The sequence below is a fragment of the Flavobacterium defluvii genome, assembly GCF_900129555.1.
GTDB lineage: Bacteria > Bacteroidota > Bacteroidia > Flavobacteriales > Flavobacteriaceae > Flavobacterium > Flavobacterium defluvii.
Map to the genome: position 1 here is coordinate 57,672 of NZ_FQWC01000004.1, position 57,671 is coordinate 115,342.

At 33.4% G+C, this 57,671-nt stretch carries 53 protein-coding genes, 1 pseudogene and 1 riboswitch (2 of these 55 cut by a window edge); of the genes and pseudogenes, 31 read left to right on the forward strand and 23 right to left on the reverse strand.

All coding sequences use genetic code 11. From position 1 onward, the window contains the following. The 3 genes in view from BUC29_RS10635 to rmuC are tightly spaced (at most 41 nt apart) and all read right to left on the reverse strand, a layout consistent with a single transcriptional unit that may run on beyond the window. Positions 1-141, reverse strand: the 5' portion of a protein-coding gene (locus tag BUC29_RS10635; RefSeq protein ID WP_073416116.1) for a VOC family protein. Its footprint begins 255 nt before the window's first position; the window shows 141 of its 396 coding nt (coding positions 1-141); its start codon is at positions 139-141; its stop codon lies off the left edge, out of view. A 41-nt stretch (positions 142-182) separates the two neighbouring features. After that, positions 183-731, reverse strand: a complete 549-nt coding sequence (locus tag BUC29_RS10640) for an acyl-CoA thioesterase (protein ID WP_073416118.1) — start codon at positions 729-731, stop codon at positions 183-185. A 37-nt stretch (positions 732-768) separates the two neighbouring features. Further along, complete coding sequence (gene rmuC / locus BUC29_RS10645; RefSeq protein WP_073416120.1) at positions 769-2,142, reverse strand: DNA recombination protein RmuC; 1,374 nt, start codon at positions 2,140-2,142, stop codon at positions 769-771. Between the two features lie 170 nt (positions 2,143-2,312). Here rmuC and BUC29_RS10650 point away from each other — a divergent pair, with 170 nt between their 5' ends. From BUC29_RS10650 to BUC29_RS10665, 4 genes are all read left to right on the forward strand, one after another. After that, positions 2,313-3,170: a protease complex subunit PrcB family protein gene (locus tag BUC29_RS10650; protein WP_073416121.1), complete on the forward strand. Its 858-nt coding sequence runs from the start codon at positions 2,313-2,315 to the stop codon at positions 3,168-3,170. 153 nt (positions 3,171-3,323) lie between these two features. Next, positions 3,324-3,878, forward strand: coding sequence for an RNA polymerase sigma factor (locus tag BUC29_RS10655; RefSeq protein ID WP_073416123.1), 555 nt, complete (start codon positions 3,324-3,326; stop codon positions 3,876-3,878). Beyond that, entirely contained in the window at positions 3,875-5,725 is a 1,851-nt protein-coding gene (locus BUC29_RS10660) for a hypothetical protein (protein WP_073416125.1), read from the forward strand. The genes BUC29_RS10655 and BUC29_RS10660 overlap by 4 nt, the downstream gene beginning before the upstream one ends. Before the next feature lie 122 nt (positions 5,726-5,847). Beyond that, on the forward strand, positions 5,848-6,375 hold the full coding sequence (locus BUC29_RS10665; RefSeq protein ID WP_073416126.1) for a MepB family protein: 528 nt from the start codon (positions 5,848-5,850) through the stop codon (positions 6,373-6,375). Between the two features lie 46 nt (positions 6,376-6,421). Here the strand turns inward: BUC29_RS10665 and BUC29_RS10670 are convergent, their stop codons facing one another. The 3 genes from BUC29_RS10670 to BUC29_RS10680 form a co-directional block, all read right to left on the reverse strand. Next, positions 6,422-9,835: a T9SS-dependent choice-of-anchor J family protein gene (locus BUC29_RS10670; RefSeq protein WP_073416128.1), complete on the reverse strand. Its 3,414-nt coding sequence runs from the start codon at positions 9,833-9,835 to the stop codon at positions 6,422-6,424. Positions 9,836-10,121: 286 nt separating this feature from the next. After that, complete coding sequence (locus BUC29_RS10675; protein WP_073416129.1) at positions 10,122-10,874, reverse strand: SDR family NAD(P)-dependent oxidoreductase; 753 nt, start codon at positions 10,872-10,874, stop codon at positions 10,122-10,124. Between the two features lie 148 nt (positions 10,875-11,022). Then, positions 11,023-11,397 (reverse strand): hypothetical protein, encoded by a 375-nt coding sequence (locus BUC29_RS10680; protein WP_073416131.1) that lies wholly within the window; start codon positions 11,395-11,397, stop codon positions 11,023-11,025. Positions 11,398-11,535: 138 nt separating this feature from the next. On the opposite strand from BUC29_RS10680, the gene BUC29_RS10685 reads away from it, so the two are divergent. Genes BUC29_RS10685 through BUC29_RS10695 form a run of 3 tightly spaced genes read left to right on the forward strand, consistent with a single transcriptional unit; the run spans position 11,536 to position 13,110 of the window. Next, on the forward strand, positions 11,536-12,117 hold the full coding sequence (locus BUC29_RS10685; protein WP_073416132.1) for a pseudouridine synthase: 582 nt from the start codon (positions 11,536-11,538) through the stop codon (positions 12,115-12,117). A gap of 56 nt (positions 12,118-12,173) precedes the next feature. Further along, the gene (locus tag BUC29_RS10690; protein WP_073416134.1) at positions 12,174-12,629 is read left to right on the forward strand and encodes a tRNA (cytidine(34)-2'-O)-methyltransferase; all 456 of its coding nucleotides are present in this window, start codon (positions 12,174-12,176) and stop codon (positions 12,627-12,629) included. A gap of 1 nt (position 12,630) precedes the next feature. Beyond that, a complete protein-coding gene (locus tag BUC29_RS10695; protein WP_073416136.1) occupies positions 12,631-13,110 on the forward strand; it encodes a hypothetical protein in 480 nt (159 codons plus the stop codon). On the opposite strand, the gene BUC29_RS10700 is transcribed toward BUC29_RS10695, so the two are convergent. The 3 genes from BUC29_RS10700 to BUC29_RS10710 form a co-directional block, all read right to left on the reverse strand. Next, entirely contained in the window at positions 13,107-13,883 is a 777-nt protein-coding gene (locus tag BUC29_RS10700) for an ABC transporter ATP-binding protein (protein WP_073416138.1), read from the reverse strand. The genes BUC29_RS10695 and BUC29_RS10700 overlap by 4 nt on opposite strands. A 131-nt stretch (positions 13,884-14,014) precedes the next feature. After that, the gene (locus BUC29_RS10705) at positions 14,015-15,043 is read right to left on the reverse strand and encodes a FecCD family ABC transporter permease (RefSeq protein ID WP_139260482.1); all 1,029 of its coding nucleotides are present in this window, start codon (positions 15,041-15,043) and stop codon (positions 14,015-14,017) included. A gap of 1 nt (position 15,044) precedes the next feature. After that, complete coding sequence (locus BUC29_RS10710) at positions 15,045-16,187, reverse strand: ABC transporter substrate-binding protein (protein ID WP_073416139.1); 1,143 nt, start codon at positions 16,185-16,187, stop codon at positions 15,045-15,047. Positions 16,188-16,283: 96 nt separating this feature from the next. Between BUC29_RS10710 and BUC29_RS10715 the strand changes: the two genes are divergently transcribed. The 9 genes and pseudogenes from BUC29_RS10715 (at position 16,284) to BUC29_RS10755 (ending at position 24,753) form a co-directional block, all read left to right on the forward strand. Then, the gene (locus BUC29_RS10715; RefSeq protein WP_073416141.1) at positions 16,284-16,646 is read left to right on the forward strand and encodes a C1orf53 family protein; all 363 of its coding nucleotides are present in this window, start codon (positions 16,284-16,286) and stop codon (positions 16,644-16,646) included. A 30-nt stretch (positions 16,647-16,676) separates the two neighbouring features. Continuing rightward, positions 16,677-17,064 (forward strand): annotated as a pseudogene (locus BUC29_RS10720) (four helix bundle protein). A gap of 37 nt (positions 17,065-17,101) precedes the next feature. Next, positions 17,102-17,611: a bifunctional adenosylcobinamide kinase/adenosylcobinamide-phosphate guanylyltransferase gene (gene cobU, locus BUC29_RS10725; protein WP_073416143.1), complete on the forward strand. Its 510-nt coding sequence runs from the start codon at positions 17,102-17,104 to the stop codon at positions 17,609-17,611. 159 nt (positions 17,612-17,770) lie between these two features. Continuing rightward, positions 17,771-19,450, forward strand: coding sequence for a nicotinate-nucleotide--dimethylbenzimidazole phosphoribosyltransferase (cobT, locus tag BUC29_RS10730; RefSeq protein WP_073416145.1), 1,680 nt, complete (start codon positions 17,771-17,773; stop codon positions 19,448-19,450). 65 nt (positions 19,451-19,515) lie between these two features. Further along, entirely contained in the window at positions 19,516-19,947 is a 432-nt protein-coding gene (gene tnpA, locus BUC29_RS10735; RefSeq protein ID WP_073416147.1) for an IS200/IS605 family transposase, read from the forward strand. Positions 19,948-20,249: 302 nt separating this feature from the next. After that, positions 20,250-21,035 carry an adenosylcobinamide-GDP ribazoletransferase gene (locus BUC29_RS10740; protein WP_073416149.1) on the forward strand — a complete coding sequence of 262 codons (786 nt, stop codon included), beginning with the start codon at positions 20,250-20,252 and terminating at the stop codon, positions 21,033-21,035. Then, positions 21,020-21,550 (forward strand): alpha-ribazole phosphatase, encoded by a 531-nt coding sequence (gene cobC, locus BUC29_RS10745; protein ID WP_073416151.1) that lies wholly within the window; start codon positions 21,020-21,022, stop codon positions 21,548-21,550. Before BUC29_RS10740 ends, cobC begins: the two co-directional genes overlap by 16 nt. 72 nt (positions 21,551-21,622) lie before the next feature. Continuing rightward, positions 21,623-21,829, forward strand: a riboswitch (cobalamin riboswitch). A 27-nt stretch (positions 21,830-21,856) separates the two neighbouring features. Then, the gene (locus BUC29_RS10750; RefSeq protein WP_073416426.1) at positions 21,857-23,707 is read left to right on the forward strand and encodes a TonB-dependent receptor plug domain-containing protein; all 1,851 of its coding nucleotides are present in this window, start codon (positions 21,857-21,859) and stop codon (positions 23,705-23,707) included. A 5-nt stretch (positions 23,708-23,712) separates the two neighbouring features. Further along, positions 23,713-24,753, forward strand: a complete 1,041-nt coding sequence (locus BUC29_RS10755; protein ID WP_073416153.1) for a YncE family protein — start codon at positions 23,713-23,715, stop codon at positions 24,751-24,753. Between the two features lie 71 nt (positions 24,754-24,824). Here BUC29_RS10755 and BUC29_RS10760 read toward each other — a convergent pair whose 3' ends face one another. Further along, a complete protein-coding gene (locus tag BUC29_RS10760) occupies positions 24,825-26,297 on the reverse strand; it encodes a S41 family peptidase (protein WP_073416155.1) in 1,473 nt (490 codons plus the stop codon). Between the two features lie 161 nt (positions 26,298-26,458). On the opposite strand from BUC29_RS10760, the gene BUC29_RS10765 reads away from it, so the two are divergent. The 5 genes from BUC29_RS10765 (at position 26,459) to BUC29_RS10785 (ending at position 29,693) form a co-directional block, all read left to right on the forward strand. Continuing rightward, positions 26,459-26,968: an RNA polymerase sigma factor gene (locus tag BUC29_RS10765; RefSeq protein ID WP_073416157.1), complete on the forward strand. Its 510-nt coding sequence runs from the start codon at positions 26,459-26,461 to the stop codon at positions 26,966-26,968. Beyond that, positions 26,955-27,413, forward strand: coding sequence for a hypothetical protein (locus tag BUC29_RS10770; protein WP_073416427.1), 459 nt, complete (start codon positions 26,955-26,957; stop codon positions 27,411-27,413). The genes BUC29_RS10765 and BUC29_RS10770 overlap by 14 nt, the downstream gene beginning before the upstream one ends. Positions 27,414-27,429: 16 nt before the next feature. Further along, a complete protein-coding gene (locus tag BUC29_RS10775) occupies positions 27,430-27,957 on the forward strand; it encodes a DUF4252 domain-containing protein (protein ID WP_073416428.1) in 528 nt (175 codons plus the stop codon). Positions 27,958-27,959: 2 nt separating this feature from the next. Continuing rightward, the gene (locus BUC29_RS10780) at positions 27,960-28,496 is read left to right on the forward strand and encodes a DUF4252 domain-containing protein (RefSeq protein ID WP_073416158.1); all 537 of its coding nucleotides are present in this window, start codon (positions 27,960-27,962) and stop codon (positions 28,494-28,496) included. 111 nt (positions 28,497-28,607) lie between these two features. After that, a complete protein-coding gene (locus BUC29_RS10785; protein ID WP_073416160.1) occupies positions 28,608-29,693 on the forward strand; it encodes a S41 family peptidase in 1,086 nt (361 codons plus the stop codon). Positions 29,694-29,892: 199 nt separating this feature from the next. Here BUC29_RS10785 and carB read toward each other — a convergent pair whose 3' ends face one another. After that, positions 29,893-32,748 carry a carbamoyl-phosphate synthase large subunit gene (gene carB, locus BUC29_RS10790; protein WP_073416161.1) on the reverse strand — a complete coding sequence of 952 codons (2,856 nt, stop codon included), beginning with the start codon at positions 32,746-32,748 and terminating at the stop codon, positions 29,893-29,895. A 148-nt stretch (positions 32,749-32,896) separates the two neighbouring features. After that, a complete protein-coding gene (gene rpmH / locus BUC29_RS10795) occupies positions 32,897-33,058 on the reverse strand; it encodes a 50S ribosomal protein L34 (RefSeq protein WP_008464848.1) in 162 nt (53 codons plus the stop codon). 168 nt (positions 33,059-33,226) lie between these two features. Here rpmH and BUC29_RS10800 point away from each other — a divergent pair, with 168 nt between their 5' ends. Beyond that, entirely contained in the window at positions 33,227-33,742 is a 516-nt protein-coding gene (locus BUC29_RS10800) for a hypothetical protein (protein WP_073416162.1), read from the forward strand. A 96-nt stretch (positions 33,743-33,838) separates the two neighbouring features. Here the strand turns inward: BUC29_RS10800 and BUC29_RS10805 are convergent, their stop codons facing one another. Continuing rightward, positions 33,839-34,498 (reverse strand): alpha/beta hydrolase, encoded by a 660-nt coding sequence (locus BUC29_RS10805; RefSeq protein WP_073416163.1) that lies wholly within the window; start codon positions 34,496-34,498, stop codon positions 33,839-33,841. A 285-nt stretch (positions 34,499-34,783) separates the two neighbouring features. Here BUC29_RS10805 and BUC29_RS10810 point away from each other — a divergent pair, with 285 nt between their 5' ends. After that, on the forward strand, positions 34,784-35,095 hold the full coding sequence (locus BUC29_RS10810) for a GNAT family N-acetyltransferase (RefSeq protein WP_244160818.1): 312 nt from the start codon (positions 34,784-34,786) through the stop codon (positions 35,093-35,095). Here BUC29_RS10810 and BUC29_RS10815 read toward each other — a convergent pair. From BUC29_RS10815 to BUC29_RS10845, 7 genes are all read right to left on the reverse strand, one after another. Further along, positions 35,092-36,522 (reverse strand): anion permease, encoded by a 1,431-nt coding sequence (locus BUC29_RS10815; protein WP_073416164.1) that lies wholly within the window; start codon positions 36,520-36,522, stop codon positions 35,092-35,094. The genes BUC29_RS10810 and BUC29_RS10815 overlap by 4 nt on opposite strands. Positions 36,523-36,543: 21 nt before the next feature. Then, positions 36,544-37,638: a porin gene (locus tag BUC29_RS10820; RefSeq protein ID WP_244160819.1), complete on the reverse strand. Its 1,095-nt coding sequence runs from the start codon at positions 37,636-37,638 to the stop codon at positions 36,544-36,546. 230 nt (positions 37,639-37,868) lie between these two features. Continuing rightward, the gene (locus BUC29_RS10825; RefSeq protein ID WP_073416166.1) at positions 37,869-39,302 is read right to left on the reverse strand and encodes an anion permease; all 1,434 of its coding nucleotides are present in this window, start codon (positions 39,300-39,302) and stop codon (positions 37,869-37,871) included. A 24-nt stretch (positions 39,303-39,326) separates the two neighbouring features. Beyond that, a complete protein-coding gene (locus BUC29_RS10830) occupies positions 39,327-40,481 on the reverse strand; it encodes a porin (protein WP_073416167.1) in 1,155 nt (384 codons plus the stop codon). Between the two features lie 198 nt (positions 40,482-40,679). Then, positions 40,680-42,314 carry an ABC-F family ATP-binding cassette domain-containing protein gene (locus BUC29_RS10835; protein ID WP_073416168.1) on the reverse strand — a complete coding sequence of 545 codons (1,635 nt, stop codon included), beginning with the start codon at positions 42,312-42,314 and terminating at the stop codon, positions 40,680-40,682. Between the two features lie 630 nt (positions 42,315-42,944). After that, positions 42,945-44,120 (reverse strand): GlmU family protein, encoded by a 1,176-nt coding sequence (locus BUC29_RS10840; protein WP_073416169.1) that lies wholly within the window; start codon positions 44,118-44,120, stop codon positions 42,945-42,947. A gap of 302 nt (positions 44,121-44,422) precedes the next feature. Continuing rightward, on the reverse strand, positions 44,423-44,677 hold the full coding sequence (locus BUC29_RS10845; protein WP_011921626.1) for a type B 50S ribosomal protein L31: 255 nt from the start codon (positions 44,675-44,677) through the stop codon (positions 44,423-44,425). Positions 44,678-44,926: 249 nt separating this feature from the next. Between BUC29_RS10845 and BUC29_RS10855 the strand changes: the two genes are divergently transcribed. The 5 genes from BUC29_RS10855 (at position 44,927) to BUC29_RS10875 (ending at position 51,143) form a co-directional block, all read left to right on the forward strand. Beyond that, entirely contained in the window at positions 44,927-45,457 is a 531-nt protein-coding gene (locus BUC29_RS10855) for a DUF4199 domain-containing protein (protein ID WP_073416171.1), read from the forward strand. A 9-nt stretch (positions 45,458-45,466) separates the two neighbouring features. Next, a complete protein-coding gene (locus BUC29_RS10860; RefSeq protein ID WP_073416173.1) occupies positions 45,467-46,423 on the forward strand; it encodes a glycosyltransferase family 2 protein in 957 nt (318 codons plus the stop codon). A gap of 86 nt (positions 46,424-46,509) precedes the next feature. Next, positions 46,510-48,237 carry a phospho-sugar mutase gene (locus BUC29_RS10865; protein ID WP_073416175.1) on the forward strand — a complete coding sequence of 576 codons (1,728 nt, stop codon included), beginning with the start codon at positions 46,510-46,512 and terminating at the stop codon, positions 48,235-48,237. Between the two features lie 245 nt (positions 48,238-48,482). Beyond that, entirely contained in the window at positions 48,483-50,312 is a 1,830-nt protein-coding gene (locus BUC29_RS10870) for an ABC transporter ATP-binding protein (RefSeq protein ID WP_073416177.1), read from the forward strand. Positions 50,313-50,441: 129 nt separating this feature from the next. Next, positions 50,442-51,143, forward strand: coding sequence for a hypothetical protein (locus BUC29_RS10875; RefSeq protein ID WP_073416179.1), 702 nt, complete (start codon positions 50,442-50,444; stop codon positions 51,141-51,143). 205 nt (positions 51,144-51,348) lie between these two features. On the opposite strand, the gene BUC29_RS10880 is transcribed toward BUC29_RS10875, so the two are convergent. The 3 genes from BUC29_RS10880 to BUC29_RS10890 form a co-directional block, all read right to left on the reverse strand. After that, the gene (locus BUC29_RS10880; protein ID WP_073416181.1) at positions 51,349-52,068 is read right to left on the reverse strand and encodes a hypothetical protein; all 720 of its coding nucleotides are present in this window, start codon (positions 52,066-52,068) and stop codon (positions 51,349-51,351) included. Positions 52,069-52,152: 84 nt separating this feature from the next. Continuing rightward, the gene (locus BUC29_RS10885) at positions 52,153-54,618 is read right to left on the reverse strand and encodes a carboxypeptidase-like regulatory domain-containing protein (RefSeq protein WP_073416183.1); all 2,466 of its coding nucleotides are present in this window, start codon (positions 54,616-54,618) and stop codon (positions 52,153-52,155) included. A gap of 11 nt (positions 54,619-54,629) precedes the next feature. Then, positions 54,630-56,312: a M23 family metallopeptidase gene (locus BUC29_RS10890; RefSeq protein ID WP_073416185.1), complete on the reverse strand. Its 1,683-nt coding sequence runs from the start codon at positions 56,310-56,312 to the stop codon at positions 54,630-54,632. Positions 56,313-56,491: 179 nt separating this feature from the next. On the opposite strand from BUC29_RS10890, the gene BUC29_RS10895 reads away from it, so the two are divergent. The 3 genes from BUC29_RS10895 to rny all read left to right on the forward strand — a co-directional run. Beyond that, positions 56,492-56,782: a hypothetical protein gene (locus BUC29_RS10895; protein WP_073416187.1), complete on the forward strand. Its 291-nt coding sequence runs from the start codon at positions 56,492-56,494 to the stop codon at positions 56,780-56,782. 5 nt (positions 56,783-56,787) lie between these two features. Next, complete coding sequence (locus tag BUC29_RS10900) at positions 56,788-57,081, forward strand: cell division protein ZapA (protein ID WP_073416189.1); 294 nt, start codon at positions 56,788-56,790, stop codon at positions 57,079-57,081. Between the two features lie 209 nt (positions 57,082-57,290). After that, on the forward strand, positions 57,291-57,671 hold the 5' end (the start) of the coding sequence (gene rny / locus BUC29_RS10905; RefSeq protein ID WP_073416191.1) for a ribonuclease Y. Its footprint extends 1,179 nt past the window's final position; 381 of the gene's 1,560 nt are visible here — the first part of the coding sequence; the start codon lies at positions 57,291-57,293; the stop codon falls past the right edge of the window.

The following is a 57,671-nucleotide window of genomic DNA, read 5'->3' on the forward strand; positions in this document are numbered from 1 at the left end:
TGTAGTTTCGCCTGTACTTAATTCTCCGTAATCATTATCAGGGCTTATAAACTTCCTTTCAAACCCAAATGCGTTTTCATAAAACTCTATTGATTTTTCTACGTCTTCGACGTATAAAATTGTATATCCAAATTTTACCATGATTTCTCTATTTAATGTGATTTAAATAAAGATAGGAAAATTTAGCTGATTTCCAGAAGCACATTGTATTTATCTAAGCTTGCCAAATCTTCGATAGAATTTACATTGGCAATTTTTTCGTGTTCTTCGACTTCTTTACGAACTTCTATGTGTTTAATTGCTTTTCTAAAACGTCGAACCTCATCTAAATTTGATAAAATTAATCCAGGGACCTGAACACTTTTTCCTTCTTTGTCTTTGGCAACCATTGTAAAATAAGACGAATTACAATGTTTGATTACTCCGGTCTGAATATTTTCTGCTTCAACGCGAATACCTACGATCATAGAACTTCTCCCTACATAATTTACCGATGCTTTCATGGTAACCAATTCTCCAACTTCAATTGGTTTAAGAAAATTTACGGTGTCAACTGAAGCTGTTACACAATAATTACCGCTAAATTTTGATGCCGAAGCAAACGCAATCTGATCAAGTAATTGTAAAATATATCCTCCGTGAATTTTACCGCTAAAATTGGTATGCGACGGAAGCATTAGTTCTGATATACTAATTTTTGAAGATGAAACGGGTTTAAAATCTGCAGTCATGTTTTTTTTTGTTTTTGGAATAATTTGGTATTTTATTTTAACTCAACAATTCGTTTTCATCAGAGTTTAAAGCTCTGTTGATTATATTTTCCGGAAGTGATTTCTTGGCCTTTGCTCCCATTTTTTTCAATCTTTCTACACTCGAAATCAGGTTTCCTTTTCCGTCAACGAGTTTGTTCATTGCGCTTTCATATTCTGTTTTGGTGTCTTTTATTTTGTTTCCAATTTTTACCAAGTCGACTACAAAACCTTCAAACTTGTCGTATAAAGCTCCGGCTTGTCTGGCAATTTCAAAAGCATTTTCCTGTTGTTTTTGATTGGCCCACATACTGTCGATAGTTCTTAAAGTTGCCAATAAAGTACTTGGCGTAACAATTACAATATTTCTGTCAAAAGCTTTATTATATAAAGTAGAATCTTCGTTTAATGCAATAGCAAATGCGGGCTCAATTGGAATAAAAAGCAGAACAAAATCCGGACTTTCTATTTGATATAAATCATGATAATTTTTGTTTCCGAGCTGTTCTACGTGACGTTTAATGGATAAAACATGTTCTTTTAACAAATCAGCTTTTAATAAATCAGTTTCTTCATTTACCCATTTTTCATAAGCAACAAGAGAAACTTTAGAGTCGACAATCATTTTTTTTCCGTCAGGCAAGTTGATGACAACATCTGGAAAAACACGATTTCCATCTGCATTGACAAAACTTTGCTGTACTTCATATTCACGGCCTTTTTCCAGACCTGATTTTTCGAGAACACGCTCTAAAACAAGTTCACCCCAATTTCCCTGCATTTTGCTGTCGCCTTTTAATGCTTTTGTAAGGTTTAAAGTTTCTTTACTCATTTGAGCGTTCATTTCGCTTAAACCAATAATCTGCTGGCGGAGTGCGGCGTGATAATTGATACTTTCTTTATGTGTCTGATCTACTTTTTGTTCAAATATGTGAATTTTATCCTGAAGCGGCAACAGGATGTTTTTCATATTTTCACTATTTTGCTCGGTGAATTTAGCCGATTTTTCTTCGAGAATTTTATTTGCCAGATTTTCAAATTCTTTGGTAAATTTTTCCTGAAGCTCATTTATTTCGCTTTTTTGTTCTTTATGGCGTTCCCATAAGTTTTCAAAATCAACTTCTTTTTTAGAAAGCTGAATAGCCAGACTGTCTTTCTCTGTTCGAATATTTTCTTTTTCGGAGTTAGATAATTGAAGCTGTTTTTGAAAAGTGATTCTTTCCATTTCAAATTGTTCTTTCTGCAGTTGCAGCTGATTTGCATTTGCATTAAGTCTTTCTTCTAAACTTACTTTTTCTGATTGAAAACGAGCAGAAAACAACATTTTTCCTAAGTATATCCCAAGAAACAAGGCAATTACAAAAGCCAATAAAAGTGGAAGAAATTCTAACATATCTAAGTTTATTTTAAGTAAAATTAGGCAATAATACGTAGTACCTGATTTTAAAATTGAAATTTCACGAATTACTATCAATTCTAAATTAAATAAACATATTTTTTGTGTTATACGCAACCATTTTAAAAGTGTGTCATCTACAAGATATAACCTATTAAAAAATAATCATGAAAAAATTAATGTTGAGTTTATTTATAGCTTTTGGATTTAGTGCCTGCTCACTTAGCAACGACGACCTGAATGTTGATTGCGGAACAAATGCAGATTTACCATTTTCTGGCGTTCCAATTTTATGTAACTATAGTGTAAAAACTTTACCAAATAATCCGAGTGCACTTATCATAAGTTCTCAGGAAAAGATGGATCTTTATTTTACTAAACATGAAAATACTTGTACAGTTGCGAGCGATCCTGTAATCGATTATAGTAAATACTATATGGTTGCACTTTTTGCCGGGGCTAAACCTACAAATGGCTATGCAATAAAAATTACATCAATTACTGAAAACAACTGCGAAATCATTATTAATTTTTATGAAAAAGGACCGCAGACAGGCGAAACTTTAACGCAGACTCCAACTTACCCAACCGATTTTATTTTGATTCCAAAAACGGCAAAAGGAATTTTGTTTAACAGAACTAACGAGAGTCCTGATAATATTGTAATTGGAAATTTTGGAACAACAAACGACTTTTTTCAGATCAATGATTACAATATTTTAAAATTCTTAGGCGTAAGTGTTAACAACTACGAATTTGAGCAGTATAAATACAATGCAAAAACGGTAAGAAGTGAATATACATTGTTCTCTAAAAATATTCCTGCAGAAATCTTAGCAATTAAAGGTCAGACTAAAACGTATGGTACGCCAAATTCTGCGGGTCAGGGTGGTGTTTATTTTGAACTTCATCAAGGTATAACAGTAACTAAAATTTACATTGACAATAATGACACCGCTGATCAAAGCAGCGAAATAAAAGCTTTCAAAATGGCTATTAAATCAAAAATTAACAATTTAAAATAAACAGTTTACTAAGCCTTTTGTTTCTTGACACCAAGTGACAAAAGGTTTGATAATCAAAAACTAACACAAAATACCGCTAGTTCTGACTCTTTACAAAAGATAGTTTTGTAAACATATAAGAACTATTTTTGCAAAACCAAATTAATCCATTTTTTGAAAGACGATTTAGATAAATATATCAAGCTGTGCATGAAAAATGACAGAGAGGGACAACTGAAAATATATCAGTTGTTCTCTCCTGTTTTATATGGTATATGCCTGAAATATATGAAAAACGAAGACGATGCTAAAGATGTCTTTCAGGAAGCATTTGTAATTGTTTTTCAAAAAATAAGCCAATATAAATTTGAAGGAAGTTTTGAAGGCTGGCTAAAACGGATTTTCATTAATAAACTGATTGAAACTTTAAATAAGAAGAAAAAAGAAAGTTTTTTTCTTGATGTTTTTGACCCCGATACCGATTTTATCGAAGAAGAAGAACTGGACGTTATACCGATAGAGCAGGAAAAACTCCTGGAATATATCCGAGATTTACCAGATCAATACCGAACGGTTTTTAACCTCTATGTTTTTGAGAAAATGAAACACAAAGAGATTGCCGAATTACTAAAAATCTCCGAAGGAACATCAAAATCAAATTTGAACAGAGCGAAACACATTTTGCAAAAAAGAATACTACAGAGTAAAAAAAATTTTAAGATAGCATGAAGAAGCAAAAAATAGAAGATATTTTTTCATCAATGGAAGACTTTACGAGTGTTCCGCCTCCTGAATTATGGGGTCAGATTGAAGAAAAACTCGACAAACCTAAAAAGAAGAAGAGAGCAATTCTTTGGTGGTCGGCGGCTGCATGCTTATTATTAGGTTTGCTCCTTCCTTCTGTTTTGCATTTTACTTCTAATGATTTGGGAGTAAAAACAATACAAAATGGTTCTGTTGAAAATAATGTGGTTCTGGATCAGAAAAATAATGAGACAGACAAAACAAGAAGTATCGAAAACAATGAAAATATTCTTGAAAAAGAATCTAATAATAATCGGGTTTCATCATCAGAAAAAACAATAAATCAATCGCAGAATAATTCATTAAATCAAAATTCAGAAACAGCCAAAAAACAATCTGATTCGCCAAAGAAAACTAACAACATTAATTTTGAATCAGGACTAAACGGACAAAAAAATAGTGAAGTCGCAGAAAAAACGTTTGTTCCAACTCAGGAAAATGGATTGAATGCCGTTTCTAAAAATCAAATTTCTACCAATAAAAAAGAAAATACAAATCGCGCTGTCGCGGAAAAAACGTTTGTTTCAGCTGGAGAAAATGGATTTAATGCGGCATCTAAAAATCAGATTTTAACCAATAAAAAAGAGAATTTAAACAAGGCTGTTGCCGAGAAACCATTTGCCCCAAACAAATCGAATTCTTTTAATTATGGTTCAAAAAATCAATCAACAGATCTTGAAAAAAGAAATGCTGATAAGATTTTAGCAGAGAAGAAGTTTGCTCCGGCAAAAACAAATAAGTTTAACGCGGCATCCGCAAATCAATTGCCAAATTCTATTTTTGAAGATCTTAAGTCTTCAAAAAACAAAAATGCGATGGCATTTAATGCTTCAAATTCGACTGCGAAGAGAAATTCAAATACGTTGAGTCCTTCAAAAGAAAATATTGAAAAAACAACTGCTGAAAAAAGTATTGCAAGTGTTCAAAAAGATTATTCTAAAAACAATGCCGCTATAACGAATGCAAATATTTTGAGTAAAAAAGATTCTGTTCAGCTCGCTGAGCTTCAAAATCTGGAAAAAGGAATTGCAGCTGCATCTGTAGAAGAGAAAAAGAAAAAAGAAGACAAACTTTTATCTAAAGCAGACAAATGGGCTTTACAGGTTTTTGCCGGAGTTGCCAATTCTGAAAATTATAAAAACAATAAAACCTTAGGAAACGTAAACGATTCTAAACAAAGTAATTCGTACGGCGTTAAAACGCAATATAAAATCAATAAAAAATGGGCTGTTGCTTCTGGTCTTAAAATTAACGAACTTGGCCAGAGTGTGGCCAATGTCTCGTACTTGAATGCAAAAAAACAAGCACTTTTTAGTTCAAGTGATTATTTTGTAAAAAATGAAACTGTTCCTCAAATTGCAAGTGATACGCGCTATGTTCTGGTTTCAAACAGCACAAAAGATGTTTTGCAAAGTGAAAATGTCGAAACCGGAAACCTGGATCAAAATTTACGATATATCGAAATGCCATTAGAAGTTTCGTATTCTATTTTTAGCAAAAAAAGAACAAACATTAATCTCAATACAGGTGGTTTTGTAGGCAGATTAATTTCAAACAGTATTGCTATTGACGGTAATTCTATGGGGGAAAATGTAAATGCAAATGATTATGTTTACGGTACAACTTTGAGCAGCACGGTACAATACAGGGTTTATAAAAAGACAAATGTTTTTGTTGAACCTGCAGTTAATTATTATGCAAATCCGCTAAACAATCAATCTTTTAATCAATTTCAATGGGGATTGAATTTTGGACTGAATGTTAACTTTTAATATCTATAGTTTATTGTTTTTAATTCCAATAGATATAACGAAAAGGCAGTTCGAATTGAACTGCTTTTTTTATTGAATTAATGTTTGATTTATTGTAATTTACAGGAAAAATAAAACAATAAATGACTTTAAAAAAGGATTGGAAAGATCTAAAATTTGTTCCTAAAAATCTCCAAATTGCAAGAGAACTAATTTACGACGTTTGCGGTTTCGAATGTTCTGAACCTCAACCCGAAAAGGAAAGTCAGGAATATGAGGCTTTCGATTTTAAAATCGGCGAAAGCCAGATTAAATTCAGATCGGCTAAAATTACGCCAACCAAAACGGGTCAGTTCGTAACTTTATGGAAACGCAACAAATCTGGAATTATCGAACCTTTTGATTATTCTGATACAATAGATTTTGTAATTGTAAATGTTCAAAAAGAAAATCTTTTGGGGCAGTTTATTTTTCCGAAAGAGATTTTGCTAAAAAAAGGAATTTTTACAACACAAACAAAAGAAGGAATTCGGGCAACACGAGTTTATCCTCCATGGGATAAAACAAACAATAAACAAGCTCAAAAAACGCAACAATGGCAATTGGATTATTTTTTGCCCATTTCTGATCGAATAGATATAAATCGGGCTAAGTTTTTACTTTCAAAATAAAAAAGCAGTTCGATCGAACTGCTTTTATTAATTATTCATCTGAAAATTATTTTTTTAAGATTTTATCTTTATAAATTACTTTATTATTTTCTGATAAAGTATAAATATAAAGTCCAGGATACAAATTACCTACAGACATTACAGTATTACTAATTTCCTGGCTGCTTTTGATTTCAATCGGATTTCCTAACAAACGTCCGTTTATGTCATAAAGCTTTAATTTAAAGTTTCTATTTTCTTTTGTTTTTACAGAAAGGTTTAAAACGTCAGCAGCAGGATTTGGATAGGCTGTTACAAAAAATCCGTTTTTAGCAAAATCAGGCGTTGCTAAAACATCTTGTTTTAACTCAAAACGCGCAATAACAGGTCCGTGATCTGAAGTTGTAGTTGTATAATTTGCAATATCATTTCGGGGATCGTAAACTGCAATTGAGTTTTCAATGTATTCATCTTCCAGTTCATTACTAATAATAATATGATCTAAAAATCCGCCTGAGCTTAAAAAGCTGTAAGCGCCTGCCTGACTGATTCCTAAAGTAAGCGCATTATAATTATTAGTGTCTGTAACAAAATTTTCGTAAGATGAAGGGTTAGGTGTTATCACAGATGCTTTTACATCATCATTGTAATCTCCCAGAATAATTAAATTAGAATTTGAATAATGAGCATCCAGACTATCTTTTAAAACCTGTGCATCGTATTTACGCATATTATATCGTGAAATATCCGTTCCGCTGTTGGCGCGTGCATGTAGATCAACAAGATTGATTTCCTTTGTAAATCCGCCAATATTGGTTTCGATTGTTACTAAATATGGCAAACGTCCAGATGAGAAAAAGCTTGAGCCGTTTCCGCCCGGATAATTGGGTAACGTTTTTGTTCCGGCACGAACTTCATCATAAAACTCTTTAAACATTACACGAGTCTTTTTTACTGTCGTATTTTGTGTATTATAAAGCACAACTAATTTCTGCGGAGGAAAATTAGGATCGGGCGTATCAAAAGAATACGACCATGATGTCGAAATTGTTTTGTCAAATGTTTTTCCGTTGATATTTATTTTCTGAATTAATGCGTCAATCGAAGGATCATCTGAAACTTCCTGCACCACATAAACGTCTGCATTTAGTTTGTTCATTACTTTAGCAACATTTTCAATTTGAAGTGCATCATCTGTCGGACCAAATTCTACTCCGTCAGTTCCTTTTACATCAGTTCCAAAAAATTCTAAGTTATAGGTTACAACATCAAATGTATCTGCTTTTGGAATTGACGAACCGGTAAATAAGCCTATTTGTTTATTTAGCGAAGTTCCGGTAACTGTTAAGGGTCCGGAAATTGTTAATTGTTTTGATGAAGGTGTAAATCTTGCATAAATTATTTTGTTGTTTGCAGCTTCTGTCGCTTCAACAATTACGCTTGACTGAAATGTAATATTATCTAATGATAATTGATAATCAGCTGGTGCTGTGATGGTAATATCTCCATAGCCTTCGGCTTTAAAAACAAAAGACTGGCTTGCCGAAATTGTATTTGGACTCACATCTCCAAAATCTAAAACAGGATTTGAAGCTACGTAACCTAATTCATTTGTAATCGCAACATCATCTAAAGACCATTCTGCAGCAAAATCAGTTCCTCCTGCAGTAGTTTCGTAAACCCATGCAACATACGTACTGCTTGTTTTAAATCCGCTTAAATCGATATATTGTGATTTTGTATACGTTCCTGTTACTGTTGGAAATTTACCGTCTAATTCTGCCCAGGTTGCTGTTTCGGGATTACTTTTTCCATCATAATCTGTAGAAACCATTAATTTTAAGCCTGGACCTGAGTAAAATTTACGTGAGTAAAAAGATAATAATGCAAATTCTCCAAAAGTGTCTAAATGTAATTTAGGAGAAATCAACCAGTCTTTGCTCGCTCCGGAATCAGAATAACCATTCATCAAAACTGCTCCCGTTCCTGAGTTTACATTTCTGGTAACTGTTGTTGGCGACCATTTATTTAAAGTTCCCCCAACATTATACTGCGTCCATCCGCTGTTAGATAAAACATTTGGATCGTTGAAACCTTGTATGTACGGATTAATTCCAACTCCAGTAAGTGTAACTATTTTAGTTGCGGCACCATTAGATTCGTGCGTTATTTCTCCTGTAAAACTATTTATTGCGTTTGGTGTAAATTTTACATAAACAGTTTGTGATGTGTTTGAAGCAAAATCTGCAGCCTCAAAAGTTAATGATGATGCAAATGTGTTGCCATCTTTAGAAATAGTAAAATTTGCTGTCGAAGTTAAAACAACCTCATCGCTAAGATTTGCACCTTGAAGCTGATACGTGAAAATATCCGAATCGAAATTGGCTTCAGAAAAACCTAAATTTAAAGAAGCCGCCGAAGTTGTTAAAGTAGGCAGAGCCACACTCGAAGTTGCGGCGTCAATCCTGTTTACTGCAGACTGTACATTTCCATAAGGATCTTCAGAAACAGAAAAAACAGAATAAGAAGTACTTAAACTCAATCCGGTAAAACTTTTAGTAAATTCCTGAGAAGCAATTGTAATATCTAAAAATCCAGATTGCAAAGCTGCAGTTCCAGCCGCATCTTGTCCGGCTTTTATTTGTGCAATTGTTGGTTCTGCACTACCGCCAGGTAATAAAACATAATACGTTTTTCCTATCTCGTCCAGTTTATTAATAAAATCAAAACTTTGAGCTAAGATATTATCTACTTTTGGATAACCTGCTGCATTAATAGGAGCCGCAACATCGCTTTTAATATCTATATTATCAATTGCAAATGATGGACGCGAACCTGCTCCTGAAACTTGTCTTGAAATCCATCGTATCTGAACCAAAGGCTGATTATCACATTCTGCTGGTAAAGTTACTTTTATGGTTTTAGTATTTTGCGGAGTCGTTACGGCCGTTGTCTGCTTTACATCATTATTTGAATAAGCTGTTGATAATAATGAAATAAACGGACTACTTGTACCTACTCTGTATTGCAGAACCATTTCGTTAATACGAGTATTAGTTGTCGCTGGCGGCACATCATACGGATTACGAATTGTCATGGCATCATACTGAACCTGAATGGCCGTTTCTCCTGTAGCATCAAAAGCAAAACCTATTGTAAGGTCTAACGAACCAGTATTTAAAAAACCAATTTTTCCGTCGTAATTATGAAAATTACCACTTGTAGTTGCGGCAGTACTGCTGGCAGTCAATGCTCTGTCTGCAACTAATACTGCATTTGTATTAAAAGCAGATCCTGGAGATGTACTTGCTGTCCAACCTTGAAAACCAGCCGGATATGCCGTTACAGTTGGCGCAATTGAAAAGTCCTGATGATAAGGCAAATCCTGCGGTGTGGGAAAGGTTTGCGCAACCAGACTTATAGAATAACAAAAAAAACTTAAAAATACCACGAGGTGGCGTATTGAGTAAATGTTTTTCATAAATAAAAAAATAGGGGTTTACAAATCAAAGTTATACTGTTTAAAGTTAAGAGAATATTGTAAAAACATAAATTTATTGTAAGTTATTTCAGAAATAAATATAAAAAATATCCTGATATTTCACCATTAAATCATCTCTATTGCTAAGAATAAAGCGTTTTAGAGGATTTTTCTTAAATTAAAATTGATTTGTATTATTAGTAAGAAAATACTTTTTATTTACTGAGAGATATAAAAAAAGCTGCTTCAAAGAAACAGCTTTAAGTAATTTTTATATTCAAAAAAGTTAAACTGCCGTATAACCTCCATCAGCAATAATATAACTTCCCGTTGTGAAAGAAGATTTTTCAGAACTTAAAAAGGTTACCAATTCGGCAATTTCCTCTGCAGTTCCTAAACGGTTCATTGGTGCTTTTGAAGCAATTGCATTCATCGCGTCATTATTCAAATTGTCTTTTAGTAATGCCGCTTCAATATAGCCGGGTCCAACGGCATTACAGCGAATATTTTTCTGAGCATATTCTGCCGCAATATTTTTAGTTAAACCTACAACTCCATGTTTAGAAGCTGTATACGCAGGACTTAAGGGCGCGGCAACCTGTCCGTGAATAGAGGCGATATTAACAATACTTCCTCCCCCATTTTTCTCCATTTGTTCCAACTGATATCGGCACGCATAAAAAACACCGCTTAAATTAAGTGCAATTACACGATCCCAGGCATCTGGTTCGTATTCTCCTGTTGGCTTTGCAGGGCCGCCCATTCCGGCATTGTTGCAGGCAATGTCCAATCGGCCGTATTTAGAAACCGTAACCTCAACCATTCGTTTATTGTCGCTTGCGCTCGACGAATCTCCTTTTACAAAAAAGGCTTCTCCACCGCTGTCTTTTATAACTTTTACGGTTTCTTCACCATGTTCAACATTAATATCCGAAATTACAACTTTTGCTCCTTCACGGGCGTAAGCTTCTGCAACAGCACGCCCAATTCCTGATCCGCCGCCAGATACAAAAGCTACTTTGTTTTCTAAAAGTGACATATTCTTAAGATTTAAATTTGTAGCTGTAATTTACGAAGATATTAACCGCTGACCATAGTAAAATGGGAGTTTACCATAAGATTAAGACTTTATCATAATCAAATGTTATTTCATACTAAAACCAGCTGAATCAGAGAAAAATTCCGTATTATTTATCTTCATCTAATTTCATATTACCGCGATCTTCATGACTTTCCGGATTTGAATTTGGATAACGATTTGATGTAATGTCTGAATTTCGGTCTTTATTTTCTACTGTTTTTTTCGCTTCTTCATCAGATGAAACACCGCGATTTGCATTTGGATTGTTAGGATCTATATTGTCTTTGATTTTGTCAATATCCTCGTTTTCATTTCGTGCTCTTTTTACAACTTCTTTATTTCCGTCAGCATCCGTTACAACTTCTTTTTTTAGATTGGCATCATCTGCTTTTCCATCGTGAGAAATATTCTTTCCTTTTGTTTCGTCTATATTTTTTTGTACTCCATTTATCTTTTTAGAGCCTAAATTATTAGCTTCCATATCATTATTATTTTAAGTTCTATATTAATATTACGAATTCTAAATTTTAAAAGAAAATGGTTTAACATTGCTTTAGTTTATTGCCTGATTATTTTTAATGAAGAAAAAACAAAGGTTATCTTTGCAAAAAATTAAAACATGCACAGACATTTCATTCTTTTTAAACCTTATGGTTATTTAAGCCAATTTATTTATGAATTAAAAAGAAAGAAAAAGCTTTTGGGCGAACTTCATGATTTTCCCGAAGGCACAATGGCAATTGGAAGACTTGACGAAGATTCTGAAGGTTTGCTTTTCCTTACTACTGACGGAAATATGAGCGAACTCGTTAGAAGTAAAAAAGTTGAAAAAGAATATTATGTACAGGTCGATGGCGTAATTACTCCCGAAGCGATACAACAATTGCAAAATGGAGTAGAAATTGGTCTTCATGGAGGCAAATACAAAACAAAGCACTGCAAAGCTTTTCTGGTAACTGAAATTCCTGATTTTGGCGCACGAGCCAAAAAAATCAGAGACGAGCGTCATGGACCAACTTCATGGGCATCGATTACCGTTAGAGAAGGAAAATTTCGTCAGGTTAGAAAAATGACTGCTGCAGTTGGTTTTCCTACTTTACGCTTGGTTCGTGTTCGAATAGGAAATGTATATTTGCAGAACCTAAAAGCCGGAGAAGTCCGCGAGGTTTCTGATTTTCAATTAGAAAATGAGTCAATTTGATAATTAGGTAATTTCAGAAATTCATAATTCATAATTCAATTCATAACTCAAAAAAAATGCTAAACGTTGTTCTTGTAGAACCAGAAATACCAAATAATACCGGAAATATTGGGAGATTATGCGTAGGTACAGAAAGCCGACTTCACTTAATTCATCCTTTTGGGTTTGTGATTAATGATAAAAACTTAAAACGTTCGGGGTTGGATTATTGGGTTCATCTTGATGTTACCGAATATCAAAACGTTGATGAATGGGTTGCACAAATTCCGGATCATTCAAGAGTATTTTTAATGAGTTCACATTCTGAAAAATCCTATTTAGAAAATGAATTTCAGGATGGTGACTGGCTGGTTTTTGGAAAAGAAAGTGTTGGTTTAAGCAAAGAATTTATGGCTCGATTTGAAAATCATTTAACGATTCCGATGTCACCGCTTATTCGGTCTTTTAATATTGCAAATTCGGTTGCGTTTGTGGTTGGTGAAGCTAAGAGACAGATGGGGTTAAAAAAGTAAGATGAGACCTCTTATTGACGAAAATAATCTTAGTTACTCCAAAGAATTCCTGATTTATTACACAAGAAGAGAAATTCTAGAACGAATAACTTATGGAATGGGAGATCTCATAGGCTCCATTTATTTATATATTCAAAATCAGCTTATCATCTTTTTAATACTATTCTGTGTTTTTATTTTCCAAATAATTCTACTTATTAAATCAATAAAAAGAATTGATGAAATTCAATTTAGAATTAATTCTAAAGGAATTCAATACAGAGATAATGTTTTAATTCCCTGGAGTAATATTGAAAATGAAAGAACCATTCGAGAATATATAAATAGTAAAAATGATAAATATTATTTTATTTATTACATTATTGAACCTGGGCAAATAATGAAATTTGATCTTAGTGAATTAAGTACAGATGCAAATGAATTAAGTATTGTTCTTACTATCCAACGAAATAGATATAAAAGAGAAAATAGTATAATTTAAGTCACAATAAACTTTCCTTTTTCGGCATCAAAAATTATATGTTCGTCTTTAAACAAAGCCGTGAAACTTCCGTTTGAGATTAAATTACAAGGTTCATCCTGAACAACATTTTCCGGAGTCATGAGAATCATTTCATCACTTAATTGTATTGCCAGATCGATGTCGTGAGTTGAAAACAAGATACATTTTTGAGTTTCCTGCGTGAGCTTTTTTAGAAGTTTAAATAGCGAAACTTTATGAAGTAAATCTAAATGCGTGGTTGGTTCATCCAGAATTATAAGTGGAGTATCTTGTGCCAAAGCTCTGGCTATTAAAACTTTTTGCAATTGTCCATCACTTATTTGATAATGTTTTTTGTTTGAAAGATGTTCAATTTGCGTTAACTGCATTGCTTGCTGAACTTTTTCGATATCTGTTTGGGTTAAAGTTCCAACCCAGTTTGTATACGGCTGACGGCCAAGCGCTACTAATTCAAAAACAGAAAGATTACTTGGCGGCAATTTTTCGGTTAAAACCAAACTTAAATTCTGCGCTAAATCCAGAGGTTGATAAGCCGAAATTTCTTTATCATTTAAATAAACATTTCCCGCCAATGGATGCTGAATTCCTGTAATGGTTCGCAATAAAGTCGATTTCCCAATTCCGTTTGCTCCAATTAAAGAAATGAGTTTTCCTGAACTTAAATTTAAATTTAAATTCTCAGCAATAGTCACAACCGTTTTCTTGGATTTATATCCAATGTTTAAATTTGTTGTTTTTAAGATACTTATCATTTTTTTTAAAGTTGCTAAGGTTCTGAGATACTAAGTTGCTAAGTTTTTTTTGCCACAGATTAAAAGGATTAAAATGATTAAAAATAATCTGCGAAAATCCGTTTAATCAGTAAAATCTGTGGCAAAATAATTTACTGAAAATTTCTTTTTCGTACTAAAAGCCAGATTACAACCGGCGCACCAATTATAGACGTTATGGCATTTATGGGAAGCGTAACATCGAATCCCGGCATTTGCGAAACAATATCACAAAACAGCATTATAATTGAGCCAAAAAACAAAGTGCTCCAAAATAAAATAGTATGATTACTAGTTTGAAAAGTCAGCTTTGCAATATGCGGAACCGCCAGTCCAACAAAAGCAATCGGGCCAGCAAAAGCAGTAATTGCTCCAGACAAAATACTCGTTGCAAATATGATAATCAGTCTTGCTTTTTTAAAATTAAGCCCCATACTTTTTGCGTAGTTTTCACCTAACAATAAAGCATTTAAAGGTTTGATACTTTTAGCGCTCAAAAGCAATCCGATTCCAACACAAACTGTCAAAATTCCAATTGTTGACCACGAAAGATTTCCGAGACTTCCCATTGACCAAAAAGTAAATTTCTGCAATTGTTCTGCCGTGCTGAAATACGTTAAAACACTCACAATTGCAGTTGTAAAACTTCCAAACATTAATCCGACAATTAAAATTGCCATTGTATCGCGCAATCTTTGCGAAACAACTAAAACCAATAATAAAACTAAAGTACTTCCAAATGTCGATGCTATTACAATTCCGTATGACGAAAGTGCAATTACACTCAAAAACGAAGGCAGAAATCCAGCCCCCAAAATCACAAAAGCAACTCCAAGACTTGCCCCGGAACTCAATCCTAAAACATAAGGTCCGGCAAGCGGATTTCGAAATAAAGTCTGCATCAAAAGTCCGCTGATAGAAAGTCCGGTTCCAACCAAAACCGCTGTAATCGCTTTTGGTAAACGATAATTTATGATGATATATTCCCACGTAGATTTTGCTGCATGTCCTCCCGTTAAACTTGCAAAAACATCTTTTAACGGAATCATAACCGATCCTAAACTAATGCTCGCAAAAAACATCAGCAAAAGACCGAGAGTTAAAACAGCAAATAAAATGGTATTTCGTTTTTTATTTGCCAATTTAATTCAGTTTTGATGCAAAAGTAAATTCGTAACCCGTAAGTAAATCAGGATGAAAAATTTTGATATAATCTTTTAAAACTAAATCCGGACGGCTTGGTGCTAATTCATAATAAACTGTTCCGCCCGTAGCTCCTAGTTTTCCTTCAAAACTATAAACATATTTATTTTTAAAAGCGTCAAATTCTCCATAATGCGGATTTGCTTTTTGCAATTCATCCAAACTTTTAAATGAGCCCGAAGCAATCCAGATATTAGCATCTTTTGCTTTATCTAAGACTTTCTCAAAAGACAATCCTTCACTTCCGGTTCCCTTTAAATCTGCCCAGACATAATTGGCTTTGGCATCTTTCATAAATTGTGCAACCCAGCTGTTTCCTTTTGCAACATACCAAACATCTTCATACATTGAACCGTATAAAACTTTAGACGTAGAAGGTTTATCAGCTACTAATTTTTGCGCTTGTTTATAACTGTCAACAATTTTATCAAAAAGCTCTTTTGCTTTATCTTCTTTTCCAAATAAAGCACCATACAATTTTATCCATTCGGCTTTACCAAGCGGAGACTGCTCCATCCAATCGCCTTGAATTAAAACATTCAAACCGCTTTTTTTCAAATTATCCAGCATCGGGTTATTGTTGTCAACTCCAAAAGTTACAATCAAATCCGGCGACAATTCTATTAATTGTTCGATATTTAATTTTTCATTTTGTCCAACGTTTTTCACAGAACCTTGATCAATTAAAGCTCTTGTTTTTTCAGAAGAAATATAATCAGTATGCGGAAAACCAACCAACTTATTCTCTACCTCAAGCATTTCTAAAAACGGAATGTTAGTCGTTGAAGTCACCACAACAGACTCTAAAGGAACCTGAATTGTGGTATAAGACTGGAGGCTGTCCGGAACTTTTGCCTCTTTTTCCTTTAAGATATATTTGAAATCTTTATTTGCGTTAGGCCATGGATTTGAAACTGTTACAACAGAATAATCATCATATTTCACAATTGAAAGTCCAGATGCGTATTCGATGGTATTTTTTGCTGGTTCGATTTTAGCTACTTCGCTCGTTTCGTTCTTCTTACATCCGAAGATGATAAAAAAAGAAGAAATAAAAATCATTTTAGGGAATAAATGTCTCATGTTTTACGTTTTCGAAAGGAACAAAGGTAAAGTATTTTCTATTTTTTTTGTTTACCTTTATTCTTACAAAATTAAACAAATTTGTATCTTTGTTTTATGAATACCACAAAAATAAAAGTTTGCTCGAGCTGTGAATCTGAATTCAGCTGTGGCGATATTTCGGTTGAAAACAAATGCTGGTGTAACGATTACCCGCCAATTTTCAACCTTTCTGAAGGAGGAGACTGCCTTTGTCCTGTTTGTTTCAAGGAAGCCTGTGAAGATAAAATCGATGCTTATATTGAAACAATTACTCCTAAAAATGCCCTTAAAAATAAAGCCATATCTTTACCCAAAACAGAAAAATTGATAGAAGGAATCGACTATTATATCGAAAATGGCAACATGGTTTTTAAAACTTGGTTTCATCTAAAAAGAGGAACTTGCTGCGGTAACAAATGTAGACATTGCCCCTACTAATTGTTAATTATAAATTGTTAGTTGTTAATTATGAAAAACAACGTTATAAAAAATAAAAGTTTTGATTTTGCAATCAGAATTGTCCGCTTATATCAATATTTAAATAATGATAAAAAAAGAATTTATACTTTCCAAACAACTTTTAAGATCTGGAACAAGCATTGGTGCCATGATTAGAGAAGCTGAACACGCTGAAAGCAAAAGCGATTTCATCCATAAATTTGCTATTGCCCAAAAAGAAGCTAATGAAAGTATTTATTGGTTAGAATTATTAAAAGCAACGGATTATTTGAATGAAAAAGAATTCGAAAATATTAATAATGATGCTATTTCTATTTTGAAATTAATAACCAGTATTCTTAAAACTTCCAAAAATCATTTAGAAACAAAAAAAGTTTCTAAATTAATTAACCATTAACCATTAACCATTAACAATTAACCATTAACAATTATAAATGATTTATCTAATAACCGGCGGCGAGCGATCAGGAAAAAGCAGTTATGCACAAAATCTGGCATTACAGCTTTCAGATTCACCAATTTATGTAGCAACAGCCAGAAAATGGGATTCTGATTTTCAAAATCGAATTGATCGTCATCAAAAAGAAAGAGACCAACGCTGGACCAATATTGAAAAAGAAAAATATTTAAGTGAAATTGACTTTTCAGGGAAAGTTGCTTTAATTGACTGCGTTACACTTTGGCTGACTAACTTTTTTGTCGATCATAAAAACGATGTTTCATTAAGTTTAGAAGAAGCAAAAAAAGAATTTCTTTTGATTGCCAATCAGGAAAATGCAACTTTAATTATTGTGACCAACGAAATCGGAATGGGTGTTCACGCTTCAACCGAAATTGGCAGAAAATTTACAGAACTACAAGGCTGGATGAATCAGTTTTTGGCATCAAATGCTGATGAAGTTGTTTTGATGGTTTCCGGAATTCCAGTTAAAATAAAAGGCTGACAATTTCAAAATCAAAAATCAATAAAACAAATTCTAAACTTTTAAATTTTAAATTCCAATATCGTGAAGTATCTTTACATAAAGAGTAAAATCAATATTGAACTTTGATATTGTCATTGAAGTTTTATCATTGATATCGATTTTTGAAATTAAAAAATTATGAGCCATTTAGACGATATATTAAAATCACGTCGTGATACCCGTCATTTTACAACCGATGAGGTTCCTGATGAAGTTATTCAAAAAGCTTTGCAGGCAGGACATTGGGCGCCTTCTGTTGGGTTAACCGATGCGACGCGATATTATATCATCAAATCGAATGAGGTTAAATGTGCTATTAAAAACTTATTTCTGGATTATAATAAAAAAGCCGAAGAACTTACTGATAATCCTGAGCAAAAAGAACTTTACAGATCTCTGAAACTGGAAGCGATTGAAGAAGCGCCAATTGGACTTATTATTGCTTATGATCGCTCCGTTTTAAATCAGTTTACAATTGGAACTATTGGCAGCAACGAAGCTGTAAAATTCAGCTCGGTCTGTGCGGCACAGAATATCTGGCTTTCCCTGACAGAACAAGGTTACGGAATGGGCTGGGTTTCGATTCTGAATTATTATCAATTTAAAAAAATTCTTGATTTACCAGAAAATATTGAACCTTTGGGCTATTTCTGCATTGGAAAACCTGCTACAAATTATGGCAACCAACCTATGTTGCAGCAATTGCACTGGAAACAAAAATCTGAAACTGCAGATTGTAAAGAAATTACAGAAATTCATAAAATCAATATTTCTAATTTTGACTCTACTTCTTCAAATAAAGTCGAAAACAAAACTGATTTCAATTCCCTTTTACAAGAAAAAATAGATTCTAAAACAAAACCCGTGGGTTCTTTGGGAACTTTAGAAACTCTGGCTTTTCAAATGGCAACCGTTTTTGAAACTTTAAACCCAAAAATCATAAAACCTAATATTGTAATTTTTGCTGCCGATCACGGAATTGCCAATCATGGTGTTAGCGATTATCCTCAGGATGTTACGCGCCAAATGGTCAATAATTTTATGGAAGGCGGTGCGGCAATAAATGTTTTCTGCAAACAAAATAATATCGAATTATCGATTGTAGATTCGGGGGTGAATTATGATTTTCCAACAAATGCAAATTTGATAAATGCTAAAATTGCAAAAGGAACACAATCTTATTTACACCTTCCCGCTATGAGCGAAACCGAATTAAATCTATGTTTTGAAAAAGGAAAATCTATCGTAGAAAATATTGTAAAAGAAGGTTCTAACTGCATTGGTTTTGGTGAAATGGGAATTGGAAATACCTCAACAGCTTCTGTTTTAATGAGTCTTTTAACGGGATTTTCAATTGATGAATGTGTTGGAAAAGGAACAGGAATTAACGACGAAAAACTCCTGAATAAGCAAAATATTCTCAAAAAAGCTTTAAAAAATTATTCCGGTCAAGCCGAATTAAAACAGCAAATCGCTTATTTTGGGGGTTTTGAAATTATTCAAATGGCCAGCGGAATGTTAACAGCTTTTGAAAACAAAATGCTGATTCTTGTTGATGGTTTTATCTGCACTGTTGCTTATTTAATTGCTTTTAAAATAAATCCTGATATAAAAAAAAACGCTGTTTTCTGTCATTGTTCTGCTGAAAAAGCACATCAAAAATTATTAAATTATCTTGATGCAAAACCAATTTTAAATTTAGATTTGCGCCTTGGCGAAGGAACCGGATGTTCAGTTGCATTTCCTGTTTTAAAATCAGCTGAGGCTTTTTTGAATGAAATGGCTAGTTTTGAAAGTGCTGGAGTTAGTAGGAAATAGTTTTCAAATTTTATTTACAATTAATAACTTTGAATTATAAATTGTAATTATTTTAAAAATTATATATGCCTTTTACTAAAGTTTACATTCATTGTGTTTGGAGTACTAAAAACAGATTTCCATTTTTAAATTCAATTGATTTACGCCAAAAAGTTTGGTATCACATAAAAGAAAATGCTTTAAAAAAAGAAATATATCTTGATTATATTAGTGGATATTCTGATCATTGCCATTGCTTGATTTCGCTAAGAAATAATCAGACAATTCAAAAAACAATACAATTATTAAAAGGCGAATCTTCTTATTGGATTAACAAAAATCAATTGACAAATAAAAAGTTTGAATGGCAGGATGAATATTTTGCAGTTTCAGTTTCAGAATCTATTGTTGATAAAGTAAGAGATTATATTAAAAATCAGGAAGAGCATCATAAAAAGAAAACATTTCAAGAAGAATATAATGAATTTATAACCAAATTTGGATTCAAAATATATTGATATAATTTGGCTAAAGCCTTTCACATATGACATTTTGATACCTCCAGATAAATCTGGAGGCAATTAATTATTTATTAATTAGCTAAGTCATTTATAATATTTTTTTTTAAGTATGCAGATAAATCCGGAGGCAATTAAATTTATAGATTAGTTTATTTTTTTGAATATTTTTTCATTTTAAGGAGAACCAAATATCTATAGAAATCAATAAAAAATAAATCCAAAATCAATTGCCAACATCTTTAGATGTTGGAATAAATATGCATGACACAAAAGGGCTTTAGCCAAATACCACAATCTAAATGAAAAAAGAATTACACATTTTTTTTACCTGTTTAATGTTTTACACCAGAATTCCATGTCCAAAAAACATCAATCATGATCCCGATTATTTAAACAAAGCAACCAGATATTTTCCTTTTATTGGCTGGATTGTTGGATCAATTTCATTTCTGGCATTTTACTTTTTTTCTCTTTTTCTTTCTACAGAAACGGCAGTAATTTTTGCCATTATTATTTCTGTTCTAACAACCGGAGCATTTCATGAAGATGGTTTTGCCGATGTCTGCGACGGATTTGGGGGCGGCTGGACCAAAGAAAAAATCCTGATGATTATGAAAGACAGTGCCATTGGAGCTTATGGAGCCATAGGGTTAGTTTTGCTTTTTCTTTCAAAATTCAAATTACTTTCAGAATCTATTTCAATTTTTACAAATAACATTTTACTGGTTTTTCTCTTATTTATTTCGGCACATTCCTTAAGCCGTTTGGCTGCGATCAGCATTATTTTCACACATGAATATTCACGTGATGACGCTTCGAGCAAAAGCAAACCAATTGCTAAAAATCATGGCTGGAAAGAAGTTTTTGGTTCCTTTTTCTTCGGATTAATTCCTTTGCTTGCACTCTCCTATTTCAATTATAAAATTCTTTTGGCTTTGATTCCGGTCTTTATAACGAGATATTTTCTGGCGAGATATTTTCAAAAATGGATTGGTGGTTATACCGGAGACTGCCTTGGTGCGACACAGCAGGTTTGTGAAGTTATTTATTATTTGAGTATTCTTTTCATATGGAAATTTATTTAGTTCGCCACACCGAAACGATTTGTGAAAAAGGAATTTGTTACGGTCAGTCTGATGTGAATATTGCAGAACCTTTTGATGAAATTTTTGACAGGATTATTTCAGAATTACCGTCAGAAGCTATTATTTTTTCGAGTCCGTTAAAGCGTTGTTCTATTTTAGCAAAACATATTAAAAAAAATATAAAAACGATTTCTTATCAGGAAGACGATCGTTTAAAAGAAATGAATTTTGGTGATTGGGAATTAAAAAACTGGAATGAAATTCCGCCTGAACAATTAAATCCGTGGATGGAAGATTTTGTCAATATTCAGGTTTCAAATGGAGAATCTTTTATTGATTTACATAAAAGAGTTAAAAGTTTTTTATCTGATCTAATTTCGCAGAAACCTCAAAAACCCATCATAATTGTAGCACATGCCGGTGTTATCAGAAGTATTTTATGTCATCATACTTCACTGCCTCTGAAAGAAGCTTTTCAAAATAAAGTTGACTTCGGACAAGTCGTAAAAATCTGATTTTAATTGAGTTTTGTTTATAATTTTATCGAAAAAGTAAAACAAATTTGAATAATGAATATTTTTAACTTTATCTTTGCAGCAAATTAAGGTTGTGTTTTTATTTCGAAAACACATTAAAAGGGAATCAAGTAAAATCTTGAGCTGTACCCGCAACTGTAAGCTTAGTTCTAGAAAAGAATGCTTGTTGTAACTGCAAAACCACTGTCACGCCGTGCGTAATGGGAAGGTAAACAACAAGACGCGAGCCAGGAGACCTGCCTTTGTAACAAATATCGAGCTCTCGGGAAAAAGAGTGTAGAAATTATGACTTTAAGAATACGTTTTGCTTTTTTACTTGTTATGTTGTGCCAGTTCATCTGGGCGCAGAGCGATTCTATTAAACTAAAAGAAGTTCTAGTTTCTGATGCAAATCTTAAAAAATATTCTAACTCGCAGTCGGTTTTAAAACTCAGCGATTCGATTATCAGCAAAAATGAAGCTTTATTAACGGATCTTCTCAATTTTAATTCTACTATTTATTTTAAAGAATATGGCCGCGGAATGCTTTCTACGGTTTCTTTTCGCGGAACAACTTCTTCGCAGACAGCCGTAATCTGGAACGGAATTAATATTAATTCGCAGATGAACGGAAGCACTGACTTCAACACCATTTCTGGTTCTGATTATAATTCTGTCAGCATAAAAGCCGGCGGCGGAAGTGTTATTTATGGAAGCGGTGCTATTGGCGGAACTGTACATTTAAATAACGATTTAGCATTTTATAATCGCTTTGAAAATACTTTAAAATTCGATTACGGAAGTTTCAACACTATTGGACTTAATTATAAAACCAATATTTCTAACGAAAAATGGAGCGCTCAAATTGGTTTTTCTAAAAACAGTTCGACAAACGATTATAAATATTTAAATCGTTACACCTGGCGTGGAGAACAGCGCTGGAACCAAAATGGTCAATATGATATTATAACGATGAGTGCAAATGCGGGTTATAAAATTGATTCAAAAAATACATTAAAGCTATATAGCCAATTTTCAAATACAGACAGAAATACTTCTCTTGTTGTCGAAACAGAAACAAAAAGCAAATACATAAATGGTTTCAACCGAAATTTGATGGAATATGACGGCGATTTTGGAAAGTTCAAAACCAATTTTAAAACCGCTTACATTTTTGAAAACTATCAATATTTTGCTGATAATTCAACTAATTTCTATTCTTACGGAAAAACAGAAAGCTTAATTACAAAACTTGATTTAGGCTATACTTTATTTAAATCAACTCAGGTAAACGGAATTTTAGATTATAACCGAACGAAAGGTTACGGAACCAGTTTTGGGAATAATGTTCGTGAAATCAGTTCTGCCGGAATATTGGTAAAACAAGATTTTTCTACGGAATGGAAAAACGAACTTGGCATCAGAAAAGAGTTTACTGATAATTATAAATCTCCTGTTTTATTCTCTTTAGGATCTTCGTATCAGTTTAGTAAATTGTATAATTTCAAACTTAATTTATCCCGAAACTACAGAATTCCAACTTATAATGATTTGTATTGGGAAGAAGGCGGAAATCCTGATTTAAAACCTGAAAGCTCCTATCAGGCAGAAATTGGCAATGTTTTTACTTTCAAAAATATTTCGCTTACGCAGAATTTCTATTACATGAAAATCAAAGATTTACTGCAATGGGTTCCGGGCAAAAATGGCATTTGGAGTCCAATAAACAAAGACAATGTTAATAGCTATGGTGCCGAAACTTTATTGAACTGGAAAAAGCAATTCGGTAAAAATAATGTAAGTGCAAATGCATCGTATGCTTACACAATATCTGAAGATCAGGAAACCAAAAAACAATTGTTTTTTGTCCCTTTTAATAAAGTAACAGCTTCTGCGGCTTATTCCCGAAACAGAATTTCAGCTTATTATCAATTTTTATATAACGGTTTTGTTTACACAAGAGCCGACAATAATCCGGACGAAATTATAAATGATTATACGGTTTCAAACGTGGGGATCGATTATGATTTTAAATTCTTAGACTCTTTTAAACTTGGTTTTCAGGTTTTAAATCTCTTCAATGAAGATTATGAAAGTCTGGAAGACAGACCAATGCCGGGTCGAAACTTTAATATGTATTTAACTCTAAAATTTTAATATTTATGAAACTTAGTAAATTACTTTTAATAGCGCTTAGCGTTTCGTTGTTCGTTTCTTGTTCGAATGATGACGATAATGATTCAAAAGGACAATATGAAAATGGATTCTTTATTTTAAATGAAGGAAGCGCCGGGCAAGGAAGTGTATCTTTTTCGAGTGATGATTTTAGTGCTTTTACAAAAGATGCGTACACTGCAGCAAATGGAACAGATTTACTTGGAAAATATGCTCAAAACATCTTTTTTGACGGAGATAAAGCTTATATTATAGCAGGAGGTTCAAATGTTATCAATGTTGTAAACAGATACACTTTTAAGTTAATCGCTAAAATCGACAGCGGACTAGCAAACCCAAGATATGGTGTTGTAAAAGATGGTAAAGCGTATGTAACAAATGCTAATACTTACTATTCTGCAAACAATCCAAACGGAAATACAGATGATTATATCGCTGTGATTAATTTGGCTACAAATACTTATGAGTCAAAAATTAATTTAAATGCAACTGCTAACAGAATTGTTGAAGAAAACGGTAAATTATATATTACTGAACCTTACAACAGCGATAAATTATTAGTAGTAAATATTGCTGCAAAAGCGTTAGAAACTCCTGTAACGATTGGCTCAAGTGCAGATACTATCGAAGAAGAAAACGGAACTTTATATATTTTAAGAGGTCCTTACGGAGACAGAAGCGAAATTGTAAAAGTAAAATTATCTGATAAATCTGTTTCTAGAATTACTTTTCCGGAATCATTAGACGGAGCCGGATTTTTAGATATATATCAAAATAAAATTTATTATACAGCAGGAAATTCTGTTTACTCTATAGCTGCCAGCGCGACTGAAGCTTCTACAACTCCAATTTTAACAGCTAATTTGGGTTATTTATACGGATTTGCTGTTAACAACAATCATATTTATTTAGCTGACAGCGGTGATTTTAAAGCTGACAGTAAAGCATACATTTATTCTTTAACCGGAAGTTTACAAAAAGAATTAACTGTTGGAGTGGGTCCAAACGGTTTTTACTTTAACGATTAATTTTTACATATTAGAATTAGTTTATTGTTTTTGGTAAAAAAGGCTTTCATTTCTGAAAGCCTTTTTTTTATTTATCTTAATGTTCTTAAAAACTCTTTTGGAGGATTTTCTAAATACATTTCGTTTCGTAATCCGTTAATTTTTTTAGAGTCGCTTATATATGGTAATACAGCTGTATGATCGTTTTGAATTTTCTTAGCTGCAGCACCCGTAATTTTTGATATTGCCAAATTTAATAATGGTTCTGATGGGTCTCCTAAAACTCCAAAACTGCTAACATATTCATACTGAACATAAGTTGGAACTAAACCTTGTGTATAATCTCCAAAATCTGCCGCATTAGAAATTTTAAATACTAAAGGCTGCATCGCATATTTGTGGTTTGGGTTTACGTTTGATTTTGTAAAAGTTGGCGAATCATAAACCGTAAATGAACCTACATTTTTACCAATCGTAGTTTCACCAATCTGAATTACATTAATATAAGGCTTTAATCCGTTTATAACCAATTCACTTGCCGATGCAGTATTAGAAGTCGTTATAATATAAACTGTAGCAAGATTTAAGCTATTTACATTGTTTCCGTCAAAATTACTAACAAATCTTTCATTCAAAAGTTCTAAGTCGTCTGATGTCATACCCGCCATTTGTTTAAAGTTATATTGTCTTTTAGAAAATATTTCTCCTTTAAACTGTCCGGTAATCATACTTGCTAAACGTGTAGAGGAACGTACAGAACCTCCTCCGTTATATCTTAAATCTAAAATAAAATCAGTAACACCCTGTGCTTTTAATTCTCCAAAAGCCTCATTTAGTTTAACATCGTAATCGCCATAAAAACCGTTATACATTAAATAACCAATTTTATGACTGCCAGAATTAATGACTTTATTAATTAAAATTGGATTTTCTTCCAGTGTTGTTTTCGTTAAAGCCACCGATTTTCCATTTAAAACAAATGAAGAACCGTTATAATCAGCAAAATTTAACGTGTAAGTATCAGGTCCTAATAATAACGATTGATAATTTGAAACTGTAAGTTTCGTTCCGTTTACGGCTGTAAACAAATCACCGCGTTTGATAGCTTTACCTGAAGCATCAGAATTTGGAATAATATAACGAACGTAACCTACTAAATCATTTGATCCTTCGGCAACTCTTGTCAATTTAAAATCTACTCCGTTATTTTTTGTAATCCCGTTAAGTTCCTGTTCCAAAACTGTATAATCGTCAACCATCCAGCTAAAACGGTCAATAGCGTTACTTGGATATTTACTTACCGGTTTATTTAATAAATCCTGAAATAAATCTTCAGGTTTTGAATATCCCGATAAAAAAGAATTTAATGCATCCTGAGAACTAAAACGATCATCGGCTAAATTAGGAACATCGGCCTGCCATAAATAAACTTCATTTAGGCCTTTCCAGATAAAATCATTCACTTGCAATTTCGCAGGAGTCCTTACATCGTCCTCATCCTCGCAAGATTGCAGGACAAAGGTCAATACAAATAAAAACAGTATCGATTTTAAAATTGGTTTCATAGAAATTAGGTTTCGGTATAGTGGTATTCTATTAACGTAAAAATACTACCTTTAGTTTTAAGTAGTGTTCTTTTTATCTAAAAAAATTTTACATTATTACTGTAACAAAAATAATTGTGACTCGTCTTGACTATATAAGCTAACGAATAACCTTTTAATTTATGAACCAAAATGTGTTTATAGAATTAGTAAATCCTTTCAAAGACAAAGTTTTTCGTCTGGCAAAACGATTGCTTACCAGTACCGAGGAAGCCGAAGATGCGACTCAGGAAGTAATGGTAAAATTATGGAACAAAAAAGAGAATCTTAACGATTATAATAATGTAGAAGCGCTGGCAATGACGATGACAAAAAATTATTGTCTGGATCAGTTAAAATCGAAAAGAGCCGGAAACCTGCAGATTGTTCACAATAATTTCACCGATCGCGAGCCGCAGTTAGACCGAAAACTTGAGGATGCTGACAGTTTAGAATGGGTTGAAAAAATTATAAACCAGCTGCCGGAACAATTACAAGTATTAATTCAGCTTCGGGATGTTGAACAATATGAATTTGAAGAAATTGCCAAAATTGTAAATATGAATGAAACGGCAATTCGGGTGGCGCTTTCGAGAGCAAGAAAAAAAATAAGAGAATCAATGGTAAATGCACACAGTTATGGAATTAGATAAAATAGAAAATATATTAGAAAAATACTTTCAGGGAGAAACTACTATTGCTGAAGAAAATCAATTAAAAGAATATTTTTCTTCATCAGATGTTGCGCAGCATTTGGAGCAGTATAAACCAATTTTTGGTTATTTCTCTCAGGTAAAACAACAAAAATCGACGCAGGAGATACCACTAAAAACTAAGAAACGAAACGTAGCGTGGCTATCGATTGCTGCATCAGTTGTTGTTTTGCTAGGAGTTGGAACCTATTTATTTGTAAGCGAAAAGAATGCAGCTCAGCCTGTAGCGCAGTCAGAACTAGGAACCTACGATGATCCGGAAGAAGCTTTAAAAGCAACTCAAAAAGCTTTGGCCTTATTATCAAACAATGTTAATGTAGGTATAGAAAGTGTGCAGTACATTAACGAATATGAACAATCAAAAAACAAAATTTTTAAACAGTAAATTAAATTTAAAAAACATGAAAAATTTCATCATAACTTTAGTATTCGCATTCGTTACACAAGCTTTTTATGCACAAAGCGCTTTTGACAAGTTTGACGGTCAGGACGATGTAACATCAGTAATTGTAAACAAAAAAATGTTCGATTTAATGAGCAAAGTAAAAGTTGATGCTTCTGATAAAGAAACACAGCAGTACATTAATCTTATCAAAAAATTAGATTATTTAAAAGTGTTTACAACTAAAAATCCTAAAATCGAAGCTGACATGAAAGCTTCTGCAGACAAATATATCAAAACTGCAGGTTTAGAGGAATTGATGCGTGTAAACGACAGCGGTAAAAATGTAAAAATAATGGTAAAATCTGGAGCTTCTGACACGCAGATTAAAGAACTACTGATGTTTGTTGACGGTGCAAAAAATGACGAAACTGTTTTATTATCTCTTACAGGAAACTTCGATTTAAACGAAATTTCTGTTCTTACAGACAAAATGCAGCTTCCTGGCGGAACTGATTTAAAAAAGGCTTCTAAAAGCAAAAGATAATCATGAAAATCAGCGTTTTTACCACAGCAATTTTAGCATTATTAACTTTTGTAAGTTGTAATTCTGAACCTTCACTGCAAAAATATTTTGTAGAACATACTGATAAAAAAGACTTTATTGCAGTTGACGTTTCGCCAAGTATTTTGAATTTAGAAAAAGTCAAATTGTCTGCAGAACAAAAAGAAGCTGTAAATTCATTTGATAAAATGAACATTCTGGCCTTTAAAGCAACAGATAAAAATCAGGCGGAATTTGAAACAGAACGAAAAAAAGTTACGGCGATTTTAAAAGATCCAAAATATCAGGAATTAATGAAAGTGGGTTCCGGTAAAGACGGTGCTTCGGTAAGCTATGTCGGCACAGATGAAAACATTACAGAATTTATCATTTTTGCCAACCGAAAAGAAAACGGTTTTGCTGTTGTCCGTGTTTTAGGAAACAATATGAATCCTAATAATATCATGACATTGATGTCGGTTCTAAAAGAATCAAAAATCGATATGGAGCAATTAAAACCTCTACAGCAGCTGGTTAAATAATCTTACTTTAAAACGAAGAAAGCTCCTTAACTGGGGCTTTTTTATTTTTAATTATATCTTTAACACATTATTTATCAAAGCCAAAACTTATTAAAAAACCAAATTTAAGCCATGAAATCAAACTCAGTTATATTAACCTTTTTACTTCTGTTTTGCTTTTCTGCAAATAGTCAAACCGAAAAAAAATTAAGCAAACCCGAAAAAGATTTCGAAACTTTCTGGGCGACTTTTAAAGACAATTATGCTTTTTTTGGACTTAAAAAAGTGAATTGGGATGAAAGCTACAAAAAATTTCGTCCTTTGATAACTAAGAAAACAAAAGAAAAAGAACTTCTCGAAACTTTTGAAGAGATGGTTGCTCCGCTAAAAGACGGGCATATTACAATTTCAAAAGATGACAAAGTGATTTACAAAGTTAAAAAACAATCTCCATTTCTGGATGAGTTTAAAGGAATCGAAAACCAATTATGGGAAACCAGTTTTTTAACATTAGAAAATAACGGTTTTTCAAAAATAAAAGCAAGCGGACCTTTGTTTAAAGGTATTCCGTTATATAATTCTGCAAGAAATGCTGCTATAGGGTACATTAGAATTTCAAGATGTTTTGGCAATGTAGAAAGTCTTTTTGACGACAAAAAAGAAAAAGAAGACATCGACTTAATGCTTACTCTTTTTGATAGTATTTTAGAATCTTTTTCGGATACTAAAGCCATTATTATTGACATGAGATCAAATGGAGGCGGTCACGGCGGCGATCTTTTAGCAGCCCGCTTTGCATCAGAAAAAAGAATAACGCATTATAAGTCAATCCGACAAAAAGGTGATTACGAAAATTTCACAACTCCAGAACCTATTTACATCACACCAAATAATGGAGTTCAATATTTAAAGCCAATTGTAATTTTGACCAATGACAGAACAGCAAGTTCAGCAGAAGATTTTACAATTTCTTTGTATCAGCAGCCAAACGTAACTACTATTGGAACTAATACTTCGGGAATGATGTCGGATATGTTTGGCGGTGATTTATCGAATAAAATTTCTTTTACGCTTTCAAATCAAAGATATTATTCAACAGATAATAAATTACTCGAAGATGCTGGAGTTCCTGTAAAAATTGAAGTTAAAAACACCAAACAAGATATAGAAAAGAAAATAGATCCAGTCATTTTAAAAGCTATTGAGGTTTTAAAATAAGATCCGGAAATTTACTCATTTCTATATACTATGCGTAGACGCATTGCTGTGCGTCTCTACGGAAAATTGGGATGAATATATATTTTATTAGACAAATAAACACAAAGCATATCGTAGAGACGCACAGCTGTGCGTCTTATGCGCAAAAACAAAAAGCTCCAATGTAAATTGGAGCTTTTCTATTATGATAAATCTGAGATTATTTACTCAAATACATTTTTCTTCTAGAGTACAATTCGTAGAATTGATCATCTTTTAAGTCGTCAATAAACAAGATGCTTTCTCCTGTTGATTTCATTTCAGGTCCTAACGCTTTGTTTACGTTCGGGAATTTACTGAAAGAGAAAACCGGTTGTTTGATTGCATAACCGTTTAATTGCGGGTTGAAATCAAAATCAGTTACTTTATTGTGGCCTAACATTACTTTCGTAGCGTAGTTTACATAAGGCTCTCCGTAAGCTTTTGCAATAAACGGAACCGTTCTTGAAGCTCTTGGATTTGCCTCGATGATGTAAACCGTATCGTCTTTAATCGCAAACTGAATATTGATTAAACCAACCGTTTTTAAAGCTCTAGCAATTTTATGCGTATGATCTTTAATTTGCTGCATTACAAATTCTCCTAAGTTGAAAGGAGGTAATGTTGCGTTACTATCTCCAGAGTGAACTCCACAAGGCTCAATGTGCTCCATAATTCCGATGATGTACACATTTCCATCAGCATCACAAATGGCATCAGCTTCTGCTTCGATTGCGCCTGCTAAATAGTGGTCTAAAAGTAATTTATTTCCCGGAATTGCTTTCAACAAATCGATAACGTGCTCTTCAAGCTCTTTTTTGTTGATTACAATTTTCATTCCCTGACCTCCTAATACATAAGAAGGACGAATTAAAAGCGGGAAATCTAAAGTATCTGCTAATTTTGAAGCTTCATCAGCCGTTTCAGCGATTCCAAATCTTGGGAAAGGAATATTTAATTCCGTTAATAAATCTGAGAATCTTCCTCTGTCTTCTGCTAAGTCAAGTGCATCAAAACTAGTTCCGATGATTTTTACACCGTATTTAGATAATTTGTCTGCTAATTTAAGAGCCGTCTGACCACCAAGCTGAACAATTACACCTTCTGGTTTTTCGTGTTGAATGATGTCATAAATATGCTCCCAGAAAACGGGTTCGAAGTATAATTTATCAGCAGTATCAAAGTCTGTAGAAACCGTTTCAGGATTACAGTTAATCATGATTGTTTCATATCCACATTCTTTCGCTGCTAAAACTCCGTGCACACAAGAATAATCAAACTCGATTCCCTGCCCGATTCTGTTTGGTCCGGAACCTAAAACAATCACTTTCTTTCTGTCTGTAACGATACTTTCGTTGTCAACAAAACGCTCACCATTTGGTTTTTCAATTTCAGCTTCAAATGTTGAGTAGTAATAAGGTGTTAGCGCTTTAAACTCAGCCGCACAGGTATCAACCAGTTTAAATACACGGTTAATTTTTTGCTCCATACGCAAAGTATGTACTTCACTTTCAAGACAACTCATCATGTGAGCAATTTGTCTGTCTGCAAAACCTTTTTGTTTCGCTTCAAGCAATAATTCTTTTGGAAGATTTGAAACTTTATAGTTTGAAATTTCTTTTTCCAGAGTATAAAGCTCTTCGTATTGTTTTAAGAACCACATATCGATTCTTGTAATTTCGTGGATTGTACTCAACGGGATTCCCATTGCAATAGCATCATAAATTACGAATACACGATCCCAGCTTGCATACGTTAGTTTCTCGATAATTTGCTCGTAATTTTTGTATCCTTTTCCATCTGCACCTAAACCATTTCTCTTAATTTCTAAAGATTGTGTTGCTTTGTGAAGTGCTTCCTGGAAAGAACGTCCAATTCCCATAACTTCACCTACAGATTTCATCTGAAGTCCTAAAGTTCTGTCTGAACCTTCAAATTTATCGAAATTCCAACGTGGTATTTTTACGATTACATAATCTAAAGTTGGTTCAAAAAGAGCCGAAGTAGATTTTGTAATTTGGTTTTGTAATTCATCTAAATTGTACCCTAAAGCCAGTTTAGAAGCAATTTTAGCAATTGGATATCCAGTTGCTTTTGATGCCAAGGCAGAAGAACGAGATACACGAGGGTTAATCTCGATTGCTACAATATCTTCTTTTTCATCTGGCGAAACTGCAAATTGTACGTTACATCCTCCCGCAAAGTTTCCGATACTTCTCATCATTAAGATAGCGTAGTCACGTAATTTTTGGAAAGTAGTATCCGATAATGTCATCGCAGGCGCAACTGTAATCGAGTCTCCTGTATGGATTCCCATTGGGTCCATGTTTTCGATAGAACAGATAATTACAACGTTGTCATTTTTGTCTCTTAAAAGCTCTAACTCGTACTCTTTCCATCCCATTAAAGCCTTGTCGATCAAAACTTCGTGAATTGGCGATGCTTCAAGTCCGCGGGTTAAAAGCTCATCAAAATCTTCTTTTTTGTACACCACAGCAGCTCCGGTTCCTCCAAGTGTAAACGAAGGACGAATTACAAGCGGAAAACCAAATTCCTGAGCAATTTCTTTTCCTTCTAAGTAAGAAGTAGCTGTTTTTGCTGGCGCCGTTGGTACATTAATTTTTTCTAAAAGCTGTTTAAACTGCTCTCTGTCCTCAGTAATATTAATTGCGTTTACATCAACACCGATTAATCTTACTCCGAAATCCTGCCAGATTCCTTTTTCTTCAGCTTCCAGACACAAGTTTAAGGCTGTCTGTCCTCCCATTGTTGGTAAAACAGCATCAATTTGCGGATGTTCCTTCAGAATTTCAATAATCGATTTTGTAGTTAATGGTTTCAAATAAATATGATCGGCCATAGATGGGTCGGTCATAATCGTCGCAGGGTTTGAGTTTATAAGGATAACCTCAATTCCTTCTTCACGAATCGAACGTGCAGATTGTGATCCCGCATAATCGAATTCGCAAGCTTGACCAATAACAATAGGTCCCGAACCTATTATTAAAACTGATTTAATTGATGTGTCTTTAGGCATTTTTTTGTATTGTGTAGTTATATAAAAGTACTTTAAAAAAACATTCTTAGTGTATTAAAAACTAGAATGTTGCGAAATTTTTTACCGACAAGGTATAAAAAAAGGCGATACTAAAAAAGTAATCGCCTTATGTATGTTTATACAAACATTATTTTTTGTGTCTAGGTTCGCTAGAAACAGTTAATTTATGTCTTCCTTTTGCTCTTCTACGCGCTAGAACTTTTCTTCCATTCGCAGAAGCCATTCTGTCCATAAATCCGTGCTTATTTCTTCTTTTTCTTTTCGATGGTTGAAATGTTCTTTTGCTCATTGCTTTGTATCTTTAAAAATGGTATCTAATTAACTCTTACTTGGTTTTGGATATCGTTATTCAAAAACCGAGTGCAAATATACAAAGACTTTTTTTTCTGGCAAGCAGTTTTATAAAAATATTTTTAATTCCTTTTACTATCTTTGCAATCACAAATATACATCTATTATGTTTAATAAAATTATCAAACTTATTATTGCCGGACTTCTTATTATAGCTGGCGTTTGGCAAATTGTAGATAAAGAAACCGGTAATGGTATATTCCTTATATTATTGTCTGCAATTCCTATTTTTCTTTATTTTAAAAATGAATTTATCCTTTTAGCCTTCCTTAAATTAAGAAAACAAGACTTCGAGGGCGCTAAAAAATGGCTGGCATACATCAAAAATCCAGAATCTGCTTTAGTTAGAAAACAACAAGGTTACTTTAATTACCTCCACGGAATCATGCTTTCGCAGACTAATTTGATTCAGGCTGAAAAACATTTCAAAAAAGCTATCGAACTTGGACTATCAATGGATATGGATTTAGCTGTGGCTAAATTAAACCTTGCCGGAGTAGCAATGTCACGCAGAAGAAAACTTGAAGCAACTAATTTATTAAACGAAGCTAAAAAATTAGATAAACAAGGAATGCTGAAAGAACAGATTTCTATGATGAAAGAACAAATGAAGAAAATCTAACGATTTTCAAATTCCTAATAGTAAAAATCCCAAATTCAAATAAGAGTTTGGGATTTCTGAGTTTAGATTTCTGAGTTTAGATTTTTCAACAATACTCTAAGATTCTAATATAATTGAAGGCAGATTTTCATTAAGCCATTTATATTTATTGAGGATCATAATATGAGTACCGCCTTTTACAAGAATACAGCTGTTGATGTATTTTATAGGAAAAACTTCGTCTTTGTCTCCATGAATATGAATTACATTTTCGTCGACTTCTTTTCTATCCCATAAAATAACCGATTCTACGGCCCATTGCAAATAATTAAGATCGCGAACAGCTAAAAACTTCTCGTATAACTTAATACGTTTATTTACTTTTTCTCCAAATGAATATTTAGCCAGACTTTCGATGTTTAAAATCAGTTTCATCGGAATGAGTTTGTAAGCTTTAGTTTTCTTTCCTATTTTCATTCTTCTCGGAAACTCGACGCTGCTTCTTACACTCGAAATAATAATAACTTTTCTGGCCTGAATATGTTTTCCTATTTCCTGAACCAAAATCCCGCCAAACGAAACACCAATTAAAACAGGATTTTCATGTGTTATTTTTTTTGAGATTCGAAGCGCGTAATCTGACAAAGGTTCTTTAGGATGCGGAATTTCCCATTCTAACAAACAGGTTTCAAAAACAGATTCGTCTAGTTTGATTCTTTCAAAAATGGCCGGACTAGCAGCGAGACCGGGCATAAAATAAACAGGAATTTTACTCATTTGTCTGAAAAGGAATTATAATGATAGCGCTAATTTGAAGATAAATTTACTTTTTTTAGCAATATCCACAGCAAATCGTATGCGATAATTATAGATTAAAACAAAAAATGCAGGAAAAAAGGCTAATTTTTCAATGTATAGAGAACTTTGCAAAATAATTTCATATTGAAAATCAAATGATTAACTTTGCATACCAAATCAACCTAACTTAAAGATCTTTTTAAAAGATTTTTATTAACCACATATTACGTTCTTTTTCTAATATTTTTTATTTCACCCAAAAACATGACAAATATGGAACCTACTGCAACTATGGAAATCAAAGACAACACTTTTGCAAGACAATTTGAAACTGTAATCCCCGAGGGGATGCTAAGCGTTGAATATTCTTTTCAGGAAAAAAAGATTTTTTTGACGAAAATAAACACGCCTGAAAATTTTGAAAACCAGCCTGTAATTGATACTCTGCTTAAAAACATTATGGAATTAAGCACTGAAAAGAAATTTAGAGTTGTGCCGATTCATCCCAAAATCGCAACGTTTTTCAAAAAAAATCCAAAGTACAAAGAGTTATTGCCACCGGGTATCCGAATTTAAAAATCTCCGATTACCCAAAGCCATAATCCTCCTATTACCATATAAATAAAAAGCATTACGAGTCCGGTTATTAAACCTTTGACCCACCAGCTTTTTAAATCGACATATCCGCTCCCAAAGAAAACGGGAGCCGGACCGTGTCCGTAATGCGTTAAAGTTCCGTAAATCGAACCCATAAATCCAAGCATAAAAGCGAGAAGCAATCCCGGAATTCCAAGTGAAACTCCAACTCCTAAAAGCGCTGCATACATAGCCGCTACGTGAGCCGTGGCGCTTGCAAAAAGATAGTGGCTGAAAAAATATACTAATATTATTATCGGAAAAGCCATCTGCCAGCTTAATCCGCCTATTTGTGCTTTTACAACATTACTAAACCAGCCTATAAAACCTAATTCGTTTAGCGAACTGGCCATCATTACCAAAACCGAAAACCATACAATAGTATCCCAAGCGCTTTTTTCGGCTTTTACATCATCCCAGGTTAAAACTGAAGTTAACAGCAGAATAACTAATCCGATAAAAGCGGTTGTAGTAGCATCAATAGAGAACAAATCGCCTGTCATCCACAGAAATAATAATATAAAGAAAGTCAGGAGCATCATCCACTCGTTGCGGGTAATGGGTCCCATTTCTTTTAATTTTTGAGAAGCAATCTGCGGAGCGTCACCTGTTTTTTTTAACTCAGGCGGATATATTTTGTATAACACAAACGGAATCACAAAAAAAGCGCATAAACCCGGAACAATCGCCGCCGCAGCCCAAGACATCCAGGTTATTTTAATGCCTAAATTGAGTGCAAACTTCTGACACATTGGGTTACTGGCTGTTCCGGTAAGAAACATTGATGAGGCTATTAAATTCATATTATAACAGTTCAATGTTAAATACGACCCTAATTTGCGATGTGTTTCAGGCTGTTCGGGCAGTGAACCAAAACTCATTGACATTGATTTCATTATGGGATAAATAATTCCGCCGCCGCGTGCAGTATTACTTGGTACGGCTGGTGCCAAAACTAAATCAGCAAGACCTAAACCGTAGGCCAGACCAAGAGAGCTTTTTCCAAATATTCTAATAAACAAAAAAGCAATTCGGTTTCCTAAACCCGTTTTTATAAATCCGCGGGCTATGAAAAACGAAATTCCGATAAGCCAGATTACTTTGTCTCCAAAACCTTTTAATGCCATGGTAATTGATTTTCCGGGATCGCCCGGTGCCAGTACTTGCGTGAAAGCTGTTAAAGCAATTGCAATCATACACATAGTTCCCATTGGTGCTGCTTTTAGAATAATTCCTAAAATTGCGGCAACAAAAATGGCAAATAAATGCCACGCTTCAATGACTACTCCAGTTGGCGCAGGAATAAACCAAATTGCAATTCCAACTGCAAGTGTAATCAGGGTTTGCGGAATTTGTACTTCTTTCATAATTATAGCTTTTGAATTAAACTACAGTCTGCACTGAAACTGAATTATAAATAAATTATCACTATACGTTGATGTATCTGGGATGTTTCGATCAAAATGATCTATCTCAAATCCCATTTCTATACGACCTGTATATGCTTTTCCAAATTCTAAACTTATCATTGGCGTATAGGTTTGTCTTACGTTTGAATCTATTTTATAACTGGGATCAAATCTTTCATAACGACAGGATAATTCCAGAGAAGTCAATTTTTTATAATCGATTTGGTATCTTACATTAGGAAGAAAATAAATACCGCGCATTTGGTAATCGGCAACATCATCTGTTCTCGAGTCGACGGGTAAAGAAAAATACAAATTATGGTTTGTTCCTTGTTTGTATTCTATCTGCAAATCAAATGTAAAGCGATCTGTAAGTCTAAAATCGCTGGTAATATCGGCGCCAACGGCATATACTTTTTCTTTGGCATATTTTCCGATACCGCCATTTAATCCTAGATTAATTTTATGCTGTTTTGATAATCCAAAAACAAATCTCGAAGAATATTGTTTTCCGTTGTCATTGTCTTTTTCCTGATTTTTTCCATTTCCATTTAAAACAGAAACTGAATAATTTACAGGCATTTTTCCAATGTCAAAATTTCCGGTTGCTGAAGCTCCTATTTGAAAACTGGTCCAGCCATTTTTTCCAAATTCATAATATTGATTAGAGAAATCAAAAGATTTAATGATATCGACAGGAACTAATTCTTCTATACCAAAAGCAGGACGAAACTGTCCTCCTAAAACAGCTATGTATTTATTGAAAGTATATTTTGCGTAAGCGTTTTCAAGAACTTTCCCTTTTGTGTCTGATTTAAAATCGGCAAGATTTACCAGAATAACAACTTCTGTGGCTTCGCTAAGTTTTGTGTTTAGCCCAACACGCATTCTTTTTATATCAAATGAGCTTTGGGTAACGTCACCTGTGGAGTGATGAACTCCTAAAACATCTACATTGTCTCCAAAACTTTCCAGATATCTGGCCTGAAAAAGACCTTTAAACTGAAATTGGGGATATTTAATACTACTTTCAGAATCTACTGCTTTTTGAGTTTCGGCAGTCTGGGCATTCATAAAAAGTGGTATTAGAAAAACAAAAGCAATTCTTATTAGTAAAGGTGTATTCATACGCTCCAGAAATAAAAAATTAAACTTCGCTTTCTGTTTTTAAAAACAGCTAATGATGTTTTTGGAAAACACTATACCAAATTACTAAAAAAATCAATACTTGTAAAAATTATTGCATTAAAAATACAAAAGGCATAAGAAGTAACTTATGCCTTTTAAAATATTTTAATTATTTATCAATTTGTATATCCCAATAAATTTAGCCATAATCCTCCAACGACCAGATAAATCAGTAACATTGCCAGTCCTGTAATAAGCCCTTTTATCCACCAGTTCTTTAGATCGACATAACCGCTTCCAAAATAAACCGGTGCAGGTCCGTGTCCGTAATGTGTCAATGTTCCATACACAGAACCTACAAATCCCAACATAAAAGCCAGAAACAGTCCAGGAACTCCAAGTGAAACTCCAACGGCTAACAATGCTGCATACATTGCCGCAACATGGGCTGTTGCACTTGCGAAGATATAATGACTAAAAAAGTAGACAGAAATAATAATTACAAAAGCTATTTGCCAGCTTAGACCTGTCATTTGTGCTTTTACAATTTCGCTAAACCAGCCAATAAATCCTAATTTGTCTAATGAGCTGGCCATCATTACCAAAACTGCAAACCAAACAATTGTATCCCATGCTCCTTTTTCACCTTTGACATCTTCCCATGTCAGTACTGATGTAAGAAGTAAAACCACTAAACCAATGAATGCTGTGGTAGTTGCATCTATTGAAAACAAATCTCCGGTCATCCACAGAAATAATAAGATAACAAAGGTTAAAAGCATTAACCATTCATTTTTTGATACTGCCCCCATTTCTTTTAATTTCTGAGCAGCTACTTTTGGAGCATCGCCTGTTTTCTTTAATTCTGGCGGGTAGATTTTATATAATAAAAATGGAATTACAAAAAATGCGGTTAAGCCGGGAATTAAAGCTGCAATTGTCCATGATGTCCATGAAATATGTATGCCCAGATTTTCTGCAAATTTTTGACACATCGGATTACTTGCTGTTCCTGTTAAAAACATTGACGATGCTATAAGATTTACGTTATAACTGCTCAAAGTAAGAAAGGCTCCCAGTTTTCTTCTGGTTTCCGGTTTATCAGGATCTGAATCAAAATTCATGGACATTGATTTCATAATAGGATAAATTATCCCGCCGCCTCTGGCCGTATTACTCGGTACGACAGGTGCTAAAACTAAATCTGCCAAACCCAATCCGTATGCTAATCCTAAGGAACTTTTACCAAATATTTTTATGAATAAAAAAGCTATTCGGTTTCCTAATCCTGTCTTTATAAAACCTCGGGCAATAAAAAATGAGATCCCAATAAGCCATATTACTTTATTACCAAAACCGCTTAAAGCAAAGGTTATAGAATCTCCTGCACTTTCTGGTGCTAAAACCTGAGTAAAAGCAGTAACCCCAACTGCGATCATACACATAGTCCCCATTGATGCAGCTTTTAAAATAATTCCGAGAATTGTTGAAATAAAAATTGCGAATAAATGCCATGCTTCTGGCGTAAGACCAGATGGAGTTGGAACAAACCAGATTATCAAACCTATTACTAATGTAATAATTGATTTTTTTATGTCTATTTCTTTCATGATTAGTATTGTTAAAAATTAATTTTAGAAAAATCTCCCTTGAAATTGTATGATAAATAAGTTATTATCATATATAGAAGTGTTTGGAATATTACGCTTGTAGTTGTCAAACTGCATTCCCATTTCGATACGGCCGGTATAACCTTTTCCAAACTCCAAACTTGCCATAGGTGTATAGGTCTGTTTCGCATTTGAATCTATTTTGAAATTCCTGTCAAAATATTCATATCTGCATGAAAATTCTATTGCTGTTAATTTTCGATATTGTATCTCATATCTTAGATTAGGCAGGAAATACGCTCCTCGCATTTGATATTCGTTAAGATTTGAAGTTCTCGCATCTGGAGCTAATGAATAATATAAGTAATGATTAATTCCCTGTTTTGCTTCAAGTTGTGTTTGCAGTATAAATTTGTCTGCCAACTTAAAATCGGCAGTAAGATCAAGACCAAGTGCAAAAACTTTGTTTTTATAAACTTCACCAATACCGCCATTAAGACCAAAATTGATGTTATGCTTTTTATCCAATTCAAAACCCAGACGTGTTGAATACTGCTTTCCGTTATCCTTATCTGAAACCTGATCTTTTCCATTTCCGTTTACTGCTGAAACAGCATAAGTAACGGGCATTTTTCCTAAATTAAGACTTCCGAACATACAAGCTCCAATTTGAAAACTTGTCCATCCATTATTTCCAAATTCTGAGTATTGATTTGAGTAATCAAATGATTTAAGAATATCCGCCGGGTTTAATTCCTCGATTCCAAAAGCTGGTCTGAACTGCCCTACTAAAAAGCCAATATTTTTATTAAAAGTATATCTTGCAAACGCATTTTCGAGGACTTTGCCTTTAGGATCTGATTTGAAATCTGCAAAATTTGCCAGCACTACAACATCAAAACTTTCTCCTAATTTAGTTGTAACTCCCAACCGCATTCTTTTAACATCAAAGGTATCTTCTACCGCTTTATCATCCGAATGATGAAGTCCGCTTACTGCGTCAACTCCATTAGTAAATCCACTTAAATACCTCGCCTGAAAAAGACCCTGAAATTTGAATTGTGGATATTTTACTTCTGTCTTAGAATTAGAATCTATTGTTTGTCCATTCGATAAAAATGGAAATAATAAGCCCAATAGAAAAGCCTTAAAAACTGAAAAATTATGTATTCGATTCATAACTATAAAAATTAAATTCAATCCAAAAACAAACTTTAAATAAGTTTATTCTTACAGTAAATTTAATTTTATGTCAGTTCTAAAAACCTGATTTAAATCATCATTTTAATTATTATTAACTTTTAGCTTTTTTAATATTAGGCACAAAAAAAAGCATAAGAATTAACTTATGCTTTCTATGATTATTTGTATTTTAACTTATTTTTCAATCTCTCTCATCGAATCCATTTTTTTATGAGCAAGGAAACCTGCCACATCTTCAAAGTGTTCTTTCACTCTTTTGTTTCCAAATTCAAAAACTTTAGTTGCCAATCCGTCAAGGAAATCACGGTCGTGAGAAACCAAGATCAGAGTTCCGTCAAAATCACGTAAAGCATCTTTAATAATATCTTTGGTTTTCATGTCAAGGTGATTTGAAGGCTCATCCAGAATTAACAAGTTCACTGGCTCCAGCAACAATTTAATCATTGCCAGACGAGTTTTTTCTCCTCCAGAAAGCACTTTTACTTTTTTAGTGATATCATCTCCCTGAAACATGAAAGCTCCTAAAATATTTTTAATCTGAGTCCTGATATCTCCAACTGCAATACTATCAATTGTTTCAAAAATGGTTGCGTTTTCATCTAATAAAGCGGCTTGATTTTGAGCAAAATAGCCAATTTGTGCATTATGTCCGATTTCAACACTTCCAGAATCAACGCCAATTTCTTTCATGATTGCTTTAATCATGGTTGATTTTCCTTCTCCGTTTTTTCCAACGAAAGCTACTTTCTGCCCGCGTTCGATTACAATATTTGCATCTTTAAAAACCACATGATCGCCGTACGATTTAGACATTTCTTTTACAATAACAGGATATTGTCCGGAACGTGCTGCTGGCGGGAATTTTAATCGTAATGCTGATGTATCTACTTCATCAACCTGAACTATTTCAAGTTTTTCAAGCATTTTTACACGAGACTGAACGGCATCTGTTTTTGAGAATGTTCCTTTAAAACGCTCAATAAAAGCACGATTTTCTGCAATCATTTTTTGCTGTTCATCGTATGCTTTCTGCTGGTGAATACGGCGGTCTTTTCTTAATTCTAAGTAATGAGAATATTTTGCTTTGTAATCGTAAATTCTTCCCATTGTAACCTCGATCGTTCTATTTGTAATATTATCGACAAATGCTCTATCGTGCGAAATTACCACAACCGCTTTTGCCTGAGTCAACAAGAAATCTTCTAACCACTGAATACTTTCAATATCCATGTGGTTCGTTGGCTCATCCAGTAAAATCAAATCTGGTTTTCTCAATAAAATCTTAGCTAGTTCGATACGCATTCTCCATCCTCCAGAAAATTCAGAAGTCTGACGTGTAAAATCTTCACGTTCAAATCCAAGACCTGTTAGTACTTTCTCTACTTCAGCTTCGTAATTTACTTCTTCGATGGCATAAAATTTCTCGCTTAAGTCCGAAACTCTTTCGATTAATTTCATGTATTCATCACTTTCATAATCAGTACGAACTGTCAATTGTTCGTTGATATTGTCGATTTCAGTTTTCATTTTAAAAATTTCGCTGAAAGCTTTAGATGCTTCTTCCATAACCGTTGCTCCGTCTTCTGTAAGGAGATGCTGCGGCAGATAAGCAATTACAGCTTCTTTTGGAGCTGAAATATTTCCTGTTGAAGGTTTATTTACTCCGGCAATAATTTTTAAAAGTGTTGATTTTCCTGCACCATTTTTACCCATAAGGGCAATTTTATCATTTTCATTAATAGCAAAAGAAACATCGCTAAAAAGGGTTGTTCCGCCAAACTGAACCGAAATATCGTTAACTGTAATCATTTGTTTTTTGTGAATTTGTTTAATCGGTTAATCGTTTATCCGACTACCCATTTTTTTTGTGCTGCAAAGATAGATTAATTAGATAATTAGGCAATTACAAAATGTGGCAATTTATCAATTAGATAATTTTGAGAATGTTTTCATTCTGTTCATTAAACTGGACTGAAGTCCATCTCTACAATATAAAATGTTCCTTCGGAACAACAAAAGAGCCATCGGCTCAATATATTTTGTAGGGCTGGACTTCAGTCCAGTTAATATTATAGATATGCAAAAACAAAACCCGGCAGTTTTTAAAAAACCTGCCGGGTTTATTTGAATTTTCTAATTGCCTAATTATCTAATTAATCTTTTCTCCATTTTTTAGTTTCTTCAAAAATGTGTTCTAAGATTGCCTTTTCTGTTTCGTCGAATTCAATATTTCTTCGACTCTTAACCGGACTAAAGTCCAGCCCTACAATATAGATCGAGCCGAAGGCTCTTTCAAGTTTCGAAGGAACGAATTGTATTGTAGGGCCGGATTTTAGTCCGGTTTACCCATGCAACGACATTTATAAAAACAACAAAACCCGGCAGGTTTTTTAAAACCTGCCGGGTTTATTTGAATTTTCTAATTGCCTAATTATCTAATTAATCTTTTCTCCATTTTTTAGTTTCTTCAAAAATGTGTTCTAAGATTGCCTTTTCTGTTTCGTCGAATTCAACATTTCTTCGGCTCATAACTAATCTGGCTGTTTCAAAGGCTTTTTTAGTTACATAAGTTGTAAATCCTGCTGCACCGCCCCAAGAAAAACTCGGAACAAAATTGCGAGGAAATCCAGAACCAAAAATATTGGCACTTACTCCAACAACAGTCCCGGTGTTAAACATTGTATTTATTCCGCATTTACTGTGATCCCCCATCATTAAGCCACAAAACTGAAGTCCTGTTTTTGCAAAACCTTCTGTTTCATAACTCCATAATTTAACTTCTTCGTAGTTGTTTTTTAGGTTTGAATTATTTGAATCTGCTCCAATATTACACCATTCCCCTAAAACAGAATCTCCTAAAAATCCTTCATGCCCTTTATTTGAATTTGCAAAAAGAACTGAATTTTTAACCTCACCGCCTATTCTTGATCCCGGACCAACAGTTGTTGCCCCATAAACCTTAGCCGACATTTTTACCATTGCATTTTCGCATAAAGCAAAAGGACCTCGAATTACAGTTCCTTCCATAATTTCGGTATTTTTACCTATATATATAGGTCCGGCAGAAGCGTTTAAAGTTACAAACTCTAATTTTGCCCCTTCTTCTATAAAAATATTTTCAGGCGCAATTACATTTACACTTTTAGGAATTGGCTGCGATTTTCTATCTTCAGTTAAAAAAGCAAAATCGGCACGAATGGCAGCATCATTTTTTGAGAAAATATCCCAGGTATGTTCAACTGTTAGACATTCTTCATTATACTGAATAATTTCGTACGAATCAAAATCGACTTCTTCCTGATTTTCTGTTGTAAAAAATGCAATTACATCTTCTCCTTTAAAAATCGCCTGATTGGCTTTTAAATCAGTAATTAATTCAACGAGCGCATCATTTGGCAAATACGCTGCATTTATCATTACGTTTTCTTCCATTTCTACCATTGGGAATTTGGCAGACAAGTAATCTTCGGTAATGGTTGTTATAGTCGAACCTAAACGGGTTTCCCATTTTTGGCGAATTGTCATAATACCTATTAAAATATCAGCAACTGGTCTGGTAAAAGTAAAAGGTAATAAAGCATTCCGGACGGGACCGTCAAAAAGAACGTAATTCATAAAATTAATTTAATGTGTTAAAATTTGTTTGGTTACCAAGGCCAAAGTTACAAATATTTATGTGTTTCATTAAGTATGTTTTTTCTGATAGGATATGTTTTTTTATAACAGCCACGACTCGACCGAAGGGACAGACGAAGTAATTCACCAATTTTACTTATTGCAACTATTAAAAGAATGATAATAAAATAATTCGTGAATTACTTCGTCTGTCCCTTCGGTCGAGTCGTGGCGAACAAAAAATAAGTCCATAAAAAAAGCCTTCCAAATCTGGAAGGCTTTCTATATAATTTAAACAGCTATTATTTTTTAGCGTGTTTTGCATATTTAGTTTTGAATTTATCAATACGTCCTGCAGTATCGATAAGTTTAGATTTACCAGTATAAAAAGGGTGAGATGTTCTAGAAATCTCCATTTTTACAACTGGATACTCAACTCCGTCAACTTCAATTGTTTCTTTTGTATCTGCAGTAGATTTAGTGATAAAAACGTCATCATTTGACATGTCTTTAAATGCAACTAATCTGTAATTTTCTGGGTGAATTCCTTTTTTCATCTTTCTTTTTATTTATTGTTTGGAACATTTTCATTTTGAGGCTTTTTCATGGTTAGAAAAAGGTATAAATAAAGAATGTTCTTTTTTGTTTAAAATTTTAATTAATTTTGAGTGTGCAAATTTACAATTCTTTTTTAATAAACAAATACTTAGCTTACTTTTTTTTAGTTTATTTCGAAAAGCTTTTTTTATCTCCGATTATAGTGGGAATTACTATATTTGTGGATTAATTTTAAAACACATAGAAATATGATTAATGAAGTTATAAAAAGAAATGGTATTAATTATGGTATAATTATCGGAATTGCATCTGCATTAATTACTGCTACAATTTATGCAATCGATTTGAATTTATTTGTTTCCTGGTGGTTTGGACTGCTTGGTATTGCAATAAATGTAACAATATCAATAATTTTACTTTCTAAAACCAAAAAGGAATTAAATGGCATTTTTACTTTCAAAGATGCATTTACTACTTATTTTATAGCTGCTGTAATCGGTATTTTAATTTCTACCTTATTTAATATTGTCTTATTTAATGTTATTGATCCGGGAGCTAAAGACACTTTAAGCGAAATCATGATAAAATACACAGTCGGAATGATGCAAAAATTTGGTACTCCTGCTTCTGCAATCAACGAAACTATTGCTAAAATGAAAACAAGCAATCCTTATTCTACAGTAGAATTATTAAAAGGATCAATTTTTGCTATTGTAGTCGTTTCTATTTTCGGATTAATTTTCGCAGCATTTTTTAAAAGCAAATCTACACAAGAATAAAAATTATAAATGAATCTATCTATACTTATACCGCTTCTAAACGAGGAGGAATCGCTTAAAGAACTCTACACATGGATTATTAAAGTGATGCAGTCTAACAATTACTCTTATGAAATCATTTTTGTAGATGATGGTAGTACAGATGATTCCTGGAATATTATTGAAAGCTTTTCTAACGAAAACCCGAATGTAAAAGGAATTCGTTTTATGAAAAACTTCGGAAAATCTCAGGCATTGCATGCTGGTTTTGCAAAAGCAAAAGGCGATGTTATTATCACTATGGATGCCGATCTGCAAGACAGTCCGGATGAAATTCCTGAATTGTATGACATGATTACCAAAGAAAAATTTGATTTGGTTTCTGGCTGGAAAAAGAAACGCTATGACTCTGTTGTGGCAAAAAATTTACCTTCAAAATTATTTAACTGGGCAGCCAGAAAAACTTCGGGTGTTGAGTTAAACGATTTTAACTGCGGGTTGAAAGCATATAAAAATGTTGTGGTAAAAAACATTGAAGTTTCGGGCGAAATGCACCGTTATATTCCAGTTTTGGCTAAAAATGCCGGTTTTGCAAAAATTGGCGAAAAAGTAGTTATTCACCAGGCAAGAAAATACGGAGAAACTAAATTTGGAATGGAGCGTTTTATAAACGGCTTTCTTGACTTAATTACAATCTGGTTTTTATCACGCTTCGGTAAAAGACCAATGCACTTATTTGGCGCAATGGGTTCGATTATGTTTATAATCGGTTTTTTATCTGCCGGATATATTGGCGTTTCTAAACTATATCATATGTATAGTGGAGTTAAATATACTTTGGTAACTAATAATCCGTGGTTTTATATCGCATTAACTACGATGATTTTGGGGACACAGCTTTTCCTTGCCGGGTTTTTAGGTGAAATTATTTTAAGAACCAAAAACAACGAAGCCAGATATAAAGTAGCACGTGAAGTAAATTTTTGACACAAATCAGGAAAAAAAAATCTTTTTGAGTCAAACTAAACTTTAAAGAAAAACTATCTTTATTTAAAACATTAAAAAACATTACAATGAATATTGCACCTAATATATTAAACGCAGTAAACGAATGGCTGACGCCAACATTTGATCAGGAGACACAAGCGGCTGTTAAAGAATTAATGACAACGTCTCCAAAAGAACTTGAAGAAAGTTTTTATAAAAACCTTGAATTTGGAACCGGCGGAATGCGCGGTGTTATGGGCGTTGGAAACAACAGAATTAACAAATATACACTTGGAAAAAACACACAAGGTTTATCTGATTATCTACATCAGGTTTTCCCAAATCAGCCTTTAAAGGTTGTAATTGCTTACGACTGCCGTCATAATAGTAATACTTTGGCAAAAGTTGTGGCTGATGTTTTCTCTGCAAATGGAATTCAGGTTTATTTATTCTCGGATTTAAGACCAACCCCGGAATTATCTTTTGCCCTTAAATATTTAGGATGCCAATGCGGAATTGTTCTTACAGCATCGCACAACCCGCCAGAATATAACGGATACAAAGTGTACTGGCAGGACGGCGGACAAATTGTTCCTCCGCAGGATGGCGAAATAATTAAAGTTATCGAAAGTTTAAGCTACGATAAAATCAAATTCAATACAAACGAAAGTCTAATCCAATACATTGATACTGAAATCGATAAAGCGTTTGTAAAATCATCTATCGAAAACGCAAGTTTTAATACTCCGGCTGAAGCCAAAGACAATCTTCATATTGTTTTTACTTCACTACACGGAACTTCTATCAAATCTATTCCAGACGTTTTATCGCAGGCTGGTTATAAAAATGTACACATTGTTCCTGAACAAGCCGTTCCGGATGGAGATTTCCCAACAGTAAAATCTCCAAATCCAGAAGAACCAGAAGCTTTGACAATGGCTTTGGCTTTGGCAGACAAAACAAATTCTGATATTGTAGTTGGCACAGATCCTGATTGTGACCGCTTAGGTGTTGCCGTTAGAAACAACGACGGTAAAATGATTTTGCTTAACGGAAACCAAACGATGGTTTTAATGACTTCTTTCCTTTTAAAACAATGGAAGAAAGCCGGAAAAATTAACGGAAAACAATTCGTAGGGTCAACTATAGTTTCGACTCCAATGATGATGGAACTGGCCACAAGCTACGGAGTTGAATGCAAAGTCGGTTTAACAGGATTCAAATGGATCGCTAAAATGATTAAAGATTTCCCTGAACTTCAATTTATTGGCGGTGGAGAAGAAAGCTTTGGCTTTATGGTTGGCGATGCCGTTAGAGATAAAGATGCTGTTGCTGCTACATTATTAATATGCGAAGTTGCTGCTCAGGCAAAAGCTGCAGGAAGCTCAGTTTACAAAGAACTTTTACAGCTTTATGTAGAGAACGGTTTCTACAAAGAATACTTAGTTTCTTTAACTAAAAAAGGAATGGAAGGTTTAGAAGAAATCAATCAGATGATGATCAACTTACGTCAAAACCCTCTGAAAGAAATTAACGGTCAGCGTGTAATTATGGTTGAAGATTATCAATCATCGACTGCATTGAATTTATTGACAAATGAAGAATCTACAATGGATATTCCAAAATCTAATGTTTTAATTTATTATACAGAAGATGGTTCAAAAATTTGTGCAAGACCAAGTGGAACTGAGCCTAAAATTAAATTTTATATCAGCGTAAATGCTGAATTAGAATCGGTTGCAGATTTTGATGAAGCAGAAAGTTTCTTAGATCAAAAAATACAAAATATCATTGCAGACATGCAATTGAAATAATAAAATGAGTTGCAAACTCTTTTGTACAGCTGATTAAGTTCGACATATAGAACTCTGATTTACATTTAAAACAAATGCAAATCAGAGTTTTTTAATAAAAAAAACTAAAAAAAAATTGAAAACAAACCAATTGGATTAATTTTGTGCAGTAAAAAATCCCCAAAACAAATTAATTGTAACCAAAAAATATTGCTAAATCTCGAATGAGCAATACCAAAAGCAGAAAAAATAATATTCAAAAATAAATGAGTAATTTCAAAAAAATAGTTCCTTTTATATATCCATATAAGAGATACGCATTCTTAAACATCTTTTTTAACGTATTGTATGCCCTTTTCAGCACACTTTCGTTTATGGCATTGATTCCGATGCTTCAGGTTTTATTTGGCAAAAGCAAGAAACTTACAACGATGCCAGCTTATGAAGGAATCACACATATAAAGGAATATGGAGAAAACTACCTAAATTATTATATTACAAAAAACAACGATCCAAACAATCCGGGTTTTATACTTTCGGTAATGGTTGGCATAATTATCTCTATCTTTTTATTAAAAAATTTAGCAGATTATCTGGCTATGTTTTTTATTAACTTTTTAAGAAATGGAGTTTTAAGAGATATGCGAAATGCATTATACAAAAAAACACTTGAACTGCCATTGGCATTTTATTCTGAAAAAAGAAAAGGTGACGTTATTTCAAGAATCGCCGGCGATGTAAATGAGGTGCAGACTTCTTTTCTGGCAATTTTGGAGCTTATTGTAAAAGAACCTTTAACAATTATATTTACAATAATAGCAATGTTAATCATCAGTGCGAAGCTTACATTGTTTGTTTTTATCTTTATTCCGGTTTCGGGATATATCATTTCTTTAATCGGGAAACAGCTTAAAAAACAATCTACTAAAGCACAGGAAGAACAAGGCACTTTCTTATCAACTATTGAAGAAACTATCGGTGGATTAAAAGTGGTAAAAGGATATAATGCTGAAAATTATTTCAATACCGTTTTCAGAAACTCTACAGATCGTTTTTTTAATTTATCAAACAGTATTGGAAATCGTCAAAACTTAGCCTCTCCAGCGAGTGAGTTTATGGGCATTACAGTTATTGCGATATTACTTTGGTACGGAGGACAAATGGTTTTAATTGATAAAACTTTAGAAGGCGCGTCGTTTATTGCCTATATGGGATTAGCTTATAACATCCTGACTCCGGCAAAAGCGATTTCTAAAGCTTCATATGGAGTAAAAAGAGGTAACGCCGCTGCAGAACGTGTTTTAGAGATTTTAGATCAGGAAAACACGATTGTTTCAAAAGAAAATGCAATCGAAAAAACAACTTTTGATGACAACATTAGTGTTCAGAATATCAACTTTAAATATGAAGATGAAAATGTTTTAAAAGATTTTTCTCTTCAAATCAAAAAAGGACAAACTGTAGCTCTAGTTGGGCAGTCAGGAAGTGGTAAAAGTACTATCGCCAACCTTTTAACCCGTTTTTATGATGTAAACGAAGGTACAATTTCTATTGACGGAATCAACATAAAAGACATGAATCTTCACTCTCTTCGTAGTTTGATGGGATTGGTTACTCAGGATAGTATCTTGTTTAATGACACCATTAAAGCCAATATTGCATTAGGCAAATTAGACGCTACTGATGACGAAATTATCGATGCCCTTAAGATTGCTAATGCGTATGAGTTTGTAAAAGAACTGCCTTTAGGAATTTATACCAATATTGGAGACAGCGGAAATAAATTGTCGGGAGGACAAAAACAACGTTTATCTATCGCAAGAGCGGTATTGAAAAACCCGCCAATAATGATTTTGGATGAAGCAACATCGGCATTAGATACTGAAAGCGAAAAATTTGTTCAGGTTGCGCTTGAAAACATGATGCAAAACAGAACTTCGATAGTTATTGCTCACCGTCTTTCTACTATCCAAAAAGCCGATGTGATTGTGGTGATGCAAAAAGGAAGAATTGTTGAACAAGGAAGACATGACGAATTAATTGCCCTTAACGGCACTTACAACAAACTTGTAACCATGCAGTCTTTCGAATCATAAGACACAACATATACCCAAATAATCAACACAGATTAAGGAAATATTAAAACTCAGTTTAGTTTCTTTAATCTGTGTTTTATTTTATAACTTTAGGTTAGTTAAAGATTGAATCATTAATTCTTTTCGAAAATGTATCTTAACAACCCCAACATCAAACTTCCAGCCGATCCCGATACAATTGTTTGGAAATACCTTGACTTATCTAAATTTCTTGACTTATTACTTTCGAAAAAACTATTCATGTCGCGCTCTGATAAGTTTGAAGATCAATATGAGGGTACGTTTAGCGAGCCAACTTATGAAGAGATTAAAAAGCTTGCGGTTGACAATCCTGACTTTTTAAATTACTACAAAACACATCGCGAAAAAGTAGCAATTAGCAGCTGGCATATTAACGAATATGAATCTTTTGCAATGTGGCAGATTTTCACCAAAAATAACGAAGGTTTAGCCATTCAGTCAACCATTGGAAGATTGCAGAAAGCAGTGAAACCAGAAAACAATTTTGACCAGTATATTGGCGAAGTCAATTACATTGATTACAAAAAAGAATATATTCCATTTGATGATTTGTTTTTTCCCTTTTTATTTAAGCGAAAAAGCTTTCAGTACGAACGTGAAGTACGAATTTTAACCGACACTTCAAAAAATGATATTAGACTAAACGACGGAATTAAAATTAATGTCGATATTAATCAATTAATTGAAAAAATATACATTCATCCAAAATCTGAAAACTGGTACAAAAAGCTGGTTATAGAATTAGTAGAACGATTAGGTTTTGGGTTTGAAATCGAAAAATCAGATCTTGAAAGTGATATATTGATTTGAGAGGTTCTAAGATGCTAAGATGCTAAGGTTCTGAGGTGCTAAGATTCAAGTTTTCATTTTTCGCATAAAGAGAGCCTGTTAAAAATTGTATTTTTAACAGGCTCTCTTCTATTTATCTTAAAGTTAAAAAAATCTTTTTTTAATCCTTTTAATCTGTGGCAAGAGAAAAAACTCAGAATCTTAGCATCTTAGAAACTTAGAACCTCTAAATAGGCTTATAACTCTTTACTTCCCATTTTTTAGACGTTAAGTCAATATAATTGTAGTGCAAAACATCGTTTTTATCAAACTGACCGTTTTGGTTCGTGTCTTCAATAGTTCTAAAATACAAACGGTTTTTAGATTCAATCAAATTCCAGTCTACTAATTCCTGAAGATCCGCAGAGACTTTTGTAAAATTTTCTCCGCTGATATTACTTAAATATAAAGTTTTGATATCGCTGGTATCAATTTTCCCATCTTTATTAGTATCCGAATCTGTTAAAGTATAAACCATTATTTTATTTTTGGTTTTATCGGCAACCGTTTTTAAATAGGTTGCTGTTAAAATTAAAACTGGTTTATCTGACAAAGCATGAATAGAATCTGAATCTGCTTTTTGAAATTTAAGGTTTTGAAGATATCCCGTAATTTCATATTCGCCTAAATTCGAAATTGTAAAACTCACATCGTTTACACTCGAAGAGCCATAACGTGCTTTCGAACCTTTTTCAAAAACTCTTAAATCACCGACCGGATGAATTAAATAATCCGTTCCTTCCATCTGAATTGGCAGATCTGCAACCTCAATTTGAGTTGAATCTGCTTTTGTAACGCTTACTTTGTTTGATACATCGTAACTTACTTTTGGTTTTTGAACTTCTTCTCGGCAGCTAATTAATGTTCCGACAATTGCTAAGGCTATATATTTAAAGTACTTTCTCATCGACAAATAATATTCAATTATCAAATATACTATTTTTGATTGTAATTTTGGTTTTTATTGAATTTTACTGGACAAATTCAGAAACTATAACCTCGCATTCAGTTTTATATTAAAAACTCTTGAAGTCATATAATTTGGAATCGCATATTGATTTTTAGAATATACATCACGAACCCAGGTATTCGTAATTGCATTTTGATTATTGAAAAGATTGAAAATTTCCAATCCAAGTGATAATTCCTTAAAGTTTTTTATCCAGCTTGTTTTAGAACTTTGTGTACTGGCATCAACAAACACTTTAGCAAAACCAATATCCGCTCTTCTGTAATCATTTAATCTGTTTTGGTATAAGTACGGATCAGAATAAGCTGGCGCACCGCCTGGCAAACCTGTATTGTAAACTAAATTTAAGTACACTTTTACACTCGGAATATTGGGCATATAATCCTGAAACAGCATTGCAAACTTCAAACGCTGATCGGTCGGACGAGCGATATAACCTTTATTTTCGTAGTTTTCTTCTGTTTTCAAATATCCAAAACTTACCCACGATTCTGTTCCCGGAACAAATTCACCATTCAATCTAAAATCAAGTCCCTGTGCATATGCTTTGGCATTATTATTAGCCACATATCTAATTCTGACATTGTCTATCGAATAAACATTTACATCCGAAAGTGATTTATAATAAAGTTCCGTTACCCATTTAAAAGGACGGTTCCACATTTTAAAATTATAATCGTTGCCCAAAACAACATGAACTGCTTCCTGTGCCTTTACATTCGGATTTACCACTCCATCCAGATCACGAAGTTCTCTGTAAAATGGAGGCTGATGATACAATCCGCCGGAAATCCTGAAAACCATATCACGATCCCAATCCGGTTTTATGGCAAACTGTGCACGCGGACTCACCACAACCTGGTTTTTACCTTCTTCTGCAGCTCCGGAAACCTGCCAGCTTTGAAAACGAGCTCCAATATGGTACCAAATCTGACTTGATCCAAGCATTGACTGTTTATTCCATTGTGCGTAACCCGAAAACCTGTTTATTGTATTAAAATTTGTAGCACGAATATCCTGATATGGTAAAAGAGGCCCGGTATAAGGCGTATAAGGTTGATTATTTTGTGGCAGAATTTTAATAGGTGGATTTACAGAAAACCCTGCAGAATCGATCATCTCCCACTCTACAACCCTGTCACGAATTGATTCTCGCGTGTATTTTAATGCAAATTCAAGCTGGCTTTCCTGCCATTCTTTAGAACCTTTAAGCTCAATGTTTGCTATTAAAGCATCTAAATCATTTCTGGCGTGGTTTAATTGCGAACCTATTCCGCGAGTAAAATCAATATTCGATGCATCATTTGGATTTTCAGCATCGACATTTCCTAAACGGTATTGGGCTAAAATATCAAAATGTTCTTTTTCGGTAGTATGAAATAAAGAACCAATTAATTTTAAAGTTAAGGTTGGCGAAACTTTATATGTTGTTTTTAAAGCTCCGAAATAAGTATCGTATTGATCTTTTTCCTGACCTTCATAATAAACAGCAAGTGCCATTGGCTGATCGATCGTTCCGAATTTAGTTTCGCGGGTTAATGGCTGATATAAATATTTATTCTGCGAAATATTTCCAAGAAAACTCATCTGCCATTTTTCAGAAATATCATAATTAATATTCGTTTGAATATCTGCAAATGTCGGTGTATAATTAGTCTGCGTATCCTGACTGTTTACCAATAAGCTATTATTTCGGTATCGAACTCCGGTTACGGCCGACCATTTTTTATTTTTTGAAACCAAGTCTACAGAAGCGCTTCCGCCTAAAAAACTAGCTTCAAGTGAAGCTCCAAACTGAGTAGGTTTTCTATACGTAATATCTAAAACAGATGAAAGTTTATCTCCAAATTTTGCCTGAAAACCTCCAGCCGAAAAATCAACATTCTGAACCAAATCTGTATTCGTAAAACTCAATCCTTCCTGCTGTCCGGAACGAATTAAAAACGGACGATAAACTTCGACTTCATTTACGTAGACTAAATTTTCATCATAATTTCCGCCGCGAACTGCATATTGCGTACTTAATTCATTGTTAGAATTTACACCCGGAAGGGTTTTTAAAATATTTTCGATTCCGGCATTTGCTCCCGGAATTTTTTTAATCGTTGCAGTTTCAATAGTAGCAATTCCCTGAACACGTTTTCTGTTTCTGGACGAAACAAAAACCTCTCCCATTTGTTCCTGAGAATTATTCATTACAGGATTAAAAACAAAAACTTCATTTGGTTTTAAGGAAACTGTTAGGCTGATCATTTTTAATGAAATATGCGTAAAAATGATCGATGCTTTTTTGCTTGAAATTACCTCAATTTCAAAAAAACCATTTGCATCAGATTGTGTCGAATTTTTACCCGAAGTTATATTGACATTAGAAACAGGATGATTTTCATTATCTAAAATAATACCTTTAACATGAGCATTTTGAGCAAATGAAATACAAGCAAAGCACAAGAATAGTAAAGCGAATATTAACCTGTTTTTATTCAAAGATTTGGGTTTTATTTTTGTTGACTTCTAAAAAAATGAGTTTCAAAGATAGTAGAATTTCCTACATTATCAACAACCTCAATTTTTAAAAAGTTTTCACCTTCAGTCAAATACTGATCATCAAAAGTATGAGTTATTTTTCTGTTTTTATTTTCATATTCAAACAAAACCCAGCTTCCGTTTAAATATCCGTTATAAGACTTAATTCCAGATAAGGAATCACCAATTGTAAACTCAATTTTTTTCTGATCACTAATCCATTTTCCTTCAACAGGTTTTGTGATTTTTATAACCGGAGCAATGGTATCGAGAACCAAACCATATGTTCCTAATATTTTGGCTTTAGCAGTAAAAACATCGCCTTTTCTGATGGTTCCGTTATAACTTGTTCCTTTTCCTATATAAAGTTTATCACGAAGCGATTCCGGATACAGCGTGTCTTTTATCGTAATTGTAAAATTAGAATGAACAGGAACTGTATCATCATGAATATATATTTTGTTATTTTTTACATCAAAATTCAAATTAAAATCTTCGTAAAAAGTTCCTGCCGGAAAAAATACAGACATATTATCTTTTTCAAAATTAGTGTCTTTATTATACCTAACCCAGTATTTTGAAGTAACAGGTTCCGGCTGAATAAGCGGTGTTGCAGTGTCATATTCAATTGGAACTGTAATCGAGTTTTGATTTCCAAAATAATCCGAAACTTCAATTCTATATGTAGAAGCCAAATTAGGCTCTGGTGTAATTATACCTCTCAGCGAATCTGTTTTAATAATACTCAAGGCAAAAGGTGTTTTCATAAAAAGTTTCTGAACACGCTGACTTGTTTTTTTATACCTTGGATAATCGATAAATGCATTGATATAGCGCATTTCATCAAACGAATAGGTATTAAACTGATAATTATAATTTTGATTTCCGTTTAAAAATGTGGACACATTAAAAACACCATTTTTATTAAAAGAGACATCATCTGTATCAACAGCATTGATCCCGAAACCAATTTTTCCGTTTGCTTTTACTTTTCCGGCAAGATAAGTTCCGTCTTTTTGAAGCGTCATATTAACAAGCAAAGGCTGTTTTGACTGATTTACCGTTGCATTATCTAACGGATAAACGTACAAACTAGACAAAGTAGGCTTTTTGGTATCTTTAATATTTTGATCAAAGCCAAAGAATATCGGATTGATGACAAATTCTGTTTTTGTATCACGAATTTCAAAATGAAGATGCGGCCCTTCTGAAGATCCCGTGTTTCCGGAAAGTGCAATCAATTGTCCTTTTGTAACCGGAAGTTCATCTGGTTTTGGAAACATTTCAATTTCATAAGCTTTTTGCTCATAATGTGTTTTTTTTACATAATCCTGAATAGGTCCAACTGTAGTCTGCAAATGTCCATAAACAGAAGTATACCCGTTTGGATGGGTAATATAAATACATTTTCCGTTTCCAAAAGTCGAAATTTTAATCCTTGAGACATAACCATCAGCAATCGCATACACGTTTAATCCTTCTTTTTGATTTGTTTTCAAGTCAAACCCCGCATGAAAGTGATTGGGTCTTAATTCTCCAAAATTCCCCGAAAGCTGCATTGGAATATCGAGAGGCGGGCGAAAATAATCTTTAGGATATTGTGTCTGGGCGAATAAAAAAGAGCTGAATAATAAGGCTAGTACAGTAAATTTCATAAGTAACATTTTTGCTAAGATAAAAAATTAACAGGGAAAAACCGAGGAAAAACTCACAAAAACACAATTGATTGAAATTCATTTATTTGTCTATTTTTAACGCAAAAAAATCGAGAAAAAATTGCATTAATAAAAAGGAATACTAACTTTGTATGATTAAGTAATGAATAGGATTTATAATGAGTGTAATTGCCGAAATAATTGATACTCTTGAATATAAAGTCGAAAAGCTTTTTGAAAAATCAAAAGGCCTGGAGAAAAACAATCAGGAATTACAATTAGAATTAGCCAGAGCCGTGCAAATTATCCAGAAACAATCTGAAGAAATGGAAGCTTTGAAGAAGCAGTATGAAACACTTAAGATAGCCAATTCGTTGCTCGGCAGCGACAATAACAAGAGAGAGACAAAGCTTAAAATAAATTCATTAATTCGCGAAATTGATTACTGTATAGCACAACTATCAGATTAGAAAATATGGACGGAAAGCTTAGAATTAAAATATCAATTGCCGATCGCGTTTACCCTTTAACGGTTGAACCCGCACAGGAAGAAGGCCTTAGAAGCGCCTCAAAAAAAATTGATGCTATGATTAAGCAATTCGAAGAAAGCTATGCAGTTCGCGATAAACAAGATGTATTAGCCATGTGCGCCCTGCAATTTGCATCGCAAGTGGAACAAAAACAAATTGATAACGCAATCGATGGAGAAGAAACTATCGAAAGAATTAAAAGATTAAATACGCTTTTAGATCAATATCTCGAAAATTAAACGTTCTTTACATAAACTAAGATACTGCCTACATTAGTTCACAATTGGTAAACTCAACACTAACAATTTAGAATGAGCAAATCGTCGCTACTATAGTATGCCCAGCTTTGACCGGGAAACTTGAACAGTGAGTTAGCTCAAAACTTGTCTTTACGAGTTTATTCAAGCAATTAATGTAGGCTTTTTTTATATATAAACCCTCAATAAACATGGACATCATAACGATCATTATTGGTATTGTAGGTATTGCGGCAGGATTTGCAATAGCTAAAATTATCGAGAAAAGTAATATTTCTAACCTAATCAAAAACGCTAAAAAAGAAGCAGCTTCTATTTTAAAAGATGCTAATTTAGAGGCCGAAAACATAAAAAAAGATAAAATCCTTCAGGCTAAAGAGCGTTTTATCGAATTAAAATCAGAACACGAACAAGTTATTTTGGCACGCGATAAAAAAGTAGCCGAAGTAGAAAAACGAGTACGTGATAAAGAATCTCAGGTTTCTAACGAACTTTCTAAAGCGAAAAAAGTAAATGACGATTTTGAAGCTAAAACAGCTGAGTACAACAACAAAATTGAAATTTTAGACAAA

Coding starts and splice junctions, on each gene's coding strand:
- BUC29_RS10640 (WP_073416118.1), bottom strand. CDS start 731: ATGACTGCAGATTTTAAACCCGTTTCATCTTCAAAAATTAGTATATCA.
- rmuC (WP_073416120.1), bottom strand. CDS start 2,142: ATGTTAGAATTTCTTCCACTTTTATTGGCTTTTGTAATTGCCTTGTTT.
- BUC29_RS10650 (WP_073416121.1), top strand. CDS start 2,313: ATGAAAAAATTAATGTTGAGTTTATTTATAGCTTTTGGATTTAGTGCC.
- BUC29_RS10660 (WP_073416125.1), top strand. CDS start 3,875: ATGAAGAAGCAAAAAATAGAAGATATTTTTTCATCAATGGAAGACTTT.
- BUC29_RS10665 (WP_073416126.1), top strand. CDS start 5,848: ATGACTTTAAAAAAGGATTGGAAAGATCTAAAATTTGTTCCTAAAAAT.
- BUC29_RS10670 (WP_073416128.1), bottom strand. CDS start 9,835: ATGAAAAACATTTACTCAATACGCCACCTCGTGGTATTTTTAAGTTTT.
- BUC29_RS10675 (WP_073416129.1), bottom strand. CDS start 10,874: ATGTCACTTTTAGAAAACAAAGTAGCTTTTGTATCTGGCGGCGGATCA.
- BUC29_RS10680 (WP_073416131.1), bottom strand. CDS start 11,397: ATGGAAGCTAATAATTTAGGCTCTAAAAAGATAAATGGAGTACAAAAA.
- BUC29_RS10685 (WP_073416132.1), top strand. CDS start 11,536: ATGCACAGACATTTCATTCTTTTTAAACCTTATGGTTATTTAAGCCAA.
- BUC29_RS10690 (WP_073416134.1), top strand. CDS start 12,174: ATGCTAAACGTTGTTCTTGTAGAACCAGAAATACCAAATAATACCGGA.
- BUC29_RS10695 (WP_073416136.1), top strand. CDS start 12,631: ATGAGACCTCTTATTGACGAAAATAATCTTAGTTACTCCAAAGAATTC.
- BUC29_RS10700 (WP_073416138.1), bottom strand. CDS start 13,883: ATGATAAGTATCTTAAAAACAACAAATTTAAACATTGGATATAAATCC.
- BUC29_RS10710 (WP_073416139.1), bottom strand. CDS start 16,187: ATGAGACATTTATTCCCTAAAATGATTTTTATTTCTTCTTTTTTTATC.
- BUC29_RS10715 (WP_073416141.1), top strand. CDS start 16,284: ATGAATACCACAAAAATAAAAGTTTGCTCGAGCTGTGAATCTGAATTC.
- cobU (WP_073416143.1), top strand. CDS start 17,102: ATGATTTATCTAATAACCGGCGGCGAGCGATCAGGAAAAAGCAGTTAT.
- cobT (WP_073416145.1), top strand. CDS start 17,771: ATGAGCCATTTAGACGATATATTAAAATCACGTCGTGATACCCGTCAT.
- tnpA (WP_073416147.1), top strand. CDS start 19,516: ATGCCTTTTACTAAAGTTTACATTCATTGTGTTTGGAGTACTAAAAAC.
- BUC29_RS10740 (WP_073416149.1), top strand. CDS start 20,250: ATGAAAAAAGAATTACACATTTTTTTTACCTGTTTAATGTTTTACACC.
- cobC (WP_073416151.1), top strand. CDS start 21,020: ATGGAAATTTATTTAGTTCGCCACACCGAAACGATTTGTGAAAAAGGA.
- BUC29_RS10750 (WP_073416426.1), top strand. CDS start 21,857: ATGACTTTAAGAATACGTTTTGCTTTTTTACTTGTTATGTTGTGCCAG.
- BUC29_RS10755 (WP_073416153.1), top strand. CDS start 23,713: ATGAAACTTAGTAAATTACTTTTAATAGCGCTTAGCGTTTCGTTGTTC.
- BUC29_RS10760 (WP_073416155.1), bottom strand. CDS start 26,297: ATGAAACCAATTTTAAAATCGATACTGTTTTTATTTGTATTGACCTTT.
- BUC29_RS10765 (WP_073416157.1), top strand. CDS start 26,459: ATGAACCAAAATGTGTTTATAGAATTAGTAAATCCTTTCAAAGACAAA.
- BUC29_RS10770 (WP_073416427.1), top strand. CDS start 26,955: ATGGAATTAGATAAAATAGAAAATATATTAGAAAAATACTTTCAGGGA.
- BUC29_RS10775 (WP_073416428.1), top strand. CDS start 27,430: ATGAAAAATTTCATCATAACTTTAGTATTCGCATTCGTTACACAAGCT.
- BUC29_RS10780 (WP_073416158.1), top strand. CDS start 27,960: ATGAAAATCAGCGTTTTTACCACAGCAATTTTAGCATTATTAACTTTT.
- BUC29_RS10785 (WP_073416160.1), top strand. CDS start 28,608: ATGAAATCAAACTCAGTTATATTAACCTTTTTACTTCTGTTTTGCTTT.
- carB (WP_073416161.1), bottom strand. CDS start 32,748: ATGCCTAAAGACACATCAATTAAATCAGTTTTAATAATAGGTTCGGGA.
- rpmH (WP_008464848.1), bottom strand. CDS start 33,058: ATGAGCAAAAGAACATTTCAACCATCGAAAAGAAAAAGAAGAAATAAG.
- BUC29_RS10800 (WP_073416162.1), top strand. CDS start 33,227: ATGTTTAATAAAATTATCAAACTTATTATTGCCGGACTTCTTATTATA.
- BUC29_RS10805 (WP_073416163.1), bottom strand. CDS start 34,498: ATGAGTAAAATTCCTGTTTATTTTATGCCCGGTCTCGCTGCTAGTCCG.
- BUC29_RS10810 (WP_244160818.1), top strand. CDS start 34,784: ATGACAAATATGGAACCTACTGCAACTATGGAAATCAAAGACAACACT.
- BUC29_RS10815 (WP_073416164.1), bottom strand. CDS start 36,522: ATGAAAGAAGTACAAATTCCGCAAACCCTGATTACACTTGCAGTTGGA.
- BUC29_RS10820 (WP_244160819.1), bottom strand. CDS start 37,638: ATGAATGCCCAGACTGCCGAAACTCAAAAAGCAGTAGATTCTGAAAGT.
- BUC29_RS10825 (WP_073416166.1), bottom strand. CDS start 39,302: ATGAAAGAAATAGACATAAAAAAATCAATTATTACATTAGTAATAGGT.
- BUC29_RS10830 (WP_073416167.1), bottom strand. CDS start 40,481: ATGAATCGAATACATAATTTTTCAGTTTTTAAGGCTTTTCTATTGGGC.
- BUC29_RS10835 (WP_073416168.1), bottom strand. CDS start 42,314: ATGATTACAGTTAACGATATTTCGGTTCAGTTTGGCGGAACAACCCTT.
- BUC29_RS10840 (WP_073416169.1), bottom strand. CDS start 44,120: ATGAATTACGTTCTTTTTGACGGTCCCGTCCGGAATGCTTTATTACCT.
- BUC29_RS10845 (WP_011921626.1), bottom strand. CDS start 44,677: ATGAAAAAAGGAATTCACCCAGAAAATTACAGATTAGTTGCATTTAAA.
- BUC29_RS10855 (WP_073416171.1), top strand. CDS start 44,927: ATGATTAATGAAGTTATAAAAAGAAATGGTATTAATTATGGTATAATT.
- BUC29_RS10860 (WP_073416173.1), top strand. CDS start 45,467: ATGAATCTATCTATACTTATACCGCTTCTAAACGAGGAGGAATCGCTT.
- BUC29_RS10865 (WP_073416175.1), top strand. CDS start 46,510: ATGAATATTGCACCTAATATATTAAACGCAGTAAACGAATGGCTGACG.
- BUC29_RS10870 (WP_073416177.1), top strand. CDS start 48,483: ATGAGTAATTTCAAAAAAATAGTTCCTTTTATATATCCATATAAGAGA.
- BUC29_RS10875 (WP_073416179.1), top strand. CDS start 50,442: ATGTATCTTAACAACCCCAACATCAAACTTCCAGCCGATCCCGATACA.
- BUC29_RS10880 (WP_073416181.1), bottom strand. CDS start 52,068: ATGAGAAAGTACTTTAAATATATAGCCTTAGCAATTGTCGGAACATTA.
- BUC29_RS10890 (WP_073416185.1), bottom strand. CDS start 56,312: ATGAAATTTACTGTACTAGCCTTATTATTCAGCTCTTTTTTATTCGCC.
- BUC29_RS10895 (WP_073416187.1), top strand. CDS start 56,492: ATGAGTGTAATTGCCGAAATAATTGATACTCTTGAATATAAAGTCGAA.
- BUC29_RS10900 (WP_073416189.1), top strand. CDS start 56,788: ATGGACGGAAAGCTTAGAATTAAAATATCAATTGCCGATCGCGTTTAC.